We start from the raw sequence: 49,786 nt of genomic DNA, 5'->3' as shown, positions 1-49,786 counted from the left end.
CCCTGCGCGCCTAAAAAAGGAAGCGACATGAAGGACGCTGATACCCAAATCCAACAATCAACTCGCCCAATCAACGCCACCCTCGACTTCTGCCTGGAGCGCCACAGGTGAGGCGCTACAACATCATGACGGGCGCGAAGACCACCGCAGGCGGCGAAGTGATCAGCGGCATGGAGCGAACCAGTTTCAACGGCCAAATGATCGCCAGGGAGGGCGACCGGGTTGCGTGTCCGGCATGCGGCACTGAAGGCGTCATTGAGCTTGCCGGCCCTCGCCTGTGCGAATCATGGGGCGGCAAACAAGCGGCGCTGGAGGGTGATCTCTGCAGGTGTAAATGCGTTCCACCGCCGGAGCTGATCGCCAATCAGCGCTTTAAGTGTCAGGAATTCGGCACACAACCCCAGCGCGACACCTCCATTTGGACAGGGCCGAGCCCACGCACCCCTCCTGTTTCGAGCTTCTCTGCGCCCGGCGCGATGAGTCGTGCCGCTGACGCGTGCGTGTTCGCCAAGTCGTGCGTTTCGGTGCCGGTCGGTTCCACGGCTGCGGGAACGAGCCCTGAACACGCCAGAAATTTTGGCACCACGGCCGTCATGGCTTCGACCGGTACGGCGGGCGTTGTCGGGAGGATCGCAGGAACGCTCGGCAGCGACCTGGGTGCCTGGGCCGTACGCGGCGGGCTGGCAGGCGCCAGTGCAGCACTCAATGTCATGCTGCTGGCTTTCTGGCCACGGGATATCGGTGATTCAACGTTATATACCCCGGAACAACTGGCAGGAATGCGCTCGGCCAGTACACGGGTGCGGTTTCAGTTTCGCCAGGATGAGTCAGGTGAGCTGCGTGTTTACGGCATACATACCAAGGCTGACAGTGGCGCTGATCGTGTACCCGTTGCGCAAGCTAGATGGAATACGGACAAAAGCGCGATGGTGGCCGTGCTGGATGGCATCAGCATTACCTGGACGCCAAATAAAGGGCCGGTGGTCAATGCGCCGAGTCCGTACCCAGGTACATCGGAGCGCCTGGATAATTTGTTCGTGCATCCGGTTGCCGTGGGGCAGGATTCGGCAATCAGTCACTACCCTGGGCGCGAAGCTGAGGATGTTACCTGGCAGGATACGATCATTTCGTTTCCGGCTGATTCGGGTTTGCCGCCGTTGTATTTGGTGTTTGCCAAGTCGGCGGTCAGGCCGTTGGAGGTTGATATTTATGGTGCGTTCAGTGGACGGCCTAGAGAAGGAATGCACTTGGATCACATGCCTTCCCAAGCAGCGTTAGAGCGTTACTTGGTGAAAAATTTCCTACATCTTGGAGAGGCTGAACGAAAACATGCAATGAAAAACGCCGCAAGCATCGCGATACCGTCTCGGGTTCACCAAAAATACAGTGAGACCTTCGGAGGCAGAAACACAAAATTCAAACAACAGGTGGATGCTGCTGATTTACGAGGTGCGGTAGATCGGAATTTTTATGCAATAAAGCCCTACATGCTTGAAGAAGGGTTTAAAGAAGCGGACCTTGAAGATGCGCGGACCAAAATGCATAAAATCAATAAAGAAATGGGGTGGTATTGATGGACGCGCCAACGATTAAATTGTGGGTGGAGAGTTTAGGGCTTGGTTTCACCGAACTTGTAGCCGATGGAAAGATACCCGACCAACCGCTGGTGAAGTCGTTTGAGGACAGCGATTGGCCAACCATGCATCCAGTAGATGGCGTGGAGTTGCTCTTCAGTGACACGACCAAGTCCCTGAAACAGATCCTGATCACATTCATCCCGACGGTCGGCCAACCGGTTTACACCGGAGGGTTACCCACTCCATTTTCACTGATGATGAATCAGCAAGGTGTGCGTAGCGCTCTGGGAGAACCTATGGAGTCGAGAGGTCGCGCCAGGCTTCCGGGTGGGCTGGGAATAAGAGGGGGATGGGACGCATATAGGCTGCCCAGCGAATTGCATCCGAGTGCAAAAATTATAATTAGCTATCTTGAAAGTTTTGCTGTGAACAATATCAGTTTCTCGTTGATCAATTAAGAGGGGCTTGCCCCAGCCATAGAGCAGTCGAACGGCCAGCATGATCGCCAGTGGTAACACTGGCGTATCGCTTGCCTGTGCTGTTCCTACTTGATCAATGAGAGCTTAGCTTCCAGTGACTCATTGACGCCGTTGTTGGATACCCCTGAAAACGAAGAGTGGGTTCAGTTTCCGGCTGAGGGCGTGGAATTCTGATTTGCCAAAGAAAATAAGATATTTGAGAAGGTTTTATTAGCGCTTATTAAAAGCGGCGCGAGAGATTCCGTTTACAAAGGCAGTTTGCCGCCCCCGTTCGTTTTCCCGATGAATCAGTTCAGCGTTGTTGTCTGACGGAGAATAAGCCAGTGAGTTTAATTTATTTCAAGCCAGATTCTGCTCAGTCAACCGCTGCACCGCCAACCGCCGATAGTGGGACGGCGTCATGCCCTTAAGCTGCTGAAAGCGCCGATTGAAGTTGGAAATATTGTTGAACCCCGACTCAAAACACACATCCGTGACCGCTTTATCGCCATCGGCCAGCAATTCGCAGGACTTGCTGATGCGCAGTCGATTGACGAATTCGATAAACGTGCGCCCGGTGGCCTGTTTGAATACCCGTGAAAAGTACGTCGGTTTCATGCCCAGGTAGTCCGCCACTTCCTCCAGCGGCAACTCGCGTGCGTAATGGGCAAAGATGTAATCGACGGCGCGGTTGGTGCGGTCGATGCTGTGTTCGTCAGCCAGTTGTGGCGTGGTCGCGCCGGACAGCAGTTGGTAGTCCTCACAGGCGCTCAGCACGTCAAGGAGGATGAAAAAATGCCCCAGGCGCGCCATGCCCTGGGCGTCTTCGATGCGCTGCATCAGGGTCATGGCCTGGGCGATGGTTTTTTTGCAGCGGAATTCAATCCCGTACTGCGCGCGTTCCAGCAGCGGCGTCAGGGTCTTGAGCTCGGTAAAGATCTGACTGCCGCCGTCAAGCAAGTCCTCGGTGAAATTGACCAGCATGTCGCGCTTGGGCACCACCTCGTCTTCTTCGACCTGGCTGATCCAGTTGTGGGGCAGGTTGGGGCCGGTGAGGAACAGACTTTCCGGGTAGAAGTTACCGATGTAGTCGCCGATAAACACCTTGCCGGAGCTGGCGACGATCAGGTGCAGCTCGTATTCCTTGTGGAAATGCCAGCGCACCAGCGGGCAGGGGAAGCCGTGCTGGCGATAGATGATGGACAGACCGTTGTGATCGTCCATCAGCTCGTAGGAAGGGTCTGTGATTCGCGTTGCTCGGGTCATGCTGCCGTCGCTTTATTGTGGTTGCTGCGTAGGATAATGCCCCCTCGCGCGCCACCTCGCCAGCGTCGGCGTTTACACGAGGCGGTTTTTGGCCTCGATCCATTGGGACATGTATTGGGTACTTTTATGCGCGTGATGGCGCAGCATGCTGCCGGTGAAGTTTGTGCGGCGATGGGCGGCGAGTTGGTGTCGGCAGCGTTCCAGGCAGGCCACCAGTGCAGGGCCGTGGATCGCTTGGTCATAACGACGGGCAAGCAGCTGACGGCCATGTGCCTGGGCCTGGTGCCAACGCTCGCGGTCCTGGTAAAGGGCGACGGCCGCGGCCGCCAGGGCTGGTGCGCTCTGTTCGATCAGGCCGGGCCATGGTTGTTCATCGCCCATGGCTTCGGCGCCAATCGGTGTGGTGACGTTCGGCGTGCCGCACAACATCGCATCGGCCAGTTTGCCCTTGATACCGGCACCGAAGCGCAGCGGCGCCAGGCAGATACGCGCGGCGGTCATCACTTGCAGGGCGTCTTCGGCCCAGTTCATGACATGAAAACCTTGGGCGGGGTTTTGCAGCGCGGTGGCTTTGGGCGGTGTGTAGGCGCCGTAGATATGCAACTGCGCCCCCGGCAGCTGCTGGCGAATCAGCGGCCACAGGCTGTTTTTCATCCATAACACCGCGTCCCAGTTCGGCGCGTGGCGGAAATTGCCGATGCTCAGAAAATGCGCACGGTCTTCGAAGGGCGCGAAAGCACCGCTCGGCGGCGCCATCATCAGTGGACACCAGTGGAGCAGGGCGGCCGGCACCTTGAACTGTTCGGTGAGCAGGCGAATTTCCACGTCGGAAATCATCAGGCTGATGTCACAGCGGTAAATCGCGGCGATCTCGCGCTTGGCCAGGTCGGTGTCGGCCATCAGCTGGAATTCCTCCGGCAGGGCGGGCGCGAACAGGGCGCTGAAGTCGTTGCTGTCAGGGTGTGCCTTGAGGTGGTCCTTGAGACGCTGGTGACGGGCGTCGCGCAGGCTTTGCAGGTCGGAAGTTTCGAGGACCCGCAGGGCATCCGGACAACACTTTTCCACGCGCCAGCCAAATTGTTCTTCCATCATGAAACGGTCGAACAGCACGATGTCCGGGGCCAGTTCGCGGATAAAATCGTCGAAACTGCTGTTATTGAGCTCGATGGCGCATTCGGCGATACCCAGGCTGAGCAGGTCGGCCTTGTGCTCGCCGAGTGCGGCAGGGCTGCTGAAGGTGATGTCCCAGCCTTGCGTAAGAAAACTCTCGAGGATTTGCATCATATGCCCGCCTGCGGCCGAGGAGCGCGGCTCCGGCCAGACATAGCCAATGACCAGGACTTTGGTGGCGGGCTGATTCATCAAAAAAGTTCCTTGGCGGCGGGGGTAAGGGCATGGCAAAACGCCGCAATTAAACCACAGCCGACCCTGGTGTTGGTCGGCGGTGGCGAAAACGGCAGGCGTCTGGTCAGCCCTTGAGGTCAATCGACCGCAAAGTCCATCACATCCCTGACCATGTTGGGGTTGAACACCCCTTTGCCGGTGCCCTCGACCAAGTTGAATGTCCCGTCAGGATTGATCGTGACCCCGACGGAGCTGGCGATTGTCGTCTGCACGCCCGGCTTTTTCAGCAGCTCCAGCAGCGGCTTTCGGCCTTCATATTCCTGGCCGACAATAACCCCCATGCCAACGGCGGAGTCAGAACTCACACCGCCGACAAAGATCACTTTCCCACCCTTGTCCAACGAGCGATTCAATGCCTGCACAAGCTGCTGGGCGTCCTGGTCCAACAAACCATGCTCCAGATTGCTGCCGGTTAAATGCATCAGTGTGCGTTTCTGATAAATCCCGTCTTTCAAGTCGGTCAGAACGGCCACGGCCGAGCAGTCGGTCAGGCTGCGCGTGGTCAACACCGTCGTGCCATCTTCTACGGTGTGAGAGTACCCCATTGAAACATCGACTTTTTGCGGCGCCGCAGGGGGCGCGGCCTCGCTTGTGTCGTCCTTGGACGTGGGCGCCTGTGTCTCATCGGACGCGCCCTCGAAGGTTTTCCATTCGTGGTCATGGGGGCGGCGTGGGTTCGGGTGTTTTTCCAAAAACCAGTACCTGTCCGGGGCGACTTGAAACTGTGAAACAGTGCCGACGGGCGCTTTGACCGGCACGTTCAACTGCTCTGACAGGGCCTGGGCGAAGCCTGTTGCCGCAGACTTGCAGCTCAGCAGCCGAATGCGGGTGGCGCCGGTTTTCTGTAGAAGAGGGGCGATGAGTCTGGCGAGCGACTCAGGGGTGTGGGTGTGCGCACCCGCCAAGTCACTTTTAAAGGTGACGCCGCCCTTATCGCCATGCCCAACGATGTTCAGTCGGGTGTCTTTGCCGCCTTTTGGTCCATCGAGAAAGTACTCGAATTGAGCGTCGTCAGAGACGCTGAAGGCAACGCTTTCAGCGATTTTTTCGGACTCGGAAAGCCGTTTGAATCCCTGGTATTCGACCAGGCTGCGCAGTTCCTTGCCGGTATGGCGCACGGGCGCCTGAGCAGGCGATTGTTGTTTGGGAGGGCCGAAACGGACGGGCCGGTAGTCGACGTTTATTGTCGTGTACACCGGTTGTTCGAGCGTTCCGACATTGACCTCGATCGGCGTGCCCTGTTGCTTGAAGACGTTGGCAAGAATCGGTTTTTCAGCGTAGGTGTTATCAAGCTCGATTTTCGCAAGCCACTCAATATCGCTGGCGCAAAGCTGCGGGTATTTGGCCTTGTTGGCGGCCAGCGCTCGCTGATAGACATCCGCGGGGAATTCACCATCGGTGAGTTCGGTAATAACCTGCCCTTCGAACCCTTTGACGGGCACCCCGGTAATTGAATGCAGCGCCGAGGCAAATGATTTTGCGCCGCCGTGGCCTGAGTAGCAGAAGAAGGCTCGGGCATTGGGGTAGTCTCGGATGTCGATGCCGCGTGCGAGGAGTTCGTTATTGACCTGTTCAGCGGAGTAGCCCATTTCGTTTTCGCCCAAAATGCGTGCGGGCTGACCTGGCGCCGGCTCAGCGGCATGGCCAATGATATTGATGCGCCTGGCGCCGTTGTACTCGTCGACGAACGTTTGAATTTCGCCATCGACAGGGGTGACGTCTTTGACCGGACCGCCCAATCGAATGCGGTAACGGGCGGCGTCAGGCGCAGGCACAGGGTCGGGTGAGGACAGCCGGCTTTCGGTCCGTTGCCCAATCGATGGTGTACGCAGGGAGGAAGTGGCCGATCGGGGCTGAAAATGAGCCAGCACACTGGCGAAGTTGACCAGCAGATCCGCTGCGGCGGCTTCCTTTTTGCGCTGGTCATCGCCGCTCAGTTTCTCAATGTCATTCAACATGTTATCCAACTGCAGCGCGGCCCCGATCACCGCGCCCGGCCCGCGCAGGGCCGGTAGTACGGCGTTCAGCAGCAGGTAGCCGCCTTTTTTGAGGGATGCCCAGCGGCTTTCCTCGTTGGACGTTGACTGTTCATCGGCCAGCGTCAGCAGGCTGCGAACATGGGCCTCGTACAGGTGGCTCATCAACTGGCCATCCTGAAGCTTTTGTTGCAGCGTTCGAGCCGCCTCGAACCCATCGGTGGCCAACGGGGTGGCGGGTGCCGGACCGGTAAACAAAGTACCTGTATTGAAGCCCAGAATGATCAGGTTCGGATGGGTAAAACCTTCACCTGTGTAGATCTTGCGGATGTCTTCGCCAGGGAGCCAGGCCAAAACGTCTTGCTGCAATTTGCCCGGCTTCTGGATCGCTTCGAGCAAGGCTTCGCGGGTAGAAAATTGCATCAAGGGGGCATCGGAAATCAACGGACGATAAAGCACGTGGGGGCCCTTTTCGGGGTCTTTGGGCTCAATCAGGTACATGTTTTCCACCACGTCGACCTTGCCATCAGCCTTGCGGTCGAATGCCAGCGGGCGGATAACGATCTCTTGCCCATCGACGATCTTTGTCCCGGGTTCAGCCTTCAGGATTTGCGTGATAAACCTGAACCCGGTGGTGTCAACCCCTTGCTGTCCTTTGGTTGCCAGCTCAAGGGCCTTGATCTTCAGGTCAATCGGTACCCCTTGGGCGAACCGCTGCATTCTTTGAGCTTTAGTCGTGGGGTCGTCGAGCAGTTCACGCTTGAGCAGCTCACCGTAGCGCTTGCCGATGTCCAGGTCCTGGATGATTTTTTTGAGCGCGCCTTCTTTTTCAAGCGCGGTGATCCGCACATTTCCTGGCTTGTAAAACACCTCGATCTGCCCATCGGGCAGGCCTGAAAGATTTTGCAGGAGTGCATCGGCCAGGCTCATGGTTTTGCGTTCGATAAAGCCGTTGCTCAGCGTGCCCACCGGGGTTTTGAACACAACTTCCAGATCCTCGGCCGTGTAGAGCCGTGGCGACGGTAGCGTTGCGTTGAATTCGCTCAAGGCAAACGAACGTATTGTCGGGATGCCACTGTTGTAGAGGCGACCCTGATGGCGTCGTATAAAACTGGCCAGTTGTAAGGCGAGGTCGCGCAGGACAAAGCGTTCGGCGTCACCGGCCGTTTCGATCCACCCTGGCAATTTTGCCTCGGGCGTGGGCGTACTTGCAGAGGCCGCGGCGGGCGTATTTGACGCGAGGGGCGTGCCCGAACGCCTGTTGATGAGACTGGCCGCCTGAGCCGCAAATATATTGTCGATCAGCGGCAGCTCGAAATGGATGTTCGCCGCCGCCAGGGCGTCTGCGGAGTCATAAGGGGTAATTTTTCCGTCAGATTCCACCAGCAGAAAGATTTCCGGCCGGCCGTCGACCAGGCGATGAATCAGCAGGTTTGGCGTGGCCTCTGCAGTTGCGCCGGTTTTCACCGCGTATACGTCGGGTTTGCCTCTGTTTTGTACCTCGGGACGGGTGGAGGCCTCGGGATAGCGCACTACGGTGTCGATGGCTTCACGTTGCAGATCATCCAGCCCCGGTTGATTCAAGCCCGCCTGCAGCAGATTTTCCCGCAACAGATCGCTGAGCAACGCTTTGCGGCTACCGTTGTAGACATGGCCGGCACCCGATGTCTGGCCGGTGTTGCCCGACGCCGGTACGCCAAAGGCGGGCTGCTCCCAATACGCGGCCCTGGCTTCGGCGTAGTAGTCATTGAGCAGCGCCGGGAGTTCGCGCAATGCCAGCCTGATGGATCCCATCGCAACATCAAGCGGGATGGTCGATGTCAAGGGAGTGGGTGATGTGTGGCCGGGCCGGGTGTCGAACAGCTTGTCCTGATCGCTCAACTCAAGGGTGTCGTTGCCAGTAAGGCGAGCGAGTGCGATCTGCACCAGCGGGGTGTGGATGAATTGTCCCGGATTGTCCGGATCGGGCTGGGCCAGGGTTACATGGTTGCTGTCCACATCCAGTGTGCCGTTTGAGCCTGACTTAATGGCGGCGTCCAAGCGTTGCGTGATCAGCGTGTGCAAGCGCGGTTCACCGGCAAACAGCGTCCTTAGCAGTTCGCTGGCCGGGTCGAGCGCCGCCTGATTTGCGCCGTCCGGGTTTGCCGGGCCGGGGTTCTCAAGACCTGCGATGACGGCACGGCGTTTCTCCTGGAAGGCCCGAGAGCGTTCATCGCTGGTCGGGTTGCTAATCCTTGCGGCGCTGAAGCCTTCTTTAATCAGTCCGCAGAAGAATTCCAGTTTCTGCTTCAGTCCGCTGAAATTCCGACTCTGCGCGTAAAAGTTCAGGATGAACTCGCGCGGATAGGTTGCGCTGCGCTTTAACGGGTTGCGCACTGCGGTGGTCGAGCCTGCGGCGAGACTTTTGGCCAAGGCCACGATCTCGCCAGCGACCGCAGACCAGCCTGAGGCATCGCCCATCGTGAACACGGTGCGCGTCACCTCACCGTTGGCGCCGTATACCTCACACATCAGGTCGCCGGTGTGAGGGGCAACGTTGATGCTTTCCAGCACAATATTGTGCTTTGTCGCGAAGGCCTGGAACGCCGGCGCGGCCAGGGCATCATCGAGGGCTTTAAGCAGTTGGCCCATGGTGGAGTCTTCGGGCGGTAACATGCTGGCGCGGCTGAAGTCCTCCCTGCCCGATACCGGCAGATCCTCTTCCCACAACAAGGAACCGGCTGATCGCGCCAGCTGTAGATCAGCCTCATTCACCCGGCTTGCCCAGGATCCGGCCTGTTGGGGTGAAGCCGTTTCGGGTTTTTCTGTGAGTCGGCAGGCAGTGGTCTGGATTGCGTCCAGCTGGCGCTGTTTTACAGCCGCGTACTCAGGTTTGATCTCAACGCGCTCTTGAGTCTCGCTGTACAAGGCGGGAAATGAATGGTTGCGCTGAATGAAACGGATAAAGTCCAGGGTGGCGGTCTTGGTGTTTGCGTAGCTTGCGCCATAGAAGGCCTGGATCAGCTCGTACCGTGTGCTCTGCTCGCCTGCATACACCACAAAACCCAGGGTTGGCGCCAGTTCGCGGGCCACTGCCATGACCTGCGCGCTGACCTGTGCCCAGCCCGGTAGATCCTTGCCGAACGTCACGAGTTTGCCGTCAACGTTGCACTGCAGCGTTCCGAGTCGGTGGTCCAACGTGCATCTGGAGGTGTCGATGTGATGGGTTTTGGCATAGCTTGCAAAAGGTTCTGCTTTGAGGGCCGCAGTCAAACGCGACCAGGCCAGCCCAAAGGTCGAGCCACGAGGGATGTCGGACACGAACCGGCTGGGCCGGGTGTTGACACCGCCAGGTTCTAGTGAAACTACCCGGTTCATCAGGGTGGCGGCCAATTGCAGCGCCACCACCCGGTCGGCCTGCTTGACCTGCGCTTCGGCGGCCTTCTGCGCTTTCGGCGTGATAAGCGGCGTCTCCATGCTGACCAGGCGCGGTGCGCTGCGTCGAGCGCGTGGCCGTGTATCCGCCGCCTCGCAGGGTTGATCGTCTTTGGGCGTGCTGGGCATGCCACTCGCGACAGGTTGTCCTGCGGCATGGCTGTTTTGTTGCACTGATGCATGGGACGGCTGAAACGCCGACAGAAGAGGGGGCATGGAGATTCCTTTGATAAATAGTTGCTAGCCGTCCTCGCAATGTCGGCTAATCCGCCACTGGGTGGAGCGCAACGCAGAACCGTTCCTGATGGGTGTTTAACAAACTGTTTGGCGGGCGCCGCGAGCGAGATGAGGTTTTGTCTATAGGTGCATATCCGAGTTTGTGTTTAACTTCTGCCTCTCGAATTCGTTTAACCAAACCCAGCATAAGGATTCCGTTCATGGCTCAAGTCACCCTTCGTGGTAACCCGGTACAGGTTGAAGGCGAACTGCCGCAAGTCGGCACCCAGGCGCTTGACTTCACCCTGACCGCCGGCGATCTGTCGGATGTAACCCTGGCCACTTTCGCCGGCAAGCGCAAAGTGCTGAACATCTTCCCAAGCGTCGACACCCCGACCTGCGCGACTTCGGTACGTAAGTTCAACGCGCAGGCCAACGAGCTGAATAACACCGTCGTGCTGTGCATTTCCTCGGACCTGCCGTTTGCCCAGGCACGCTTCTGCGGTTCCGAAGGCCTGGACAACGTCAAAAGCCTGTCGGACTTCCGCAGCGCTGCATTCTCCCAAGACTACGGCGTGGACATCGTTGACGGCCCCCTGCGCAGCCTGACCGCCCGTGCCGTAGTGGTGCTGGACGAAAACGACAAGGTGCTGCACAGCGAGCTGGTTGCTGAAATTGGCCAAGAGCCAAACTATGAAGCGGCCCTTGCTGTTTTGAAGTAATTGTTTCTGCGTAAGACTGTCGTGTTGCAGTAACACCGGTGGTACATGATTGCGGCCTGGCCTAGTCCAGGCCGTTTTCATTTGTGCTTCAGACGCTTAGGGAAATAGCCGGCGGACTAAGCGCTGCCGTTAAAAGTTGTAAGCCCAAGGTAAATAGCCGGTAAAGGCGCTTTTCTTAATGCGCCCCAGTGCTTATCTTTCAGCCTCCCGAAGAAGAAGCTCTCGCGCCCAATGGTTGATCACTCCATGCAATCCTCCCCCCGCAATTCCCGTCGTTGGCTGTTCGGCCTGCTTGTGCTGCTGGTGGTCGCCGGCTTGTGCTGGAAGTTCTGGCCAAGCGGCGCGGCGCACAAAGATGCACCGGCCGGGCACACCGGTAAAACCGGCATGGCGCGGCCAGGCTTCGGCGGCTCCACCGGCCCGGTGCCGGTGCGTGTGGCGCCGGCGGTGCTGGGGGAATTTCCGGTGTACTACAAGGCCTTGGGCACGGTCACGGCGCTCAATACCATCAATGTGCGCAGCCGGGTGGGCGGTGAGTTGGTGAAGATCGCCTTTGAAGAAGGGCAGATGGTCAAGGCCGGTGATCTGTTGGCGGAAATCGACCCGCGCAGCTACCAGAACGCCTTGCTCCAGGCCCAGGGCACCTTGATGCAGAACCAGGCCCAGTTGAAGAACGCCCAGGTCGATGTGGCGCGTTATCGCGGCCTCTACGCCCAGGACAGTATCGCCAAACAAACCCTGGACACCGCCGAAGCGCTGGTCCTGCAATACCAGGGCACGGTCAAGACCAATCAGGGCGCGGTGGATGACGCCAGGCTCAACCTTGAATTCACCAAGATCCGCGCACCGATTACCGGGCGCGTCGGCCTGCGTCAGCTTGATGTTGGCAACCTGGTGGCAGCCAACGACACCACCGCCCTGGCGGTGATCACCCAGACGCAGCCGATCAGTGTGGCCTTCACCTTGCCGGAAAACACCCTGGAAACCGTCCTGGCCCGTTACCACGCTGGCAACAAGCTGCCCGTGGAAGCGTGGGACCGTGGCGACGCGAAGCGCCAGGCCACCGGCGTGCTGCAAAGCCTGGACAACCAGATCGACGTCACCACAGGCACCCTGAAATTCAAGGCACGTTTCGATAACAAGGACCAGGCGCTGTTCCCCAACCAGTTCGTCAACGTGCACTTGTTGGCCGATACCCTGCACAACGTGGTGCTGGCACCGTCCGCCGCGATTCAGTTCGGCAACACCGGCACCTTCGTCTACAAGCTCGACGGTGACAAGAAGGTCAAGGTCCAGCCGCTGGTGGTGGGTGACACCGACGGCGACAACACCGTGATCAAGCAAGGCCTGGTGGCCGGTGACCGTGTGGTGCTGGAAGGTACCGACCGGCTCAAGGACGGCAGCGAAATCGAAGTGGTCAACGACGCGAGTGAAGTGCCGACCACCCCGACCGAACACCTGCAAGGCAAGCCTGCGGCGAAAGGGGAGACCGGCACCACCGCCGGCAAGGCGCAAAAGGTCGGTTCATGAACCTGTCGCGGCTGTTTATCCTTCGCCCGGTCGCCACCACCCTGAGCATGCTGGCCATCGTCCTGGCCGGCATCATTGCTTACCGCTTGTTGCCGGTCTCGGCCTTGCCCCAGGTGGATTACCCGACCATCCGCGTGATGACGCTGTACCCCGGCGCCAGCCCCGATGTCATGACCAGCGCGGTCACCGCGCCCCTTGAGCGTCAGTTCGGGCAGATGCCGGGGCTGACCCAGATGGCGTCCACCAGTTCCGGTGGCGCCTCGGTGCTGACTCTGCGCTTCAACCTCGACATCAATATGGATGTCGCCGAGCAACAGGTGCAGGCCGCGATCAACGCCGCCACCAACCTGCTGCCCAAGGATCTGCCCGCACCGCCGGTGTACAACAAGGTCAACCCGGCGGATACCCCGGTGCTGACCCTGGCCATTACCTCCAAAACCATGCTGCTGCCCAAGCTCAATGACTTGGTCGACACGCGCATGGCGCAGAAGATTGCCCAGATCAGCGGCGTCGGCATGGTCAGCATCGCCGGTGGTCAGCGCCAGGCCGTGCGCATCAAGGTCAATCCCGAAGCCCTGGCGGCCAACGGCTTGAACCTGTCGGACGTGCGCACCTTGATCGCCGCTTCCAACGTCAACCAGCCCAAGGGCAATTTCGACGGCCCGACGCGGGTGTCGATGCTCGACGCCAACGACCAGTTGGTCTCGCCCCAGCAATATGCCGAACTGATCCTGGCCTACAACAACGGCGCGCCGTTGCGCCTTAAGGATGTGGCGCAAATCGTCGACGGCGCCGAAAACGAACGCCTTGCCGCCTGGGCCAACGAAAACCAGGCGGTGCTGCTCAATATTCAGCGCCAGCCGGGTGCCAACGTGATCGAGGTGGTGGACCGCATCAAGGCGCTGTTGCCGAGCATCACCGACAACCTGCCGGCCGGCCTTGACGTCACCGTCCTCACCGACCGTACCCAAACCATCCGCGCCTCGGTAACGGACGTGCAGCATGAATTGCTGATCGCCATTGCCCTGGTGGTCATGGTGACCTTCCTGTTCCTGCGCAGGGTCAGCGCCACGATCATCCCCTCGATTGCCGTGCCGCTGTCGCTGGTGGGTACCTTTGGCGTGATGTACCTGGCCGGGTTCTCCATCAATAACCTGACGCTGATGGCCCTGACCATCGCCACCGGGTTTGTAGTGGACGATGCCATCGTGATGCTGGAGAACATTTCTCGCTATATCGAGGAAGGCGAGACCCCGATGGCGGCCGCGCTCAAGGGCGCCAAGCAGATCGGCTTTACCCTGATTTCCCTGACCCTGTCGCTGATCGCGGTCCTGATCCCGCTGCTGTTCATGGCCGATGTCGTAGGTCGCTTGTTCCGCGAATTCGCCATCACCCTGGCCGTGGCGATCCTGATTTCCCTGGTGGTGTCGCTGACGCTGACGCCGATGATGTGCGCCCGTCTGCTCAAGCGTGAACCCAAGGCCGAGGAACAAGGCCGTTTCTACAAGGCCAGCGGCGCCTGGATCGACTGGTTGATCGAAGCCTACGGGCGCAAGTTGCAATGGGTACTCAAGCATCAGCCGCTGACCCTGCTGGTGGCCATCGCCACCCTGGGCCTGACGGTGGTGCTGTACCTGGTGGTGCCCAAAGGCTTTTTCCCGGTGCAGGACACCGGGGTGATCCAGGGTATTTCCGAGGCGCCACAGTCCATCTCCTTTGCGGCCATGAGCCAGCGTCAGCAGGCGCTGGCCAGGATCATCCTCGCCGACCCGGCGGTGCAAAGCCTGTCGTCCTACATTGGTGTGGACGGCGACAACGCCACGCTCAACAGCGGCCGCCTGTTGATCAACCTCAAGGCTCACGGTCAGCGCGACGTGAGCGCCGCGCAGGTGATCACCCGCCTGCAACCGCAGATCGACAAGCTGGTGGGCATCCGCCTGTTCATGCAGCCGGTGCAGGACCTGACCATCGAGGACCGCGTGAGTCGCACCCAGTACCAGTTCAGCATGTCCTCGCCGGACGCCGAGCTGCTGGCGCTGTGGAGCGACAAGCTGGTGCACACCCTCAGCCAGATGCCGGAACTCACCGACGTCGCCAGCGACCTGCAGGACAAAGGCCTGCAGGTATACCTGGTGATCGACCGCGATGCCGCCTCGCGTCTGGGCGTTAGCGTGGCGACCATTACCGATGCGCTGTATGACGCCTTCGGCCAGCGGCAGATCTCGACGATCTACACCCAGGCCAGCCAATACCGCGTGGTCCTGCAGGCCCAATCCGGTGAAACCCTGGGGCCGCAAGCGCTGAACCAGATTCACGTAAAAACTACCGATGGCGGCCAGGTACGCTTGTCCAGCCTGGCGCGGGTGGAGCAACGCCAGGCGCAGTTGGCCGTGGCGCATATCGGCCAGTTTCCGGCTGTGATGATGTCATTCAACCTTGCCCCCGGCGTCGCGCTGGGCAAAGGCGTGGAGCTGATCAACCAGGCACAGAAAGACATCGGCATGCCGGTGGGCGTGCAGACCCAGTTCCAGGGCGCGGCGCAGGCGTTCGAAGCCTCGCTGTCGAGTACCTTGCTGCTGATCCTGGCGGCGGTGGTCACCATGTACATCGTGCTCGGCGTGCTCTACGAGAGCTACATCCACCCGATCACCATTCTGTCTACCCTGCCGTCGGCGGCGGTGGGGGCCTTGCTGGCGCTGCTGCTCAGTGGCAATGACCTGGGCATGATCGCGATCATCGGAATCATCCTGCTGATCGGCATCGTCAAAAAGAACGCGATCATGATGATCGACTTCGCCCTCGAAGCCGAACGTAACCAGGGCCTCGACCCGCAGACGGCGATCTATCAAGCGGCGCTGTTGCGCTTCCGGCCGATTCTGATGACCACCCTGGCCGCGTTGTTCGGTGCGGTGCCGTTAATGCTGGCGACTGGTTCCGGCGCGGAATTGCGTCAGCCCCTGGGCCTGGTGATGGTCGGCGGTTTGCTGGTGAGCCAGGTGTTGACCCTGTTCACCACCCCGGTGATCTACCTGTACTTCGATCGCCTGGGCCGTCGCTGGCGCAAGGAACCGCAACGCCTGGAGCCGGTTGAGTCATGAACCTGTCCGGACCTTTCATTCGCCGGCCGGTCGCCACCTTGCTGCTGAGCCTGGCGATCATGTTGTTGGGCGGGGTCAGCTTCAATCTGTTGCCGGTGTCGCCGTTGCCGCAGATCGACTTCCCGGTGATCGTGGTCTCGGCCAGCCTGCCGGGGGCGAGCCCCGAGGTGATGGCCTCCACCGTGGCGACGCCGCTGGAGCGCTCGTTCGGCTCGATTGCCGGCATCACCACCATGAGCAGTTCGTCGAGCCAGGGCTCCACGCGGGTGATCCTGGCGTTCGACTCCGACCGTGACATCAACGGCGCGGCACGGGAGGTGCAGGCGGCCATCAACGCCTCGCGCAACCTGTTGCCCAGCGGCATGCGCAGCATGCCTACCTATAAGAAGATCAACCCGTCCCAGGCGCCGATCATGGTGCTGTCGCTGACTTCGGACGTGTTGCAAAAAGGCCAACTCTACGACCTGGCCTCCACGATCCTGTCCCAAAGCCTGTCCCAGGTGCCGGGCGTGGGCGAAGTGCAGATCGGCGGCAGCTCCTTGCCGGCGGTGCGCATCGAACTCGAACCCAAGGCCCTCGACCAGTACGGCGTGGCCCTGGACGATGTACGCAACACCATCGCCAATGCCAACCAGCGCCGGCCCAAGGGCTCGCTGGAAGACAGCGAGCGCAACTGGCAGATCCAGGCCAATGACCAGCTGGAAAAAGCCAAGGACTACGAGCCGCTGCTGATTCGCTACCAGAATGGCGCGGCCTTGCGCCTGTCGGATGTGGCGAAGATCACCGATGGCGTCGAAGACCGCTATAACAGTGGTTTCTTCAACAACGAGGAGGCGGTGCTGCTGGTGATCAACCGCCAGTCCGGCGCCAACATCATCGAGACCGTCCGGCAGATCAAGGCGCAGTTGCCGGCGCTGCAGGCGGTGTTGCCGTCCAGCGTCAAGCTGAGCCTGGCCATGGACCGTTCGCCGGTGATCACCGCCACCTTGCACGAAGCTGAGATGACCCTGCTGATCGCGGTGGGGCTGGTGATCCTGGTGGTCTACCTGTTCCTCGGCAATTTCCGCGCGTCGCTGATCCCCACTCTGGCGGTGCCCGTTTCGCTGGTGGGCACCTTTGCGGTGATGTACCTGTACGGGTTCTCGCTGAACAACTTTTCGTTGATGGCGTTGATCCTGGCCACCGGCCTGGTGGTCGATGATGCGATCGTGGTGCTGGAAAATATTTCGCGGCATATCGACGACGGCGTGCCGCCGATGAAAGCCGCTTACCTGGGCGCCGAGGAAGTCGGCTTTACCCTGCTGTCGATGAACGTCTCGCTGGTGGCGGTGTTCCTGTCGATCCTGTTCATGGGGGGCATCGTCACCAGCCTTTTTCGCGAGTTTTCCATCACCTTGTCGGCGGCGATCATTGTGTCGCTGATCGTCTCGCTGACCTTGACCCCGATGCTCTGCGCCCGCTGGCTCAAGCCCCATGTCAAAGGCCAGCTGACCGGGTTGCAGCGCTGGAGCCAGAAGGTCAACGACCGCATGGTCGCGGTGTATGCCAGCAGCCTGGATTGGGTCTTGCGCCACCGCCGCCTGACGCTGCTCAGCCTGTTGCTGACCGTCGGCGTCAACGTGGCACTCTACGTAGTGGTGCCGAAAACCTTCATGCCCCAGCAGGACACCGGCCAGTTGATCGGCTTTGTGCGCGGCGATGACGGCCTGTCGTTCAGCGTGATGCAGCCCAAGATGGAAACCTTTCGCAAGGCGGTGCTCAAAGACCCCGCAGTGCTCAGCGTGGCCGGCTTTATCGGTGGCAACAACGGCACCAACAACGCGGTGATGCTGGTGCGCCTCAAGCCCATCAGCGAGCGCAAGATCTCTGCCCAGGCGGTGATCGAGCGCCTGCGCAAGGACGTGCCGCTGGTGCCGGGCGGGCGCCTGTTCCTGATGGCCGACCAGGACCTGCAATTTGGCGGCAGCCGCGACCAGACCAGTGCGCAGTATTCCTACATTCTGCAAAGCGGCGACCTGGCCGCGCTGCGCCTGTGGTACCCGAAAGTCGTGGCGGCGCTGCGTGCGCTGCCGGAACTGACCGCCATCGACGCCCGTGAAGGCCGTGGCGCGGCGCAGGTGACCTTGATTGTCGATCGTGATCAGGCCAAACGCCTGGGCATCGACATGGACATGGTCACGGCGGTGCTCAATAACGCCTACAGCCAGCGGCAGATATCCACGATCTATGACAGCCTCAACCAGTATCAGGTGGTCATGGAGGTCAATCCCAAATACGCCCAGGACCCGATCACCCTCAATCAGATGCAGGTGATTACCGCCGACGGCGCGCGGGTGCCGCTGTCGACCATTGCCCATTATGAAAACAGTCTGGCCGACGACCGCGTCAGTCACGAAGGCCAGTTCGCCTCGGAAAACATCGCCTTCGACATGGCGCCAGGGGTCACGGTGGAGCAGGGCACCGCCGCCATCGAGCGGGCGATTGCCAAGGTCGGGTTGCCGGAAGACGTGATCGCCAAGATGGCCGGCACCGCCGATGCGTTTGCCGCCACGCAGAAAGGCCAGCCGTTTATGATTCTCGGCGCGCTGGTCGCCGTGTACCTGGTGCTGGGCATTCTGTATGAAAGTTACATTCACCCGCTGACGATCCTTTCGACCCTGCCGTCGGCCGGAGTCGGCGCCATGCTGGCCATCTACCTGACAGGGGGGGAGTTCAGTCTGATCTCCTTACTCGGACTGTTCCTGTTGATCGGCGTGGTGAAGAAGAACGCGATCCTGATGATCGACCTGGCCCTGCAACTGGAGCGTAACGACGGCATGGGCCCCCTGGAATCGATTCGCAGCGCCTGCCTGTTGCGCTTGCGGCCGATTCTGATGACCACTTTAGCGGCGATCCTCGGCGCCTTGCCCTTGCTGCTCGGCACGGGCGACGGCGCAGAAATGCGTCGCCCACTGGGCCTGACCATCATTGGTGGCCTGGTGTTCAGCCAGGTCCTGACCCTTTACACCACCCCGGTGGTTTACCTCTACCTCGACCGCGCACGCCATCGCTTCAACGCCTGGCGCGGCGTGCGTACCGATGCTGCCCTGGACACTGCGCTATGACCGACTCAACCCTGGCTCGATTGGCCCTGTATCGTGGTTCTCGCATGGCGAGCCTGCTGCTTTGCGGCGTATTGCTCAGCGCCTGCGCGGTGGGGCCCGACTACACGCGCCCGGAGGTGATCGAGCCGGCCCAGTTCAAGCAAGCCCAGGGCTGGCGCCAGGCCACGCCGAGCGACTCCCTGGCCCGTGGCGCCTGGTGGGAGCTGTATGGCGACCGTCAGCTTAACGAGCTGGTGGTGCGCCTCAATAACGCCAACCAGACCGTGGCCCAGGCCGAAGCGCGCTTTCGCCAGGCCCAGGCCCAGGCGCGCAGTTCGCGCGGGGCGTTTTACCCCACCGTCGACCTGAGCGCCGGTAAAACCCGCGCCAGCCAGGGCACCGGCAGCAGCAGTGCGAGCCTCAGCAGTTCCAGCAGTGGCATCCGTGACACCCTCAACGCGCAGTTGGGTGTGAGCTGGGAAGCCGACATCTGGGGCAAGCTGCGCCGTGGCCTTGAAGCCAACGAGGCCAGCGCCGAAGCCAGTTCGGCGGACCTGGCGGCGATGCGCCTGAGCCAGCAGTCGGAGCTGGTGCAGAGCTACCTGCAACTGCGTGTGATGGATGAGCAGACCCGCCTGCTGCAAGCGACCCTGGACACCTACCAGCGCTCCCTGCAAATGACCGAAAACCAATACCGCGCCGGTGTCTCCGGCAAGGACGCGGTGGCTCAGGCGCAAACCCAGCTCAAGACCACCCAGGCCAGTCTGATCGACCTGATCTGGCAGCGTGCCCAGCTGGAAAACGCGATTGCCGTGCTGATCGGCGAGGCGCCGGCCAACTTCAACCTGGCGGTGAGCAAGGATATTCCAGCGCTGCCGCAGATCCCCGTGAGCCTGCCGTCGCAACTGCTCGAGCGCCGCCCGGACATCGCTTCGGCCGAGCGCTCGGTGATCGCCGCCAACGCCAATATCGGCGTGGCAAAGGCCGCGTACTACCCCGACCTGAGCTTGAGCCTGGCCGGTGGTTATTCCAGCAGCACCTATGCCGACTGGATCAGCCTGCCGAACCGCTTCTGGTCGGTGGGGCCGAAACTGGCGATGACCCTGTTCGACGGCGGTCAGCGTTCGGCGGAAGTCGACCGCACCGTGGCCAGCTATGACGAAACCGTGGCCAAGTACCGCCAGACCGTGCTGGATGGTTTCCGTGAGGTGGAGAACTACATGGTGCAGCTCAAGGTGCTGGAAGACGAGGCGGTGGTCAGCAATGAAGCGCTCGAAGGCGCGCGCGAGTCCCTGCGGTTGACCCAGAACCAGTACAAAGCCGGGCTGATCGCCTACCTGGATGTGGTGACCGTGCAGGCCACTGCACTAAGTAATGAACGCAGCGTGCTGACGTTGCTGCAAAGCCGCCTGGTGGCGAGTGTACAACTTATCGCAGCCTTGGGCGGTGGCTGGGATGGTGACACAAAGATCAGTATAAGTGATTGATTTTATTGTCTTTTGATTCGACCTGTTGACATCGAAGACCTGATTTCAGCCTGATGTGCCTCAAGCGCCTGCCAGCCAACGAGTTGAAGATTGATCGAGGCTTCGTGCGTGATCTGGAGCACGAAGCCGCCCTCGTTTCGGCCATTGTCGCCCTCGGCCAGGCCCTGGGCCTGAGGACTGTCGCCGAAGGTGTTGAAACCGATGCGCAGCAGCGCTTCCTCACGCGTCTGGGCTGTAACGCCCTGCAAGGTTACCTGCTTGGGCACTCGTTGCCGGCGGAGGCATTCATGGCCGATATCCGCCGTGTCGAAGCGGCGCAGGCGCCTGACAAAGGCGGTGAGTGACGGGTATTCTTGGGACCGACCCCATCCATCAGGTTGAGACAGGAGATCACACGCATGGACAAAGTGCTCATTATCACCGGGGGCAGTCGTGGGATTGGCGCCGAGACCGCCTTGCTGGCGGCGCGCCAGGGTTATCGCCTCTGCATCAATTACCAATCTGACGCAGACGCCGCCCACCGTGTGCTGGAACAGGTGCGCGCGCTGGGTGCACAGGCGATTGCAGTGCGGGCCGACGTGAGCATCGAAGATGAAGTGATCGGGTTGTTCCACCGGGTCGACGCCGAATTGGGCCGTGTCACGGCACTGGTCAATAATGCCGGCACCGTGGGTCACAAGTCGCGGGTCGATGAAATGTCCGAGTTCCGCATCCTTAAAATCATGAAAACCAACGTGCTCGGGCCGATCCTGTGCGCCAAGCATGCCGTGTTGCGCATGTCGCCCAAGCATGGCGGGCAGGGCGGCAGCATCGTCAACGTGTCGTCGGTGGCCGCGCGTCTGGGGTCGCCGGGTGAATACGTTGACTATGCGGCCTCCAAGGGCGCACTCGACACCTTCACCATCGGCTTGTCGAAAGAAGTCGCCGGCGAGGGCATTCGCGTCAACGCGGTACGCCCCGGCTACATCTTCACCGACTTCCATGCCCTGAGCGGCGACCCGGACCGGGTCAGCAAACTGGAGTCCGGCATCCCCATGGCCCGCGGCGGGCGCCCGGATGAAGTGGCGGAAGCGATTATCTGGTTGTTGTCGGATAAAGCCTCGTACGCCACCGGTACGTTTCTGGACCTGGGCGGCGGCCGCTGAATCTAGAACGAGCGCACAATCCGCCCCAGTGTTTCCATGGCCTTTTCCGACGCGTCGGTCCACGGGCTGCCGTAGTTCAAGCGAATGCAGTTACGAAAGCGCTGGGTCGCCGAGAAGATCGGGCCCGGCGCGATGCTGATCCCTTGCGCCAGCGCCATTTGGAACAGCTTCAACGAGTCGGTCTGCTCCGGCAGTTCCAACCAGAGAAAGTAGCCCCCGGCCGGCTGGCTGACGCGGGTCTGTGCCGGGAAGTAACGCGCAATGGCGGCGAGCATGGCGCTTTGCTGTTCTTCCAGGGCGTAGCGTAATTTGCGCAAGTGCCGGTCATAGCCGCCATGTTGCAGATAGTCGGCAATGGCTGCCTGCGCCGGCATCGAAGGACACAGCGAGGTCATCAACTTCAAGCGTTCAACCTTCTGCGCATAGCGCCCGGCCGCCACCCAACCCACGCGATAGCCCGGCGCGAGGCTTTTGGCAAACGAGCCGCAATGCATCACCAGGCCCTCGGTGTCGAAGGCCTTGGCCGGTTTGGGCGCGTGTTGTCCGTAATACAGCTCGGCGTACACATCGTCTTCAATCAGCGGCACCTGATGGCTGCGCAACAACTCCACCAGCGCCTGTTTCTTGGCCTCCGGGACGGTCGCGCCCATGGGGTTCTGGAAGCTGGTCATGGTCCAACAGGCCTTGATCGGGTAGCGTTCCAGGGTTTGGGCCAGGGCGCCCAGATCAATGCCATCGCGCGGATGCACGGGAATTTCCACCGCTTTGAGCTTGAGGCGTTCCAGTACCTGCAGGCAGGCGTAGAACGCCGGAGCTTCGATGGCCACCAGGTCGCCGGGCTCGGTGACGGCTTGCAGGCACAGGTTCAGCGCTTCCAGGGCGCCGTTGGTGATCAGCAGTTCTTCCATGGGCAGCATCAGGCCACCGACCATGTAGCGCAGGGCAATCTGCCGACGCAGTTGCGGGTTGCCCGGCGACATGTCGGTGACCACCAGACGCGGGTCCATCTCCCGGCTTGCGCTGGCCAGCGAGCGGGCCAGGCGGGGCAGCGGGAACAGCATGGGGCTGGGGAACGCCGAACCGAAGGGCACGGTGTTGGGGTCCTTGATCGAATCAAGCACCGAGAATACCAGTTCGCTGACATCCACCTCGGTGGACTCGTGCACCTGCTCGCTCACCACCGGCTCGGAAAACGGGCTGGGCGCATGGGTGTTGACGAAGTAGCCGGAGCGCGGCCGGGCGCGAATCAGGCCGCGGCGTTCCAGCAGGTAATAGGCCTGGAACACGGTGGACGGGCTGACCCCGTAGGTCTGGCTGGCATAACGCACCGACGGCACGCGCTGGCCGGGCCCCAGTACGCCGGAGCGGATCAGTTCTGCTATATCTTCGGCAAATTTTTCGTAGCGTTTCATGGGGGCCTTGAACGATTTTCGGGTCTTTACATGGAACAAACGGTGGGAGCGGGAGCGCCCATTCCCACCGCTTGATGTCCCTCTATACACGCCGGACTCAGCGGTTCAACGGTGCCACGAAGCGGCTGTCGGCGGCGCTGTAGACCCAGGGTTCATCCACATCGGTGACTTTGAAACGCAGGGTCTGCGAGCTGCGCGTCGGGGCTTGCGCGAGCAACGCCACCGACACCGGTACATCAACGATTTCCCCCGGCGCCAGGCTGAGCGCGGTCTTGCCCTGCAGCTCGAAGCCCTCGGCATCTTCCAGTTGCACCCGGTAATTCTGGCGTTGCTGGGTTTTGTTGATGACCTTGAGGCTGTAGATGTTTTCGATCAAGCCTTGGGCGTTCTCGCGGAACAGGCCCCGGTCTTTGGTCACATCCAGCGACACCATCGGCCGCTGCACCAGCGCCACCACCAGCGCGGCAATCATCACCAGCAGCACGGCACTGTAGCCGATCAGGCGTGGTCGCAGCAGCCGGGTTTTGCCGCCTTGCAGTTGATGCTCGCTGGTGTAGCTCACGAGGCCGCGCGGGTAGCCCATTTTGTCCATGATCGAATCGCACGCGTCGATGCAGGCGGCGCAGCCGATGCATTCCATCTGCAGGCCGTCGCGGATATCAATGCCGGTGGGGCACACCTGGACGCACAGTTGGCAGTCGATGCAGTCACCCAGGCCGACGTCGGCCGGTTTGACCTCGCGTTTGCGCGGGCCACGCTGTTCGCCACGGGCGCTGTCGTAGGAAATGGTCAGGGTGTCTTTATCGAACATCACACTCTGGAAGCGGGCATAGGGGCACATGTGCATGCACACGGCTTCGCGCAGCCAGCCCGCATTGATATAGGTGGCGGCGGTAAAAAACAGCACCCAGAACAGGCTGACGCCGCCCAGTTGCCAGGTCAGCAGTTCGGCGGCCAGCGGGCGGATCGGCGTGAAGTAACCGACGAAAGTCAGCCCGGTCAGCACACTGATCGCCAGCCATAACGTGTGTTTGGCCGAACGCCGTGCGAGCTTGTTCAGGCTCCAGGGCGCGGCGTGCAGCTTGATGCGCTGGTTGCGCTCGCCCTCGGTGACCTTTTCACACCACATGAACAGCCAGGTGAACGAGCTTTGCGGGCAGGTGTAGCCGCACCACACGCGGCCGGCAAACACTGTGATCGCAAACAGGCCAAAGGCGCAGATGATCAGCAACGCCGAGAGCAGGATGAAATCCTGAGGCCAGAAGGTGGCGCCGAAGATGTGGAATTTACTCTCGGCCAAGTCCCACAGCACGGCCTGGCGACCGCCCCAGTTCAGCCACACGGTGCCGAAAAACGCCAGAAACAGAAGGCCTGCACCGGCCACGCGCAAGGTGCGATACAGGCCGGTGAAGCTGCGGGTATGGATCAGGTTGTCGCTGGATGTGACCTTCACCTTCTTTTGGTGAATCGGCTCAAAGGTTTCCACGGTGGGGATTCGTTCGCTCATGGTCGTTCGCTCATCAGCCTCCATCAGGCCAATGAACTATGCGACGCGGTCTGTTTGCATAACAGACTCAGGTGTGGCGATTAAAAGCGGATCAGATGAACCCCCGTCGCCCACCTGCGACAATGTGCTGCACCCCGCGGCACCTGGGGTGCAGCCTGATCCAGGGCAGGTTGATACAGATCAATCAAATCGCCGAACCAGGCTCGGTGGCTTTCTTGTGCCGGCGCCCATCGGTGGCGCCGGCCACCGTCAGGGCATCGGCTTCCTGCTCGGTGATGTAAACGCGCTGGGCGTTCAGTTCGACGTAGGACATGGCTTTGTTGATGTCTGTACTCACCGTCACGGCCTGCGCCGGCTGGCTGTATTCCTGGCCGTCTTCGTTGAGCTTGAAATAGCACGTCTGGTGTTCGATACGCACGGGCATGACGATCTCCTTTTCATGGGCTGACCAAGTTTAGGTCCCTGCGCAGCGCCAGGCGTTCCAGGCAACTGACTGGCGGTCGCCGCTGTCCATGCTTTATCACCCTCAACCAAGGAAACAGACCATGGACGCCTGGTGGCATGAAGCGTGGCAAACCCTGCAAGCCGAGTTCGCCGATATCGGCGATGCCCGGCAACTGACCCAGATCACCGTGCGCCTGGTGATCGCCGCGATTCTCGGCGGCATCCTCGGCTTCGAGCGCGAGCATAAGGGCAAGGCGGCGGGCGTGCGCACTCATATGCTGGTGGCCATGGGCGCCGCGTTGTTTGTGATGGTGCCGCAGATGTCCGGTAATCAGGCGGACGCCATGAGCCGGGTGGTACAGGGGGTGATTGCGGGGATTGGTTTCCTCGGTGCCGGCACCATTCTCAAAGGCAAGGAGGAGGATGACGGCCAGCACGTCAAGGGCCTGACCACCGCTGCCGGCCTGTGGATGACCGCCGCCATCGGCGTGGCGGCGGGGCTGGGGCGTGAATCAACTGCGGTGCTCAGCACCTTGTTGGCGCTGGCGGTGTTCAGCGTGATGCCGAGTATCGTCAAGCGGTTGGACAAGGACTGACGATCACCGGCGGCATCGTGGTCGGTGGCTCCTGCACCGGTGGTGGCGGGTTTTCCGGCGGTTCTTGCTCCGGGATCGGCTCGGGTTCGGTGGGCGGCAGTGTCGGGTTGTCGATATTCGGATCAGGGGTTTCAGCCGGGATCGGGATATTCATTCGGTGTGGCCTCCTTTGTGCTTTGCTCTATCGGTGGACAATCGCCCGCGCAATTTGATTCCCGCTCAATGGCGCCACATCCACCTGAACTTTTGACCGCTGTGCAGGCTCGGACCTTTTACGGCCCTGCTCAGGGAGAGTCTCGCCGTATCAGAATTCGAATCAAGCAAAGAGCGTCCACAGGGCGTAAGGGGAAGATGCTCGATGACTGCTGAAACACTGGTTCCAGAAGATTCCTTATTGCCGCTGTCCCAGGCGCTGTTGCTGCCCAGGATCGCGATCGAAAGCACCATGCCGGTGATCGACGGCGGCGAATTTGCCGTCAAGGCCGTGGTCGGCCAACGCCTCAACGTCACCAGCAAGGTCTTCGCCGACGGCCATGACAAGCTCGCCGTGCTGATCCGCTGGCGCGCGCGCCAGGACGAGAGCTGGCACAGCGTGGTGATGAGCGATGTGGGCAACAATGGCTGGGAAGGCGCGTTTACCGTCGCCGCCATGGGGCCCCACGAGTACTGCATCGAAGCGTGGATCGATACCTTCGCCAGCTTTTGCTATGAGCTGCGCAAGAAGCACGAGGCGGGTGTGCCGGTAAGCCTGGAGCTGCAGGAAGGCCGCAGCCTGGTGTTGCAGGCCGCCGAGCGCAGCGACAACGAACTGCGCGACCGCCTGATGCTGTTGCACCACGAACTCTCCGGCCTGCTGGAAACCGAGCAGGTTGCGCTGTTCCTGCACGAAGACAGTGCACACCTGATGACCCAGGCCGACCACCGCGCCTATTTGAGCGTGAGCCCCGTGTACCCGATCGACGTTGAACGTGAGGCCGCGCAATTTGCCAGCTGGTACGAGCTGTTTCCGCGCTCGATCACCGACGACCCGGCCCGCCACGGCACCTTCAACGATGTGCACGCGCGCTTGCCGATGATCCATGACATGGGCTTTGACGTGCTGTATTTCCCGCCCATTCACCCGATCGGCCGCAGCCATCGCAAGGGCAAGAACAATTCGTTGACGGCCGGCCCCGATGACCCCGGCAGCCCCTATGCCATCGGCAGCGAGGAGGGTGGCCATGAGGCGATTCACCCGCAACTGGGCAGCCGCGATGACTTCCGCCGCCTGGTCAAGGCCGCCGCCGACCACGGCCTGGAAATTGCCCTGGATTTCGCCATCCAGTGCTCCCAGGACCACCCCTGGCTCAAACAGCACCCCGGCTGGTTCAACTGGCGTCCGGACGGCACGATCAAATACGCGGAAAACCCACCGAAAAAGTACCAGGACATCGTCAACGTCGATTTCTACGCGGCGGATGCGATCCCCAGCTTGTGGACCGAACTGCGTGACGTCGTGGTGGGCTGGGTGGAAGAGGGCGTGAAGACCTTTCGCGTCGACAACCCCCACACCAAGCCACTGCCGTTCTGGCAATGGCTGATCAGCGATGTGCGCGCCAAGCACCCCGAGGTGATTTTCCTCGCCGAAGCGTTCACCACCCCGGCGATGATGGCGCGCCTGGGCAAGGTCGGCTATTCGCAGAGCTACACCTATTTCACCTGGCGCAATACCAAGGCTGAGCTTAGCGAGTACCTGGCGCAGTTGAACCAGTCGCCATGGCGTGAATGCTACCGGCCGAACTTCTTCGTCAATACGCCCGACATCAACCCAGGTTTCCTGCATGAGTCCGGCCGGCCCGGGTTTTTGATCCGCGCCGCACTGGCGACCCTGGGCTCGGGCCTGTGGGGGATGTATTCGGGGTTCGAGTTGTGCGAAGCGGCGCCGGTGCCGGGCAAAGAGGAATACCTGGACTCGGAAAAATACGAAATCCGCCCTCGAGACTTCACCGCCCCCGGCAACATCATTGCCGAAATCGCCCAGCTCAACCGCATACGCCGCCAGAACCCGGCCTTGCAGACTCACTTGGGCCTGAAGCTTTACAACGCCTGGAACGACAACATCCTGTACTTCGGCAAGCGCAGCGAGGATGGCAGCAACTTTATTCTGGTGGCGGTCAACCTCGACCCGTTCAACGCTCAGGAAGCGCACTTTGAGCTGCCGCTGTGGGAGTTGGGCTTGCCGGATGACGCCCAGACTCAGGGTGAAGACTTGATGAACGGCCATCGCTGGACGTGGTACGGCAAAACCCAATGGACACGACTGGAACCGCAGATGCCGTTCGGGGTGTGGCGGATCAGCACGTCCTGAAGGTGCGCATGTTCTTTTGTGGTGAGTGTGCCTTGGTGTTGATGGGCGTGTGCGGCAAGCCGGCCACACAAGCCGGCTTGCCGCACACGCTGGCGCACTCCACCCGCCTGCATGACACCGCCGTTTATTTTCCAGGAGTTTCCAATGGCCAAGAAACCCAAGGCTGCCACCTTTATCAAAGACCCGCTCTGGTACAAGGACGCGGTGATTTACCAGGTTCACGTCAAATCCTATTTCGACGCCAATAACGACGGTATCGGTGACTTTCCCGGGCTGATCGCCAAACTCGATTACATCGCCGACCTTGGCGTCAATACCATCTGGCTGCTGCCGTTCTACCCTTCGCCACGGCGTGATGACGGGTACGACATCGCCGAATACCGGGGCGTGCACAGTGACTACGGGACCCTGGCCGATGCCAAGCGGTTTATCGCCGAGGCTCACAAGCGCGGGTTGCGGGTGATCACCGAACTGGTCATTAACCACACTTCCGACCAGCACCCCTGGTTTCAGCGTGCGCGCAAGGCCAAGCCGGGTTCGGCGGCGCGCGACTTCTACGTGTGGTCCGATGACGACCAGAAATACGACGGCACGCGGATCATCTTCCTCGACACCGAGAAGTCCAACTGGACCTGGGACCCGGTCGCCGGTCAATACTTCTGGCACCGTTTTTATTCACACCAGCCCGACCTCAATTTCGACAATCCGCAGGTGATGAAAGCGGTGTTGTCGGTGATGCGCTACTGGCTCGACATGGGCATCGACGGCCTGCGTCTGGACGCCATCCCGTACTTGATCGAGCGTGACGGCACGAACAACGAGAACCTCGCCGAAACCCACGATGTGCTCAAGCAGATCCGCGCCGAGATCGATGCCAACTACCCCGACCGCATGCTGTTGGCCGAAGCCAACCAGTGGCCGGAAGACACGCAGTTGTATTTCGGTGACAAAAAGGGCGATGACGGCGATGAATGCCATATGGCCTTCCATTTTCCCCTGATGCCGCGCATGTACATGGCGCTGGCCCAGGAAGACCGCTTCCCGATTACCGACATCCTGCGCCAGACCCCGGAGATCCCCGCCAACTGCCAATGGGCGATCTTCCTGCGCAACCACGATGAACTGACCCTGGAAATGGTCACCGACAAAGAGCGCGACTATCTCTGGAACTACTACGCCGCTGACCGCCGCGCCCGCATTAACCTGGGGATTCGCCGACGCTTGGCACCGTTGATGGAGCGTGATCGCCGCCGCGTGGAGCTGCTTAACAGCCTGCTGCTGTCGATGCCGGGCACGCCAACGTTGTATTACGGCGACGAAATCGGCATGGGCGACAATATTTACCTGGGCGACCGCGACGGTGTGCGCACACCGATGCAGTGGTCGATCGACCGCAACGGCGGGTTCTCCCGCGCCGACCCGGCCAGCCTGGTGCTGCCGCCGATCATGGACCCGTTGTACGGTTACCAGTCGGTCAACGTCGAGACCCAGACCCAGGACCCGCACTCCTTGCTTAACTGGAACCGGCGCATGCTCGCGGTGCGCAAGCAGTCCAAGGCGTTTGGACGGGGCAGCTTGAAGATGCTGTCGCCGGCCAACCGGCGCATTCTGGCCTACACCCGCGAGTACACCGGCGAGGATGGGCGTACGGAAATCATTTTGTGCGTGGCCAACGTGTCGCGCAGCGCCCAGGCCGCCGAACTGGACTTGTCGGCGTTTGCCGGCATGGTGCCGGTGGAGATGCTCGGCGGAAACGCTTTCCCGCCTATCGGCCAGCTGAATTTCCTGCTGACCCTGGCACCGTATGGCTTCTATTGGTTTGTATTGGCGGCGGAAAACCAGATGCCGAGCTGGCATGTGGAACCGGCGCAGAGCATGCCCGACTTCACCACCCTGGTCTTGAAAAAACGTATGGAAGAGCTACTCGACGAACCCTCCCGCCGCACCCTTGAGCAAGCGACGTTGCCAGCCTGGCTGCCCAAGCGGCGCTGGTTTGCCGGCAAGGACACGGCTATCGACAGCGTGCGCATTGTTTATGGCGTACGGTTTGGCGACCCGCAGCACCCGGTATTGCTCAGCGAGCTGGAGGTGAGCGCAGGCGGCCAGGTCAGTCGTTACCAGTTGCCGTTCGGTTTTCTTGGCGAAGATCAGTTCACCAGCGCCTTGCCCCAGCAATTGGCCCTGGCGCGTGTGCGGCGTACCCGCCAGGTAGGGCTGGTCACCGACGCCTTCAGCCTCGAACACTTCATCCGCGCGGTCATCCAGGGGCTGCAAGCTGGCACCGTACTGAGCACCAGTGACGGCGACCTGCACTTTGAGGCCACGCCGCACCTGTCCAAGCTGCAGCTGGGCGATGAGGCGCAGGTGCGCTACCTGTCGGCCGAGCAGTCCAACAGCTCGGTGGTGGTGGGTGAAAGCCTGGTGCTCAAGCTGATTCGCAAAGTCAGCGTGGGTGTGCACCCCGAGCTGGAGATGAGCGCCTACCTCACTGCCGCCGAATACCCGAACATCTCGCCGCTGATGGGCTCGATGATCCGCCGCGACGCCGACGGCCAGGACAACCTGCTGATGATTGCCCAGGGTTACCTGAGCAACCAGGGTGATGCCTGGAGCTGGACCCAGAACAACCTGGAACGGGCGATTCGCGACGAGTTGGCCCAGGCTATTTCCGAGCAGGAGCAGCACTACAACGCCCTCGGTGAACTGGCGGATTTCGCCGGTTTGCTCGGCCAGCGCCTGGGTGAAATGCACCTCGTGCTGGGCGGACAAACTACCGACAAGGACTTCAAACCCGAGGTCACCACTGCCAAAGACACCCAGACCTGGGCCAAGGATGTCGGCGCGCAGATCGAGCGCGCGCTGCACTTGCTCAAGCTGCATCAACACCAATTGAACCCGGCGGACCAGGCATTGGTCAGTGAATTGTTAGCGCAGAAAAAAGCCGTCGCCGCCCATGTCCAGACCTTGGCCAAAGCCACGTTGGGTGGGTTGCGTATTCGAGTACATGGCGATTTGCACTTGGGCCAGGTGTTGGTGGTCAAGGGCGATGCTTACCTGATCGACTTCGAAGGCGAGCCGGCTCGGCCGCTGCACGAACGTCGCGGCAAGCACAGCCCTTATAAAGATGTGAGTGGCGTGCTGCGTTCGTTCGATTACGCCGCCGCCATGGCCCTGAATGTGCAGGGTGTGGATCACTCGCCCGAAGCGGACCTGGCGCGCAAACGCGTGACCGATCGCTACTTGAAAGAAGCACGCCTGGCATTTATCCAGGCTTATCAGGCGGCTACGTCTACACTGGCGCATGACTGGCAAGATGCCAATGGCCAGGAGGCCGCGCTGACGTTGTTCAGTTTGGAGAAGGCCGCGTACGAAGTGGCTTACGAAGCGGAAAACCGCCCGACCTGGTTGCCGGTGCCTTTGCAGGGCCTGCATGGCCTGTTGAGAGGGGCTGTACCGATCAAGCAAGCACCTAAATCGAACACTGCACGCGGTGGGGAGACGTCATGAATTACACGCATAAAGAACCGCTGCAGCCAAAGTTGACTGCAATGCCGGCGTCCAAAGACGTCGAAGCACTGGTGCGCGCCGAGCACCACGATCCATTTTCGATCCTGGGGCCGCACGATGATGAGCAGGGCGGGCAATTTATTCGCGCGTTCCTGCCCGAAGCGCTGAGCGTCCAGGTACTCAGCCGCGAGGGCGGCGAGACCCTCGGCAGCCTCGACGCGACCCAGGTGCCTGGGCTGTTTGTCGGTCACTTCGGCACGCGCCAGCCCTATCTATTGAAAATCCAGTGGGCCGGCGGTGAGCAAATCACCGAAGACCCCTACAGTTTCAGCCAGTTGCTGCTCGGGGAAATGGACCTGTACCTGTTTGCCGAAGGCAATCACCGCGACCTCGGCAGTTGCCTGGGCGCCCAAGTGACAAGCGTCGACGGCGTGCAGGGTGTGCGCTTTGCGGTGTGGGCACCGAATGCACGGCGCGTATCGGTGGTGGGCGACTTCAACATCTGGGACGGCCGCCGCCACCCGATGCGCCTGCGTCATCCTTCGGGTGTATGGGAGATTTTTATCCCGCGCCTGCAGCCGGGTGCGGCCTACAAGTACGAAATCCTCGGCGCCAATGGGATCCTGCCGCTCAAGGCCGACCCGATGGCGCTGGCGACGCAACTGCCGCCCGACACCGCCTCCAAAGTCGCGCCGCCGTTACAGGTTGAGTGGCAAGACCACGAGTGGATGCAATCGCGCACCGAGAAGCATAAAACCAGTGCGCCGCTGTCGATCTACGAGCTGCACGTCGGCTCCTGGCAATGCGAGTTGGACGAAGCCGGTGAAGTCGCCCGCCAATATGGCTGGCGTGAGCTGGCGGAGCGGCTGGTGCCTTACGTGCAGCAGTTGGGGTTTACCCATATCGAGCTGATGCCGATCATGGAACACCCGTTTGGCGGCTCATGGGGCTACCAGGCGCTGTCGCAGTTCGCGCCGAGCGCGCGGTTCGGTTCGCCGGAGGATTTCGCCTACTTCGTCAATGCCCTGCACAAGGCCGATATCGGCGTGATCCTCGACTGGGTGCCAGCGCATTTCCCTACCGATACCCACGGTCTCGCGCAATTTGACGGCACCGCGTTGTACGAATACGCCAACCCGCTCGAAGGCTTCCACCAGGATTGGGATACGCTGATCTACAACCTGGGTCGCACCGAAGTGCACGGTTTCATGCTGGCCTCGGCGCTGCACTGGCTCAAGCATTTCCACATCGATGGTCTGCGCGTGGACGCCGTGGCGTCAATGCTCTACCGAGACTATTCACGCAAGGCCGGCGAATGGGTGCCGAACCGCCACGGTGGTCGCGAGAATCTGGAAGCGATTGACTTCCTGCGTCACTTGAACGACGTGGTGGCTCTGGAAGCCCCTGGCGCGCTGGTGATCGCTGAGGAGTCCACTGCCTGGCCAGGCGTGAGCCAGCCCACCCAACAGGGTGGCCTGGGCTTCAATTACAAATGGAACATGGGCTGGATGCACGATTCCCTGCACTACATCCAGCAAGACCCGGTGTACCGCGCACATCATCACAACGAGCTGAGCTTTGGCCTGGTATATGCCTGGTCCGAACGTTTTATCCTGCCGATCTCCCACGATGAGGTGGTGCACGGCAAGCATTCGTTGATCGACAAGATGCCCGGCGACCGTTGGCAGAAATTCGCCAACCTGCGTGCTTACCTGACCTTCATGTGGATGCATCCCGGCAAGAAGCTGCTGTTTATGGGCTGCGAGTTCGGCCAATGGCGGGAGTGGAACCACGATCAGCAGTTGGATTGGTACCTGCTGCAGTACGCCGAACATAAAGGTGTGCAAAAACTGGTAGGGGACTTGAACCGGCTGTACCGCACAGAGCCGGCCCTGCACGACCAGGACGACGCACCCCAAGGTTTCCAGTGGCTGATCGGTGATGACGCGATCAACAGCGTCTATGCCTGGCTGCGCTGGAGCAAGGACGGCAAGCCCGTGTTGGTGGTCGCCAACTTCACCCCGGTGCCCCGTGAAGCCTACGCCGTGGGTGTGCCGTTTGCCGGGCGTTGGAGCGAGGTGATCAACAGCGACGCGGACACCTACGCTGGATCCAATTTCGGCAACGGTGGCGACGTGTTTACCCACGAGGAGCCACGCCACGGGCAGCCGGTGTCGCTGTCCCTGAATCTGCCGCCGTTGGGAGTGCTGATTTTGCGACCGGAAACGCTGTAAACGGCTCTATCTTGCTGGATTCTGTTGTCCGCGGTGCTGGCCGGGTGCCACAATGGCGCCCTTGTCGCGACAGTTGAATCAGGCGAATTTCATGAATGGCCTTGGGCGTAAGCAGGACGAGGATTGCTCCATAGAAGAGCAGGTGCGGACTGACCGTCTGCACCAGCTGTTTCGGCAGTCATTTACCGCCATTTTCGGCAGTTATCTGGCGGCCGCGATGCTGTGCTGGCTGTGCTGGGATCGCTTTGACCATTCAGTCATGGTGGCCTGGCTGGCGCTGCTGGGCCTGTCGGCGCTGTTGCGGGTCAAGATGTTCATGGACTGGTTCCGCTGCCCCAACAGTGAGCGTACCCCCTCCCGCTGGGAGCGCCGTTATTGGTGGACCCTGACGCTCTCCGCAGGGATCTGGGGCGCGGGTGCGCTGGCGCTGATGCCGCCGGATGATCGTTTGTCCCAGGTGCTGGTGATCTTGTTCACCGTGGGCATGTCGGTGAGTGCGGTGTCGTGTTATTCGGCCTATCGTTACATGACGCTGGCGTCCATCGGCCTGGTGTTGCTGCCGTGCACGGTGTGGCTGCTGTTTCAGCCGTCAGCAATGCAGCTAGGCGTGGCGATTGCGGTGTTGGTGTTCAGCACGTTCGTGGTCAGCGCCACCCGTAAATTGTCCGATGCCCTGGAAAAGGCCTTTCGCCTGACCCGGCAAATGGAGCGCGCCCACCACATTTCCAACCTGGCCGCACAAACCGATGAACTGACCGGTTTGATGAATCGACGGGCGTTTTTCGAGCGTGCCCACCTGCTGTACGCGCAATGCCGGCATCATCAGCAACCCCTGTGCGCCTTGATGCTGGACATGGATCATTTCAAGCAGATCAACGACACCTACGGCCATCAGGCCGGCGATCAGGTATTGCGCCAGATTGGCGGAGTGATCAACGCGTCGTTTCGCAAGGCCGATGTCTACGGTCGCTTGGGTGGAGAGGAGTTTGCGGTGCTGCTGCCGGACACCTCGCTGGAAGCCGCGCGGGAAATCGCTGAGCAGTTGGTCAAGGCCATCTCCAACCTGGCGTGCGATCCGGTGCATGGCCTTAGCGCCAGCTTAGGTGTGGCGTTCGCCTATGCGCAGGATCAGGACTTGCACGGGTTGATGAACACGGCTGACAAGGCGCTTTATCGAGCCAAGGCCCAGGGTCGCAATCAGGTGGCGCTGGCAGAGTAGAGCAGGCTCAGTCCTTGAGCATGGCCTTGATCAACACGCGCGAGACCTGCTCGGCAGAGTAGGGCTTGGCCAGAAATTCGAACCCTTCGTAACCACTGTCTGCCAACTCATCGCTGTAGCCCGAGGTGAGCACCACCGGTAAATCCGGCCGTCGCTGGCGCAGCAGTTTGGCCATCGCCACGCCGGTGATGCCGGGCATCACCACGTCCGAGAAAATCACATCAAAGGCCATGGCATCCTGGCCTGCAAGGGTCAGCGCCTGCTCGGCGTCCGTCGCCCAGGTGGTCTGGTAGCCCAGGTCTTGGAGGATCTGGCTGGCAAAACGCCCGACTTCCAGGTTGTCCTCCACGATCAGTACGTGGCACTGCGTGGTGTCCGGAGTTGTAAGAGGGGTGTCCTGGGGGCTCTGCGGCAGCGAGGATTGAGCTTCGACTTGCGGCAGGTACAAGGTGAACACGCTGCCTTGCCCGGGTGTGCTGGTCACGTCGATGTTACCGCCGGACTGCTTGGCGAACCCGAACACTTGCGACAGACCCAGGCCGGTGCCTTTACCCACGGCTTTTGTGGTGAAGAACGGTTCGAAGATGCGTTCAACGGTGTCCGCTGCAATGCCCTGCCCGGTATCGGCCAGCGAGACCGCGATGTGCGGCTGGCGGGAGCCTGCGTCGCCGCGGATGCTGGGCAGCGGCTGTTGGCCGGCCACTCGCAGTGTCAGCGTGCCCTGGCCGCCCATTGCGTCCCGCGCATTGAGCGCGATGTTGATCAGCGCGGTTTCGAACTGGCTGGAGTCGACACGTGCAAAGCAAGCATGTGGCGGCAGGTGGACCTGTACATGAATACGCGCGCCGGTGACACTTTCGAGCATCTCGCCGATGTTCTGCACGCGCTGGCCCACGTCGAAGACTTCCGGGTTGAGCGGTTGGCGACGGGCAAACGCGAGCAATTGACTGGTGAGTTTACTGGCCCGCTCGACGGTGTCGGACACCGCGCTCATATACCGTTGACGGCGTTCTTCCGAGAGGCCGGGTTGGCGCAGGAAATCCACCGATGAGCGAATGATCGTGAGCAGGTTGTTGAAGTCATGGGCCACGCCGCCGGTCAGTTGGCCAATGGCTTCGAGTTTTTGCGACTGGCGCAGCGCCGCTTCGGCCTGGGCCAGTGCGAGCGTGCGCTCTTCTACCCGCTGCTCGAGGGTGGTGTTGAGCTCGGCATAGGCTGCGAGGCCTTTACGCACGTCGGCATCGGCGCGTACCCGTTCGATATGCGCCCAGGAACGTTCGGTGACTTCGCGCAGCAAGGCCAGGTCGTAGGGTGACCAGGATCGCGCTGTTTTGTCGTGCACGGCCATCAATGCGGTCAGTCGGCCGTTTTTGATCAGAGGCATGCACAGGGTTGCGGTGACGCCCAGGGCCTGGAAGTTGGCGGATTCCGCCGGCGGCAATTCGAGCAGGTTATCGTTGATCACCAAGGGCTCGCCGGCGCGCAAGTAGTCGACGGCCATCGCACCGAAGTCCGCCAGGCGGTAGCGGCCGATGATGCTCGGTGAGCCGGGCGCCGTCCAATTGTCGCGAATAGTGAAACCGTCTTCATCGGCGTCCATGTCGGCGTAGGCGCAATTGCTCACCTGCAGGTGCTCGGCCAGCAATCGGGTGGTGCTGGTCATGATCGCTTCGGCATCGGCGGCGTTGGCCACGGCGTTGCTGATGGTGTCCAGCACTGCCAGACGGCGGGTGAGAAACACCGTGGCGGTGGTTTCGGTCACGGTATCCAGCATGCCCACCACGCGGCCCTGAGGGTCGCGGATCGGGCTGTAGCAGAAAGTGAAGTAGGCCTGCTCCGGCGCATGGCCCCGCTCGATGACCAGCGGGAAGTTTTCGATATAGGTCGCGTGGCCTTGGAAGGCTGCGTCGCAAATGGGGCTGATGTCGTCCCACACCTCGCTCCACACTTCACTGAATGGACGGCCAAGGGCGTAGGGCTTATCGCCCAGGATCGGGATAAACGCGTCGTTGTACAGCGTTATCAGATTGGGCCCCCAAATGATTGCCTTCGGGAAACTTGAAGCGAAACACAGCGCTACGGTGGTCTTGAGAACATCCGGCCACTGTTCCAGTGGCCCCAGGGGCGTACTGGCCCAATCATGCTGACGCACCCGCTCAGCCATATCGCTGCTGCTTTGCAGCCAATTCATCATTGGGAAAACACCTTGTTTACCAGAGTCTGCAATGCGCCGGAAATGCCCTGGCGCAGAGCTACAGACCTGCCCGAACACTGCCAGTTCAGCGCGATTATCCGCTAGATGGCAATTTGATGCTCTATTCGTTTAACTAAAGGATATCTAGAAGGTTTTAGCCCTTGTTTCACCCTCATTGCGTGCCGAACAAGCCCGTCCAGTAGATCCCGGCGTCACTCTTTGGGTCCATCGCATAGGCGGCGCCCAACTCGCGAAATTGCGGGTTCATGAGGTTGGCGCAATGGCCGGGGCTGGCGAGCCAGCCATCGACCACCCTGCGCGGGGTATCCAGGCCGGCGGCGATGTTTTCACCGATGTTCTTCGCGATATACCCCGCCAGCTCCGCACGGTCGCCGGGGGTGCGGCCGTCATGGTCGAGGTGGTCGAAGAAGTTACCGTTGGCCATGTTGCGCGTGTGGCTGTTGGCGGCATCGGCCAGGCTATCGTTCCACGACAACGGTGTGGTCGCCGTAAACGCCTGGGTACCGCACTGACGCGGTTGAGCGCGGGCGGTATTGATCAGGTCGAGCACTTTCCTGCCTTCGGTCTGCCAGTCGCCCAGTCCGCTGGACAGCAGCGGACGCGCCAGCACGATGCGCCAGTCCTGGCCGCTGTTGCTTACGCCGATGTCGACGAATTGCGGGTCCAGCACCACCCGGCAGAAACTTTCACGCACGGCCTTCATGGCGGCCTGGGCGTCCTTGGGACCCGACAGGCTGATAGCCTGTACATTCACCATCGGGTAGGCCGCCCGCGCCAGGGCCTGCTGCAAATCGCCGACGTTACTGGCCGGCAGCACCAGCCGTGTGTCGCTGGCCAGCGGCGGCAGTTCCTGGGAACCCTGGTCACCGCAGCGTTGCACCTGGCTGCGGTATTCGTTGATCTGTTGGACTAGCTGACTTTCTTCATTCGCCATCGCGCTGGCGCAGAACACCGTACTGGCGGCCAGCGTCGTGAGACCCATCATCAATGACAGAACGCGCATGGACGTTACCCTTGAACTTGAAAGTGCCCATGATGCGCGATGTAACCCGGTCCGGTGCAACGCCTTTTTTGTTTTTTTACCTCAACGGAGCCTGCAGGTGTCGTTTACAGCAACGTTGTGGCCCCATGCCATCGCCGTGGCCACCAGGATCAACCCTCCCGCCACGGCAAACGTGGCGTGCAGGCCAAACGTGACCGATTGCGCGCTGGCGTGGGTGACACCGGGCGTGGCCCAGGCGAACACTGCGCCCAAGGCCGAGGCACCGCCGATCAGGCCGAGGTTGCGTGACAAGTTCAACAGCCCCGAGACTGTTCCCCGTCGTGCCGCCGGCACGTCACTCATCACCGCCGTATTGTTGGCGGCCTGGAACAGGCTGTAACCGGTTGTCAGGACGACCAGCGCAATCACGTAGGCCACCAACCCTGACGTCAGCGCCAGCAGCAGGGCGCCACACAGCAACACGCCCAGCCCCGTGCGGGTCATGCGCCGGCTGCCGAGGCGGTCGGTGAGGCGGCCTGCCGGTACGCCGGTGGCGGCCGCGACGCAGGGGCCGACGGCCATGACCAGGCCCATCCATTCAGGGGCCAGGCCCAGGCCGCGTGAGAGGTAAAACGGCCCGACGACGAACGTGGCCATGATCACGGCGGCGACCAAGGCGCTCATGGTCAGGCCTACGCGCAGTGAAACGTCGCGCAGGGGAGTCCAGAAGCCTGACGCGAGCGGCGTGCGCGGTTGATCGGCGGGCAAGTACCGCCAGGCCAGCGCAAACGCCAGCAGCCCCAGCGGCACACCCACCGCAAACAGCGCGCGCCACCCCCACAGGCTGAGCAGTACGCCGCCCAGGCTTGGCCCCATGGCGGTGCCGACGGCCGACATCGTGCCGAGCAAGCCCATCACCCGGCCGGTGCGTTCCCGGGTGACGGTATCGCCGACCATGCCCAGGGCCATGGCCATCATGCTCGCGGCGCCGAGGCCTTGCAGCGCCCGAGCGGCGATCAGTGCAGTGAGGGATGGCGCCATTGCGCACACGCCGCTTGCCAGCGCGAACAGCAGCAACCCGCCCAGCAACAGCCGACGGCGCCCCAGGCGATCACCCAGTCGGCCTGCACTGACGATGACCGCAGTGATCGCCAGCAAATAACTGAGCACCACCCACTGCACCGCCTGAAAAGACGTGTCGAATGCCAGCGCCAGGCTTGGCAGGCCGACATTGGCGATGCTGGTGCCCAGGGATGCCAGCAACATGGACAACGACAGGCTGGCGAGGCTACCGCGTGAGGAGGAGGGCATGGGGCGATTCCTTGAGTGAACGTACCTGTCACAAATCTACGGTGTCGCCTACCATGGCGGAAGACGCACGGGTTGCACTTAATACATGCATATAACGCCTGCTGAGGAACGCGAATGCCCGATCTTAATTTGTTAATCACCCTGGACGTGCTGCTCGCCGAAGGCAGCGTCGCCGGCGCGGCCAGGCGTTTGGGCCTGAGTGCTTCGGCCATGAGCCGTGCCCTGGCGCGCCTGCGCGAAACCACTGGCGACCCGCTGCTGGTGCGTGCCGGTCGCGGCCTGGTGGCTACGCCGAGGGCGATGGCGCTGCGCGAACAGGTCAGCCGTCTGGTGCAGGAGGCGCAGGCCGTATTGCGCCCGACGCAATCGCTGGACATGGCGCAGGTGGAACGCACCTTCACCCTGCGCACCAGTGAGGAGTTCGTTGAGCTCATCGGCCCCGCGTTGCTGGCGCGCATCGCCCGCGAGGCTCCCGGTGTGCGTTTGCGGTTCATCAACAAGACCGACAAGGACAGCGCGCTGCTACGTGACGGACGCGTGGACCTGGAAACCGGTGTGGTCGACCCCGACGCCAGCCCCGAAGTCCTGACCCAGGCACTGTTTCGCGACCGCTTGGTGGGCGTGGTACGCGAAGGCCATCCCTTGAGCCGTGGCGAGATCAGCGCCCAACGCTTTGCCGAGGGCCAGCACGTCTACGTTTCCCGGCGCGGGCAAGACCGTGGTCAGATTGATGACGCGCTCGAGGCCCACGGCCTGGCCCGCCGCATCGGCAGTATCGTCAGCGGTTTCTCCACTGCCATCGCCCTGGCCCGCGACACCGACCTGATCGCCTGCGTGCCCGAACGTTACACCGCCAACCGCCGCGATCTGTTCTGCTTTACCCTGCCACTGAGCTTGCCGAGCTTCAGTGTGGCGATGCTCTGGCACCCGCGGTTGGATGCGGATCTGGCCCACCGCTGGCTGCGCGGGTGCCTGCGTGAGGTCTGCGGGCAATAACTCACGCGCAACAGGTACAATCGCCGCTGCCTTGACGCAAAACCCCAGGAATTTGCATGTTCAGCCTTACCCGCTACACCACGCCGTGCCCCGAGCCGATCAATGGCCAGATCCTGCAGTTGGTGGTGGACAACCTCACCGACATCAGCAGCGTGGCGCTGCCGCCGAGCAACCTGCTCTACAACATCTACCAGTACGCGATTGGCTTTGAGGTGCACCTGTACCTGGAAGCGCTCAATGGCGAGAAAGGCATCGCGGTCGAACTGATTGTCGCCACCGATGCGCAGGATGCCGGGAAGGTCCTCGGCTTTGTGTTGTGCTTGCCGGTCAAGGACGATCCCGAGGCGTGCGGCATCGCGTTCATGGCGGTGCAGGCGGCCTCGCGTCGCCGGGGTGTGGCACGGGCCATGTTGCAGGACGTGTTGGCGCGCTATCCCCATGCCGAGCTGGCCTGCTCCGTGGAAAAGGTCCGCGCGTTCGAGGCCATGGGCTTTAAAGTGCGCGGCGCACGCGGCACCCAAGTGCTGATGAACACCCGCGACTACGGCACCGATGGCCTGATGGGCGTGCTGGATGTGGCCGCGATCTACAGCTCCCTGGAAGTCCGGCAGATTCACACCTACCTGCTGCAAAAACACGGCAAGCGCGCCATGGTCGATGCAGAGAAGCAACGCGATCGGCACCTGGATCAGTTGGCGCGCAAGGTCCAGCTGTTCGTCAGCGGCGGCCGCGATTAACCATCCCCAGAATGGTGGCCAGCAACTCCTGCTGCGCCTCTTCACGACTGAGCTCGCCGTTGGCCGCCGCGTGGGACAGGGCTTCCGCGGCGCCGAGCATGGCGCGCAAGCCGGCTTGAGACACCGTGCCCGTGGGCGCGAAGGGCGCCAGCGCGTCGCGGCATTTATCGAGGAAGATCGCCTCGTATTTGCGCTTGAGGCTTTCCAATTCCGGCGAACCGCTCAGCGCGGCCGTCACCCCCGGTATTTCCCGTCCCTGCAGTAACACGCAATCGACGTACGACGCGGCGATCACCCAGGCGCGCTCATCCAATGTCGCGGCGCTGGCTTCGATGGCGTCGCTGAGCACCTGATTCTGACGCCCGTCGAAATCCTCGTACAACGCCGCCAGCAAACCCGCGCGGGTGACGAAATGGTCGTAGACCACCGGCTTGGTCACGCCCGCCAGTTCCGCCAGGCGACCCAGGGTCAGGGCATCGGTGCCTTCCTCGCGCACCAGTTGCCAGGCGACATCGAGCAACTGGCGCAGGCGATCTTCTCGGGACAAACGACGACGCGGGGCAGGGGATTCAGGGCTTGACATGCTTATATACCAAAAGTAACTTACTATTCGTAACTTAAGCCTAGCCTAACCTCAAACGGAGTCAATGTCATGCACGCACTGATCGTTGTCGCTCATCACGACCCGCAATCGCTCACCCATGCAATTGCCGCGCAAGTCGCCGCTGGCCTTGAGGCAAGCGGCCACACTTATGAGATCGCCGACCTCGCCGCCGAAGGATTTGACCCGCGTTACAGCGCCGCCGACCATCGGGTACACCGCCACGGCGCCGCGCCACCGGCCGATGTGCGGGCTGAACAAGCGCGCGTGGATCGGGCCGATGCGCTGGTGCTGGCATTTCCCATCTACTGGTGGTCACTGCCTGGGCTGCTCAAAGGCTGGATAGACCGCGTGTTCGTCAACGGCTGGGCAATCGAATATGGCCCCGATACCCCGGTGACGAAAAAACTGCGGCACTTGCAGGTGCACCTGCTGGCCCTCGGCGGGGCGGATGACAGTGCGTTTGAGCGCCACGGCTACGCCACGGCGATGCGCACGCAGATCGACCACGGCATTTTTGATTATTGCGGGGCGAAAGTGGTGACGTCCCAGTTGTTGCTGGATTCGGAAGGCGGCGCGGCGCACGCGCATCTGAACACGGCCCATGCGGTGGGCCGCAAGGTGTTTGCGGCTGAGACGGTCGTCGGTTGATTCAACCGTCGCGAAACAAGTCGTGGGCGTCCAGCAGGCGGTAGGCGATCTCCGGGCGTTTTTCCATGCCACGCCGAATCGCCGCCGGGATCGATTGCCGGGTCTTGCGGCACATTCCCGGTAGCTCATCGATCACAATCTGAATCCCGCGCATGCTCTTGACCTCGGTATGGCCTGGGGCAATGTGCACGCGAATGCCCAATTGCTGGTGCATCAATTGCTGCATGCGCTCCAAGTCTTGCAGGCTTTTGAGGTCTTCCAGGCGTTCGAGCAGGCGTTTTTCTTCCTGGCGCGTAAGGCTCAGGATGCGCAGGTCGGCGCCGGGTGCTTGCAACAGACGTTCGCGGTCGCAGACACAGGCGCCGGGTGGGCAGGGTTGGCGAATTGTCATGTGCAGGCCCTCCCCAAACCGGTGCGGTTGGCTCAGTAGCTGAGCGTTACCCCAAGGCTGCCCAAGGCCTTCCAGTATTCAGGATAGGTCTTGGCCACGCAGTCCGGGTCCTGAATGCGGATGCCCGACACTTTCAAACCGGCCAGAGCAAAGCACATGGCGATGCGGTGGTCGGCGTGGGTGTCGATCAGTGCGTTGCACGACGTACCCGCCAGCCCAGGGTCGGCGGCGACCAGCAGATCATCGCCTTCGATGGTGGCCAGGCCTGGGCGAATCTCATTGAGGCCATCGTGCAGCGCCTGCACGCGGTCGCATTCCTTGACCCGCAGGTTGGCCAGTTCGGTGAAGCGCACCGGGGTGTTGTTGAACGCTGCCAGCACCGCCAGGGTTGGGATGGCGTCCTGCATTTGCGAGCCGACGACTGTGGCCTGCATGTTCGGGAACTGGGCGATCACTGCCTGGGCCTTGGCATCGGGTTGGGTGAAGTCCTGCGCGGCCACGCCGATGTCGATGCGCCCGCCGGTCAACACTTCAGCAGCCCACAGGTACGTGGCGGCGGAGGCGTCCGGTTCGATCAGGTAGTCATGGGCGGTGTAGCCGGTAGCGGCGACACGCCAGGTGGTGTCGTCGACCTCCTCGACCTGTGCGCCGAAGGCCCGCATGCAATCGAGGGTCAGGTCCACGTAGCCACGGGCACCAATGTCCTTGCCGGTCAGGGCCACTTCTATCGGCGCCTCGCCGCAGGCTGCCAGCATCAGCAGGGCCGAAACGTACTGGCTGGACAAACCGCCGTCGATCTCAAAGCGCCTGGCCTGGACCTTGCCCGCGCCGTGCACGGTCACCGGTGGGCAGCCGGTTGGGCTGTCGACCCGGATACCGTTCTGGCCGAGGGTGGCCAACAATGGGCCGATCGGGCGCTTGCGCATGTAGTCATCGCCATCGAGCACCACGGTGCCGTCGACGGTGGCCACGGCGGCGGTTAGAAAGCGCATGGCGGTGCCGGCATTGCCGAGGAACAGCGGTTGGGCAGGTAAGTGCAGCTTGCCGGAGCCCGTGACGACAAAGGTGGTGTCATCCGGCTCATCGATGGTCACGCCCATCTGGCGCAACGCGACCGACATGTGCCGGGTGTCGTCGCTTTTCAGCGCGCCGCTCAGGCGGCTGGTGCCCTTGGCCAGCGCGGCCAGCAGCAGGGCGCGGTTGGTAATGGATTTGGAGCCGGGAGGCGCGACCTTGCCATTGAGGGGGAAAGTGGGCGGTGTAACGGTCACGGTTTTCTGCGAACTCAAGGGACAGGGCTCCTGATCAAGGCAAAGGGGTACGGCGTGGTCGACGGGCGGACCCGAATAATCGGCCAAAGGTGCGGTGCTTGTCGAGGTTTAGCGCTGGCTCAGCCAGTAATCATGCAGCGCCCGCGCCGCCGGCTCGATCTCGCTGACACGCCGCTGATGGGCGGCTACGTCCAGGTCCACGGGCAATTCGAAATTGTCCTGCTCGGCACACCAGGAGATTTTCTCCAGATTCGCCGCGTGTTCGGCCGACAGTTCAGGCCAGTTGCCGATAGCGGCGCCACGGATATAGCCGAAGCACCATTCTTCGGCGAGGGTCACCGATTGGCCCTGATGCTCTTTCTCGTCGAACAATGCCTTGAAACCCTGGGCATTACCGGCCAGTTGCGCGGCGAGGGTGTTCATATGGCGCACACAGAGTTCGAGGAACCGCTGCGCGTCATCCATGTTGCTCCACTCGGGGTTCTGCCCGCCCCATATGGCGGGGAACCATTCGGCGACGTCGACCTGTTTGGGGCTGGACACCAGGGCCGTGAAGTAACCATCGAGCTCGGCCAGGTTGAGCACCGAATGGTCATCGCCGTACTTGAGCAGCGTGTCGTCGATAAAGTCGAATTCGGCGGCGGCGAGGGGTTGGGTGTGCATGGCATATCCTTCAAAACGTCGAACGCCGCGGGCAGGGCGGCTTAAAGCGCCAAGGATGGCGCCTGGCAGGGTTTTTTGCCAGTCCCGCTTTTGGCCGATGCGCCGTTGTGCACCCTTGTTATAGTTCGGGCCTTATCACTCGCCAGTCAGGGATCACTGCCATGTCCAAATACCAAGCTTTCGTCGTCGAACTCACCGGCAACGTTGCCCATGTGCAGATCAACCGCCCGGAAAAAATCAACGCGATGAACGCCGCGTTCTGGACCGAAATCATCGACATCTTCCAATGGGTCGAAGACACCGATGCGGTGCGCGCGGTCGTGCTCAGCGGCGCCGGCAAGCATTTTTCCTCGGGCATCGACCTGATGATGCTGGCGTCGGTGGCCAACGACTTCGGCAAGGACGTGGGCCGCAACGCACGCTTGTTGCGGCGCAAGATCCTCGAGCTGCAAGCCTCGTTCAACGCTGTGGACCAATGCCGCAAGCCGGTGCTGGCGGCGATCCAGGGCTACTGCATCGGCGGCGCCATCGACCTGATCAGCGCCTGTGACATGCGTTACGCCGCCGAGGATGCGCTGTTTTCCATCAAAGAAATCGACATCGGCATGGCGGCCGACGTCGGCACCCTGCAACGCCTGCCGCGGATTATCGGCGACGGTATGCTGCGCGAGCTGGCGTACACCGGCCGCCAGTTCGGCGCCGAAGAAGCGCGCAGCATCGGCCTGGTCAATCGGCTGTACCCGGACCCTGCCAGCCTGTTGGCCGGGGTGCTGGAGATTGCCCATGACATCGCCGCCAAATCACCGATCGCCGTGACCGGCACCAAGGCCATGATCAGCTACATGCGTGACCATACGATCAATGATGGCCTGGAATACGTTGCCACCTGGAACTCGGCTATGTTGCAATCCAACGACCTGCGTGTGGCCATCGCGGCCCACATGAGCAAGCAGAAACCCGAATTCGTGGATTGACTGACATGACCCCAGGCTGGATTACCACAACGCTGCTGGACACTGACACCCCCGGCGGCTGGGCCGTCGCCCGCAGCCGCGAAGGCTTTTTGCATGACGACAATGGCCCGCTGTTTCCCCGGGAATGGCTCAAGCGCCAGGACCTGTCGGTGTTTGCCGAACACGGCATCGGCCACCTCGATGGCGAACCGGTGTACCTGCTGGAACTCAATGCGGCGAGTGACGTGCAGGGCTGCAGTTGGCAGGGCCTGCGCGGCTTCATGCTGCAGGGCGATCACACCCTGTACAAAGTGCTCGGGTATGCGGCGCAGATCGGCACGTGGGCACGTGAGCATCGGTTTTGCGGCAGTTGCGGCCAGGCCATGGTCCAGGTGCCTCGGGAACGCGCCATGTACTGCCAGGCCTGTGACCTGCGCAGCTACCCGCGGATTTCGCCGAGCATGATCGTGCTGGTGACCCGTGGTGACAAGATTCTGCTGGCGCGTTCACCGCGGTTTGTCACGGGGGTGTACAGCACGCTGGCGGGGTTTGCCGAGCCGGGTGAGTCGGCCGAAGACTGCCTGATCCGTGAAGTGCGCGAGGAAGTGCAGGTGGAGGTCAAGAACATCCAGTACATGGGCAGCCAGTGCTGGCCGTTCCCTCATTCGATGATGCTGGGGTTCCATGCCGAATACGCCGGGGGCGATATCGTGCCCCAGGCCGACGAGATCGAAGACGCGCAGTGGTTCAACATCCATGACCTGCCGCCGCTGCCGGCGTCGCGCTCCATTGCGCGTTACCTGATCGACCTCTACCTGGCCCGTCGCTTAGGCCACGCTGAACCAGTGCTGCCAGGCTAGGCGCACCGTCAGCCCGAGAACCACGGTGATGAACACCGGGCGAATGAACTTGGCGCCGCCGCTGATCGCGCTGCGTGCGCCAAAGAACGCGCCACCCATCACCGAAACGCCCATCGCCAGGCCGACAACCCAGTCCACCGAGCCATTGAAGATAAATACCGACAGTGCCGCCGCGTTGCTGACGAAGTTCATGCTGCGCGCCACGCCGCTGGCTTTCACCAGGTCGATGGGGTGCAGCAGCATCGTGCTCACCGTCCAGAACGCGCCGGTGCCCGGCCCGGCCACGCCGTCGTAGAAGCCCAGCCCAAAGCCCTGGGTGGACTGCCACTTCTTCTTGATCGGTGCGTCATTGTCCAGCGCTGCCTTGGGCGTGCCGCCGAACAGCAGGTACAGGCCACAGCCGAACACGATCACCGGCAGCATCTTGTTCAGGGTCTCTGCGGGCAGGTAGTGGGCGACCACTGCGCCGGCCAGTGCTCCGATCAACGTCCCGACGATGGCGTGCACCCACTGGCGCGGGTGGAACAGCTTGCGGCGGTAGAAGGTAAAGCTGGCGGTGGCCGAGCCGAAGGTGGAGCTGAGCTTGTTGGTCCCCAGCACCAAGTGCGGCGGCATGCCGGCGGTGAGCAAGGCGGGGGTGGTGAGCAGGCCGCCACCGCCGGCGATGGCGTCGATAAAACCGGCGATAAACGCCACGGCGGCGAGAATGGCGAGGGTGGTCAGGTCAACGCTGAGTTCGAAGGGCATGGGCAGGGCTTATGATTGGCGGGACTGCTGAAAGGTCGCCATCTTACCTGCCACACCCATACAGATCCAAATGAATGCAGATTCCACACGGGCCTGTATTCAGCCGTGACGTTTGTCGAGCCACTCCAAGGCCGTGCGCCACACGCAGATCCCCAAAAAGTACGCTGACATCAGCGACCACAACCCAAAGGTCCACGGGTTGGTGTTGGGGTAGTCCACCACCATCAAAAAGCTGCACAGCAACCAGATAGTGGTCACCGCGATATTGAGCGGCATAAAGCGCTTGACGCGGAACGGGTGCAAAAACTTCATCGGCGTCACGGTCAGCAGCGCCAGGCCGATCACGGTCAGCAGCGTTACCCACGCCTCGGGCTGGATGATGTACACGCACAGGGCAACCACGTTCCAGGCGGCGGGGAAACCGACGAAATAGTTGTCTTTGCTCTTCATGTTGACGTTGCAGAAGCAGAACAGCGACGACACCAGGATCACCGACACCGTGAACAGGTGCGTGAACTCCGGCAGATCGATATAGCGGTAGATAAACAGTGCCGGAATGAACACGTAGGTGAGGTAGTCGATCACCAGGTCAAGTACCGAGCCGTCAAAGCTGGGCAGCACCGTGCTGACGTTCAAGCGTCGCGCCAGGGAACCGTCCACGCCGTCCACCACCAGCGCCAGGCCCAGCCACAGCAGGCAGGCCTTGGGTGAGTTCTCAAGCAGCGCCAGCGTGGCCAAAAACGCCAGCACCACGCCGGTGGCGGTAAAGCCGTGGGCCCCCCAGGCTTTGATTCTGGCTACATGCAGGGTCGATATCACGGGCGGTTCTCCAAAAGGTGAAACGGGGCAGCCGACAACGTAACGCCGTCGATTCTGGCCGGGGAATGCAGGTATCGACCGGGAAGGGGCGCATAAGGTTCACCGCCCGGTGTATCGCTAAGCGTAGCAAGCGTAGGACATTTCGGCATCAACCCTGGCGGAACACCAGGGCCTTCAAGCCACTTTGCGCGTCAATATCCGGAAATTCCGGTGGGTTTTGCAGGCGCTCCACAAAGCGCAGGCCCGGCGCTTCGCGGGTCACGCCGTCGATCAGGAAGTCTTCGCCAAAGGCCGGGTCGTTCATGCACGCCAGCACCGTGCCCTGTGGCGTGAGCAGGTCCGGCAGGCGGCGCAGTACGCGCTGGTAGTCTTTGGTCAGCAGGAAGCTGCCTTTCTGGAATGACGGCGGGTCGATGATCACCAGGTCGTACGGGCCGCCGTGGGTGACTTTGGCCCAGGATTTGAACAGGTCGTGGCCCAGAAACGTGACCTTGCTCAAGTCGTGGCCATTGAGACGATGGTTGTCGCGACCCCGGCTCAGGGCGCCACGGGCCATGTCCAGATTCACCACGTGCTCGGCGCCGCCTTCGATGGCCGCCACCGAGAACCCGCAGGTGTAGGCGAACAGGTTGAGGACATGCTGGCCCTTGGCGTGCTCGCGCACCCAGTGTCGGCCGTAGCGCATGTCGAGGAACAATCCGCTGTTCTGTTTCTTGCCCAGGTCGATCAGGTAGCGCAGGCCGCCTTCGGTGATGATCAGTTCATCGATGGCGTCGCCCACCAGCCACTCGGTGGTGCTTTGCGGCAGGTAGCGGTGTTGCAGTGCGACGGTGTGCGCGCCGAAGCGTGCCCATTCGATGTCGCTCAGCAGCTGTTTCAGCGCGTCCAGTTGCGCTGCTTCGGGCTCCTTGAACAACGCCACCAGGATCACCCCTTGCAGCCAGTCCACCGTCAGTTGCTCCAGGCCCGGCCAGCAGCGACCGCGCCCGTGGAACAGGCGTCGGGTTTCAGCGGGTGGGCTGGCCAGGGCGGTGAGCAAGTGGGTGTGCAGGGTGGCGAGTGCGTCTGGGGTCATCGTTGAGCGTCGGTGGTTAAGCGGGCGGCATTTTAAACACACTGGCGGGGTTTGCGGGGGTTTGCGCACACCTTGGCCGCAGGGGCGCGGGGCAGGCTCGCTCACTACAACGACGCTGGCTAGCAGGTCGCGATCAGAGCGGGTCCGAAGGCTTCCTTCAAGAATCCCGGTGCGATGTACCGTTCGTAGTGCGCCTCGGACAACAGGAAAAACTCGCGATCGATCGCGTCGCGCAAGTCCGTTAGGTGGCGGTCACGAAACTCCGGCAGTAACGCCAACCCGTAGGCATCCAGCCTGGACATGACCCGCGCGCCGCGTGCGATCAGTTGGTACGCCCAGCAATACGGCGACTGATGCGGCACAAAGCGAATTTTGCGGTCTTCCAACTGCTGGCGCAGACGCTGTGGGTCGAACACTTCCAGCTTGCTGGCCATCACTTGCACCAGTAACTGCTCAAGGCGCAGCCACACTGCCTGTTTTTCCTCGGCGTTGTAGCCATTCCACTGGATCACTTCATGGTGATAGCGCTTGCACCCCCGGCACACAAGGTCACCGTAAACGGTGGAGCACAGGCCGATGCAGGGGGTCTTGATGGTTTGGTTGGGCATAAAGGCAGGTACGCACGTTTAAATAACGCAGATAGCCCCTGTGGCAGCGGGCTTGCTTGCGAAGGCGGATTGTCAATCAATCCCAGCTCAGCGCTCCGCCGGTCTGGTACTCGATCACACGGGTTTCGAAGAAGTTTTTCTCTTTCTTCAAGTCCATAATCTCGCTCATCCACGGGAACGGGTTAGTCGTCCCTGGGTACTCTTCCTTCAACCCAATCTGCGACAACCGACGATTCGCGATGAACTTCAGATAATCCTCCATCA

At 61.5% G+C, this 49,786-nt stretch carries 36 protein-coding genes and 2 pseudogenes; 19 read left to right on the top strand and 19 right to left on the bottom strand.

Translation table 11 applies throughout. The features are described from left to right. The first annotated feature begins 107 nt into the window (after positions 1-107). Positions 108-1,574, top strand: coding sequence for an S-type pyocin domain-containing protein (locus KZX66_RS25545; RefSeq protein WP_248083982.1), 1,467 nt, complete (start codon positions 108-110; stop codon positions 1,572-1,574). Next, on the top strand, positions 1,574-2,035 hold the full coding sequence (locus KZX66_RS25540) for a DUF6392 family protein (protein ID WP_248083981.1): 462 nt from the start codon (positions 1,574-1,576) through the stop codon (positions 2,033-2,035). The genes KZX66_RS25545 and KZX66_RS25540 overlap by 1 nt, the downstream gene beginning before the upstream one ends. 360 nt (positions 2,036-2,395) lie before the next feature. Here the strand turns inward: KZX66_RS25540 and KZX66_RS25535 are convergent, their stop codons facing one another. The 3 genes from KZX66_RS25535 to KZX66_RS25525 form a co-directional block, all read right to left on the bottom strand. Beyond that, the gene (locus KZX66_RS25535) at positions 2,396-3,301 is read right to left on the bottom strand and encodes an AraC family transcriptional regulator (RefSeq protein ID WP_248083980.1); all 906 of its coding nucleotides are present in this window, start codon (positions 3,299-3,301) and stop codon (positions 2,396-2,398) included. A 72-nt stretch (positions 3,302-3,373) separates the two neighbouring features. Next, positions 3,374-4,663: a glycosyltransferase gene (locus tag KZX66_RS25530; protein WP_248083979.1), complete on the bottom strand. Its 1,290-nt coding sequence runs from the start codon at positions 4,661-4,663 to the stop codon at positions 3,374-3,376. A gap of 119 nt (positions 4,664-4,782) precedes the next feature. Further along, complete coding sequence (locus KZX66_RS25525; protein ID WP_248083978.1) at positions 4,783-10,311, bottom strand: DUF6543 domain-containing protein; 5,529 nt, start codon at positions 10,309-10,311, stop codon at positions 4,783-4,785. Positions 10,312-10,532: 221 nt separating this feature from the next. Between KZX66_RS25525 and tpx the strand changes: the two genes are divergently transcribed. The 7 genes and pseudogenes from tpx (at position 10,533) to KZX66_RS25490 (ending at position 21,376) form a co-directional block, all read left to right on the top strand. After that, on the top strand, positions 10,533-11,033 hold the full coding sequence (gene tpx, locus KZX66_RS25520) for a thiol peroxidase (protein WP_248083977.1): 501 nt from the start codon (positions 10,533-10,535) through the stop codon (positions 11,031-11,033). A 231-nt stretch (positions 11,034-11,264) separates the two neighbouring features. Continuing rightward, positions 11,265-12,563, top strand: coding sequence for an MdtA/MuxA family multidrug efflux RND transporter periplasmic adaptor subunit (locus KZX66_RS25515; RefSeq protein WP_248083976.1), 1,299 nt, complete (start codon positions 11,265-11,267; stop codon positions 12,561-12,563). Next, positions 12,560-15,661, top strand: coding sequence for an MdtB/MuxB family multidrug efflux RND transporter permease subunit (locus KZX66_RS25510; protein ID WP_248083975.1), 3,102 nt, complete (start codon positions 12,560-12,562; stop codon positions 15,659-15,661). Before KZX66_RS25515 ends, KZX66_RS25510 begins: the two co-directional genes overlap by 4 nt. Beyond that, complete coding sequence (locus tag KZX66_RS25505) at positions 15,658-18,765, top strand: efflux RND transporter permease subunit (RefSeq protein ID WP_248083974.1); 3,108 nt, start codon at positions 15,658-15,660, stop codon at positions 18,763-18,765. Before KZX66_RS25510 ends, KZX66_RS25505 begins: the two co-directional genes overlap by 4 nt. Continuing rightward, positions 18,762-20,231 carry an efflux transporter outer membrane subunit gene (locus KZX66_RS25500; RefSeq protein ID WP_282446066.1) on the top strand — a complete coding sequence of 490 codons (1,470 nt, stop codon included), beginning with the start codon at positions 18,762-18,764 and terminating at the stop codon, positions 20,229-20,231. The genes KZX66_RS25505 and KZX66_RS25500 overlap by 4 nt, the downstream gene beginning before the upstream one ends. A 47-nt stretch (positions 20,232-20,278) precedes the next feature. Continuing rightward, positions 20,279-20,575: pseudogene (locus KZX66_RS25495) on the top strand (EAL domain-containing protein); the annotation flags it as partial. Between the two features lie 54 nt (positions 20,576-20,629). Continuing rightward, complete coding sequence (locus tag KZX66_RS25490) at positions 20,630-21,376, top strand: SDR family oxidoreductase (protein WP_248083973.1); 747 nt, start codon at positions 20,630-20,632, stop codon at positions 21,374-21,376. Between the two features lie 2 nt (positions 21,377-21,378). On the opposite strand, the gene mapR is transcribed toward KZX66_RS25490, so the two are convergent. The 3 genes from mapR to KZX66_RS25475 form a co-directional block, all read right to left on the bottom strand. Beyond that, entirely contained in the window at positions 21,379-22,788 is a 1,410-nt protein-coding gene (gene mapR, locus KZX66_RS25485) for a PLP-dependent aminotransferase family protein (RefSeq protein WP_248083972.1), read from the bottom strand. Between the two features lie 97 nt (positions 22,789-22,885). Further along, positions 22,886-24,295, bottom strand: a complete 1,410-nt coding sequence (gene ccoG, locus KZX66_RS25480; RefSeq protein WP_248083971.1) for a cytochrome c oxidase accessory protein CcoG — start codon at positions 24,293-24,295, stop codon at positions 22,886-22,888. A 184-nt stretch (positions 24,296-24,479) separates the two neighbouring features. Further along, positions 24,480-24,719: a DUF3203 family protein gene (locus KZX66_RS25475; protein ID WP_248083970.1), complete on the bottom strand. Its 240-nt coding sequence runs from the start codon at positions 24,717-24,719 to the stop codon at positions 24,480-24,482. Positions 24,720-24,840: 121 nt separating this feature from the next. Between KZX66_RS25475 and KZX66_RS25470 the strand changes: the two genes are divergently transcribed. Next, positions 24,841-25,335, top strand: coding sequence for an MgtC/SapB family protein (locus KZX66_RS25470; RefSeq protein ID WP_248083969.1), 495 nt, complete (start codon positions 24,841-24,843; stop codon positions 25,333-25,335). On the opposite strand, the gene KZX66_RS25465 is transcribed toward KZX66_RS25470, so the two are convergent. Next, a complete protein-coding gene (locus KZX66_RS25465) occupies positions 25,313-25,489 on the bottom strand; it encodes a hypothetical protein (RefSeq protein WP_248083968.1) in 177 nt (58 codons plus the stop codon). The genes KZX66_RS25470 and KZX66_RS25465 overlap by 23 nt on opposite strands. A 204-nt stretch (positions 25,490-25,693) precedes the next feature. On the opposite strand from KZX66_RS25465, the gene KZX66_RS25460 reads away from it, so the two are divergent. From KZX66_RS25460 to KZX66_RS25445, 4 genes are all read left to right on the top strand, one after another. Beyond that, positions 25,694-27,682 carry an alpha-1,4-glucan--maltose-1-phosphate maltosyltransferase gene (locus KZX66_RS25460; protein WP_248083967.1) on the top strand — a complete coding sequence of 663 codons (1,989 nt, stop codon included), beginning with the start codon at positions 25,694-25,696 and terminating at the stop codon, positions 27,680-27,682. 144 nt (positions 27,683-27,826) lie between these two features. After that, positions 27,827-31,189, top strand: coding sequence for a maltose alpha-D-glucosyltransferase (gene treS, locus KZX66_RS25455; protein WP_248083966.1), 3,363 nt, complete (start codon positions 27,827-27,829; stop codon positions 31,187-31,189). After that, positions 31,186-33,423, top strand: a complete 2,238-nt coding sequence (gene glgB / locus KZX66_RS25450; protein ID WP_248083965.1) for a 1,4-alpha-glucan branching protein GlgB — start codon at positions 31,186-31,188, stop codon at positions 33,421-33,423. The genes treS and glgB overlap by 4 nt, the downstream gene beginning before the upstream one ends. A 52-nt stretch (positions 33,424-33,475) precedes the next feature. Continuing rightward, complete coding sequence (locus KZX66_RS25445) at positions 33,476-34,642, top strand: GGDEF domain-containing protein (RefSeq protein WP_248083964.1); 1,167 nt, start codon at positions 33,476-33,478, stop codon at positions 34,640-34,642. A gap of 7 nt (positions 34,643-34,649) precedes the next feature. Here the strand turns inward: KZX66_RS25445 and KZX66_RS25440 are convergent, their stop codons facing one another. The 3 genes from KZX66_RS25440 to KZX66_RS25430 all read right to left on the bottom strand — a co-directional run bounded on the left by KZX66_RS25440 (position 34,650) and on the right by KZX66_RS25430 (position 39,150). After that, on the bottom strand, positions 34,650-36,836 hold the full coding sequence (locus tag KZX66_RS25440) for a GAF domain-containing protein (protein WP_248083963.1): 2,187 nt from the start codon (positions 36,834-36,836) through the stop codon (positions 34,650-34,652). Positions 36,837-37,008: 172 nt separating this feature from the next. Next, on the bottom strand, positions 37,009-37,860 hold the full coding sequence (locus KZX66_RS25435; RefSeq protein WP_248083962.1) for a CAP domain-containing protein: 852 nt from the start codon (positions 37,858-37,860) through the stop codon (positions 37,009-37,011). 81 nt (positions 37,861-37,941) lie between these two features. Continuing rightward, complete coding sequence (locus KZX66_RS25430; protein WP_248083961.1) at positions 37,942-39,150, bottom strand: MFS transporter; 1,209 nt, start codon at positions 39,148-39,150, stop codon at positions 37,942-37,944. A 114-nt stretch (positions 39,151-39,264) separates the two neighbouring features. Between KZX66_RS25430 and KZX66_RS25425 the strand changes: the two genes are divergently transcribed. Then, on the top strand, positions 39,265-40,146 hold the full coding sequence (locus KZX66_RS25425) for a LysR family transcriptional regulator (RefSeq protein ID WP_248083960.1): 882 nt from the start codon (positions 39,265-39,267) through the stop codon (positions 40,144-40,146). Between the two features lie 56 nt (positions 40,147-40,202). After that, entirely contained in the window at positions 40,203-40,883 is a 681-nt protein-coding gene (locus KZX66_RS25420) for a GNAT family N-acetyltransferase (RefSeq protein WP_248083959.1), read from the top strand. Here KZX66_RS25420 and KZX66_RS25415 read toward each other — a convergent pair. Beyond that, positions 40,864-41,466, bottom strand: coding sequence for a TetR/AcrR family transcriptional regulator (locus KZX66_RS25415; RefSeq protein ID WP_248083958.1), 603 nt, complete (start codon positions 41,464-41,466; stop codon positions 40,864-40,866). The genes KZX66_RS25420 and KZX66_RS25415 overlap by 20 nt on opposite strands. Positions 41,467-41,535: 69 nt before the next feature. Between KZX66_RS25415 and KZX66_RS25410 the strand changes: the two genes are divergently transcribed. Continuing rightward, positions 41,536-42,135, top strand: a complete 600-nt coding sequence (locus tag KZX66_RS25410) for an NAD(P)H-dependent oxidoreductase (protein ID WP_248083957.1) — start codon at positions 41,536-41,538, stop codon at positions 42,133-42,135. Between the two features lies 1 nt (position 42,136). Here KZX66_RS25410 and KZX66_RS25405 read toward each other — a convergent pair whose 3' ends face one another. The 3 genes from KZX66_RS25405 to KZX66_RS25395 form a co-directional block, all read right to left on the bottom strand. Beyond that, positions 42,137-42,526, bottom strand: coding sequence for a hypothetical protein (locus tag KZX66_RS25405; protein WP_248083956.1), 390 nt, complete (start codon positions 42,524-42,526; stop codon positions 42,137-42,139). A 32-nt stretch (positions 42,527-42,558) separates the two neighbouring features. After that, positions 42,559-43,815: a 3-phosphoshikimate 1-carboxyvinyltransferase gene (locus tag KZX66_RS25400; protein WP_248083955.1), complete on the bottom strand. Its 1,257-nt coding sequence runs from the start codon at positions 43,813-43,815 to the stop codon at positions 42,559-42,561. Between the two features lie 90 nt (positions 43,816-43,905). Then, complete coding sequence (locus KZX66_RS25395; protein ID WP_248083954.1) at positions 43,906-44,460, bottom strand: UPF0149 family protein; 555 nt, start codon at positions 44,458-44,460, stop codon at positions 43,906-43,908. A 161-nt stretch (positions 44,461-44,621) separates the two neighbouring features. Here KZX66_RS25395 and KZX66_RS25390 point away from each other — a divergent pair, with 161 nt between their 5' ends. Together KZX66_RS25390 and nudC are read left to right on the top strand one after the other, a co-directional pair. Next, positions 44,622-45,434 carry a crotonase/enoyl-CoA hydratase family protein gene (locus tag KZX66_RS25390; protein ID WP_248083953.1) on the top strand — a complete coding sequence of 271 codons (813 nt, stop codon included), beginning with the start codon at positions 44,622-44,624 and terminating at the stop codon, positions 45,432-45,434. 5 nt (positions 45,435-45,439) lie between these two features. Beyond that, positions 45,440-46,273, top strand: a complete 834-nt coding sequence (gene nudC, locus KZX66_RS25385; protein ID WP_248083952.1) for an NAD(+) diphosphatase — start codon at positions 45,440-45,442, stop codon at positions 46,271-46,273. Here the strand turns inward: nudC and KZX66_RS25380 are convergent. The 5 genes and pseudogenes from KZX66_RS25380 to KZX66_RS25360 form a co-directional block, all read right to left on the bottom strand. Then, entirely contained in the window at positions 46,241-47,020 is a 780-nt protein-coding gene (locus KZX66_RS25380; protein ID WP_248083951.1) for a TSUP family transporter, read from the bottom strand. The two genes, nudC and KZX66_RS25380, sit on opposite strands and share 33 nt — an antisense overlap. A 99-nt stretch (positions 47,021-47,119) precedes the next feature. After that, positions 47,120-47,839, bottom strand: a complete 720-nt coding sequence (gene pcsA, locus KZX66_RS25375) for a phosphatidylcholine synthase (protein ID WP_248083950.1) — start codon at positions 47,837-47,839, stop codon at positions 47,120-47,122. 148 nt (positions 47,840-47,987) lie between these two features. Beyond that, entirely contained in the window at positions 47,988-48,914 is a 927-nt protein-coding gene (locus tag KZX66_RS25370; protein ID WP_248083949.1) for a class I SAM-dependent methyltransferase, read from the bottom strand. Positions 48,915-49,033: 119 nt separating this feature from the next. Then, positions 49,034-49,522 (bottom strand): DUF1289 domain-containing protein, encoded by a 489-nt coding sequence (locus KZX66_RS25365; protein ID WP_248083948.1) that lies wholly within the window; start codon positions 49,520-49,522, stop codon positions 49,034-49,036. Positions 49,523-49,598: 76 nt separating this feature from the next. Then, positions 49,599-49,786: pseudogene (locus tag KZX66_RS25360) on the bottom strand (ribonucleotide-diphosphate reductase subunit beta); the annotation flags it as partial.

Origin of the sequence: Pseudomonas sp. EYE_354 (genome assembly GCF_023148575.1) — a bacterium.
Lineage (GTDB): Bacteria > Pseudomonadota > Gammaproteobacteria > Pseudomonadales > Pseudomonadaceae > Aquipseudomonas.
Note: the sequence above shows the minus strand (reverse complement) of the source record. Positions and strands in the feature narration are given on the sequence as shown.

What these genes read in the sequence shown, in the direction of transcription:
- KZX66_RS25500 (WP_282446066.1), top strand. Translation starts at nt 18,762, where the DNA reads ATGACCGACTCAACCCTGGCTCGATTGGCCCTGTATCGTGGTTCTCGC.
- KZX66_RS25395 (WP_248083954.1), bottom strand. Translation starts at nt 44,460, where the DNA reads ATGCACACCCAACCCCTCGCCGCCGCCGAATTCGACTTTATCGACGAC.
- KZX66_RS25505 (WP_248083974.1), top strand. Translation starts at nt 15,658, where the DNA reads ATGAACCTGTCCGGACCTTTCATTCGCCGGCCGGTCGCCACCTTGCTG.
- KZX66_RS25515 (WP_248083976.1), top strand. Translation starts at nt 11,265, where the DNA reads ATGGTTGATCACTCCATGCAATCCTCCCCCCGCAATTCCCGTCGTTGG.
- KZX66_RS25425 (WP_248083960.1), top strand. Translation starts at nt 39,265, where the DNA reads ATGCCCGATCTTAATTTGTTAATCACCCTGGACGTGCTGCTCGCCGAA.
- KZX66_RS25525 (WP_248083978.1), bottom strand. Translation starts at nt 10,311, where the DNA reads ATGCCCCCTCTTCTGTCGGCGTTTCAGCCGTCCCATGCATCAGTGCAA.
- KZX66_RS25365 (WP_248083948.1), bottom strand. Translation starts at nt 49,522, where the DNA reads ATGCCCAACCAAACCATCAAGACCCCCTGCATCGGCCTGTGCTCCACC.
- glgB (WP_248083965.1), top strand. Translation starts at nt 31,186, where the DNA reads ATGAATTACACGCATAAAGAACCGCTGCAGCCAAAGTTGACTGCAATG.
- KZX66_RS25490 (WP_248083973.1), top strand. Translation starts at nt 20,630, where the DNA reads ATGGACAAAGTGCTCATTATCACCGGGGGCAGTCGTGGGATTGGCGCC.
- KZX66_RS25460 (WP_248083967.1), top strand. Translation starts at nt 25,694, where the DNA reads ATGACTGCTGAAACACTGGTTCCAGAAGATTCCTTATTGCCGCTGTCC.
- KZX66_RS25405 (WP_248083956.1), bottom strand. Translation starts at nt 42,526, where the DNA reads ATGACAATTCGCCAACCCTGCCCACCCGGCGCCTGTGTCTGCGACCGC.
- KZX66_RS25445 (WP_248083964.1), top strand. Translation starts at nt 33,476, where the DNA reads ATGGCGCCCTTGTCGCGACAGTTGAATCAGGCGAATTTCATGAATGGC.
- treS (WP_248083966.1), top strand. Translation starts at nt 27,827, where the DNA reads ATGGCCAAGAAACCCAAGGCTGCCACCTTTATCAAAGACCCGCTCTGG.
- KZX66_RS25535 (WP_248083980.1), bottom strand. Translation starts at nt 3,301, where the DNA reads ATGACCCGAGCAACGCGAATCACAGACCCTTCCTACGAGCTGATGGAC.
- nudC (WP_248083952.1), top strand. Translation starts at nt 45,440, where the DNA reads ATGACCCCAGGCTGGATTACCACAACGCTGCTGGACACTGACACCCCC.
- KZX66_RS25430 (WP_248083961.1), bottom strand. Translation starts at nt 39,150, where the DNA reads ATGCCCTCCTCCTCACGCGGTAGCCTCGCCAGCCTGTCGTTGTCCATG.
- KZX66_RS25380 (WP_248083951.1), bottom strand. Translation starts at nt 47,020, where the DNA reads ATGCCCTTCGAACTCAGCGTTGACCTGACCACCCTCGCCATTCTCGCC.
- KZX66_RS25440 (WP_248083963.1), bottom strand. Translation starts at nt 36,836, where the DNA reads ATGATGAATTGGCTGCAAAGCAGCAGCGATATGGCTGAGCGGGTGCGT.
- tpx (WP_248083977.1), top strand. Translation starts at nt 10,533, where the DNA reads ATGGCTCAAGTCACCCTTCGTGGTAACCCGGTACAGGTTGAAGGCGAA.
- KZX66_RS25410 (WP_248083957.1), top strand. Translation starts at nt 41,536, where the DNA reads ATGCACGCACTGATCGTTGTCGCTCATCACGACCCGCAATCGCTCACC.
- mapR (WP_248083972.1), bottom strand. Translation starts at nt 22,788, where the DNA reads ATGAAACGCTACGAAAAATTTGCCGAAGATATAGCAGAACTGATCCGC.
- KZX66_RS25510 (WP_248083975.1), top strand. Translation starts at nt 12,560, where the DNA reads ATGAACCTGTCGCGGCTGTTTATCCTTCGCCCGGTCGCCACCACCCTG.
- KZX66_RS25475 (WP_248083970.1), bottom strand. Translation starts at nt 24,719, where the DNA reads ATGCCCGTGCGTATCGAACACCAGACGTGCTATTTCAAGCTCAACGAA.
- KZX66_RS25465 (WP_248083968.1), bottom strand. Translation starts at nt 25,489, where the DNA reads ATGAATATCCCGATCCCGGCTGAAACCCCTGATCCGAATATCGACAAC.
- ccoG (WP_248083971.1), bottom strand. Translation starts at nt 24,295, where the DNA reads ATGAGCGAACGAATCCCCACCGTGGAAACCTTTGAGCCGATTCACCAA.
- KZX66_RS25540 (WP_248083981.1), top strand. Translation starts at nt 1,574, where the DNA reads ATGGACGCGCCAACGATTAAATTGTGGGTGGAGAGTTTAGGGCTTGGT.
- KZX66_RS25370 (WP_248083949.1), bottom strand. Translation starts at nt 48,914, where the DNA reads ATGACCCCAGACGCACTCGCCACCCTGCACACCCACTTGCTCACCGCC.
- KZX66_RS25390 (WP_248083953.1), top strand. Translation starts at nt 44,622, where the DNA reads ATGTCCAAATACCAAGCTTTCGTCGTCGAACTCACCGGCAACGTTGCC.
- KZX66_RS25470 (WP_248083969.1), top strand. Translation starts at nt 24,841, where the DNA reads ATGGACGCCTGGTGGCATGAAGCGTGGCAAACCCTGCAAGCCGAGTTC.
- KZX66_RS25435 (WP_248083962.1), bottom strand. Translation starts at nt 37,860, where the DNA reads ATGCGCGTTCTGTCATTGATGATGGGTCTCACGACGCTGGCCGCCAGT.
- KZX66_RS25530 (WP_248083979.1), bottom strand. Translation starts at nt 4,663, where the DNA reads ATGAATCAGCCCGCCACCAAAGTCCTGGTCATTGGCTATGTCTGGCCG.
- KZX66_RS25420 (WP_248083959.1), top strand. Translation starts at nt 40,203, where the DNA reads ATGTTCAGCCTTACCCGCTACACCACGCCGTGCCCCGAGCCGATCAAT.
- KZX66_RS25415 (WP_248083958.1), bottom strand. Translation starts at nt 41,466, where the DNA reads ATGTCAAGCCCTGAATCCCCTGCCCCGCGTCGTCGTTTGTCCCGAGAA.